We start from the raw sequence: 44005 nt of genomic DNA on the forward strand, positions 1-44005 counted from the left end.
TCCTCCATTTTGGATTGTATCTACAAATTTTTTAGTGATAAGTTGTGGACGTGTAATGATAGAGCCCACCACTACACTGTGAACACCGAGTTCAATAACTCTACGAGCTTTTTCTGGTGTATCAATATTCCCTTCAGCAATCATCGGATGAGTGATTTGTGCTAAAGTTTCACGAATAATGGCAAAGTCATCATCTTCAATTTTAAGACCTTTACTTTGCTTAGTATAACCAACTAAGGTCGGGGCAACATAGTCAAAACCTAATTTGTCTGCATATACCATTTCTTCAACAGTAGAGCAGTCAGCCATTAAGAGTTGATTTGGATATTTCTCTCTAATTTTGTTATAGAACTCATCAAGAGTTTCTCCACCAACACGTTTAGAAAAAGTAGCATCAACGGCGATAATTTCAGGTTGTGCTTCCATGAGTTCATCAACTTCTGTCATTGTAGAGGTGATAAACGCATCTGCTTCTTCATAGCGTCGTTTAATGATACCAATAACAGGTAAATCAACTTGAGATTTAATTTCTTTAATATCCGCAACACTATTTGCTCTAATCCCAGCAGCACCTCCTTGCATAGCAGCTACTGCCATTCTTCCCATGATAAAGGAGCTATGCAAGGGCTCATTCTCTAAGGCCTGACATGACACCACTAACTTTCCTTTTATTTGATCCATTTAAGACCTCCTTATTTATTCTATGTTATCGTAAGATTGGAATTTTTTCCAGTCGGCATAATACTGTTTAGTTGACAATATTATCGAACCAAACTGGTGTAAATCTAATGGTTTCCCATCAAAATCACTTAGTTGCAAGTCCAATTCCTTAGCAAAAAGGAAGAACGGGGCAAAATCCCAAGGAGCAATTCTTGGAGAAATGAAAGCTCCAAACTGGCCAGTTGCAACCCTCGCACCATCAATCCCTAGAGAACCACCAAAACGAACATCGAATGATTCTTTTGCAAGCAAGATATATTCATCTCTGCCGTGTTCGATAAATTTCCTAATAAATATTGAAGCAAGCGAATCGTTCATACCCTTATTTTTAACAGACCTTATTTGTTTACCGTTAACGAAGAACCCTTGACCCTCAACAGACCAATAAAGAATATCACGCTCAACATCATAGATGTATGATAATTTTGGTTCTAAATGTTCAAAATAAGCCAGCATAATAGCATAATCTGTATGCTGCTTGACAAAATTACTTGTTCCGTCGATGGGGTCAATAATCCAAAGTGATGGAACGTTGAAATCTGTAACAGTCTCCTTGCTCTCCTCGCCAAATACTAATGTATCAGGCATGAGGTCTAACAAGGCTGTTTTGAGCAATTCTTGAACTTCTTTATCTACATTGGTAACTAGATCACGATGATTCTTCTTCTCTTCAATTTGAGCCATAGCAATGGTGCTTTCTCTTACGCCACGACCAATATCTAAGATAATTCGGCGAAGTTGTTCATCAATTTGTTTTAAATCTACCATCTGACCTCCTAAAGTTCAAAGGACATACCATCATAAGCTGGAATAATACCATACGGTGCACCTGATTTAATCAGGTCATCATGCATCTCATACCAGCTATGAACAAAGTGAGTTCCATAAATACGAACACCATCACGACCGACTACTCTTATTTCTTCTAATGTCTGAGCAATTTCAGGATAACCCATATGCTCTTTATAAGGACATGGAACTTTCCCACTTGTTGCGTCAAATATATAAACATCAAGGGGATGATCAGTCAGATAATCCTTCGTTTCTTCTGGTAGTAAACCTGTATCTGTACCATAAAGCATAGATTTACCATCTGAAACAATTTCATAAATGTAGGCATCTTCATTCGGACCTGCATGATTGGCTAGAAGAGCTGTAAATGTCAAATTCCCAACTTGGAAACTCTCGAACGGTTGAATTGTTATGAGAGTCATCACTTCTGCAATTTTCTCTAAGCTACGCTTCCTAAAGATTGTCATATAGTCTCTAATTTGACTAATCACTGTTTCATTCCCATAAATTCTTATAGGCAAATTAGGATTTTCAACACCCATTGGCTCAAACAGGTTGAATAATTCTTTTTCGTAAAGATGGTCAACATGCGAGTGAGTAAAGACAATATCCGTTACAGACGGTAAATCTACCAAATCTGTAAAGTTTGCTGTATATAAATCAGGACCAAAATCTAATAAAATATGGTCATCAATAACAGCTGAGGCACGCCGACGAAGGTTTTTCCCACCTAGTTGTTTGGCTTTTCTACATCCCTCGCAACCACAAAAGGTAGCTGGATATCCTTCCGACGCCCCTGTCCCAATAAAACGAAACTTCATAGATGACTCCTTTATTATGATTATAAAATAATCAAAAATTTGAGAATAAACTTTATATGATATAATAGAATTAGTAGTATATAAGAGGTATCTCTATGTCAGAAAAAATTCAAACTGCTGATTTGGTTAACAGAAAAGATAATTCCCAAGTCAAGTTTAAACATTACACAGATATTCCAACACCTGACGATCGACTCAATGTCGTTCAAAGTGGTTGTCGCTTCAAAGCTAACCCTGGCTATCAGACTAAAGTTAACATATACGACCACTATATTATCCACTATCTTACTTCTGGTAAAGGTATCTATGTCATAGACGGGCAAACCTATCCTGTTCAGCAAGGAGATTTATTTCTTATCCCGCCCTACAAATTCACCTATTACATCGCTGACGAAATTGATCCTTACACCTACTACTGGGTTGGTTTTGATGGTTTAGATGCTTTAAATTTACTTAATCTAACCGATTTCATCAACCAACCTGTCGTGAGTGACAGAGGAATAAACCTTACTCCTCATTTCAAATCCTTGTATGAACTTGAGGGCAATCCCATCTCCTTAAAATATGGGTTGATGGGACATCTCTACACGATCTTATCAAAATTGATGCACTCGGGTAAAAAGAATGAACCAAAACAAAATCGTTACTATATCGAATCACTTGAGTATATTACGACGCACTATGGTAATCCCGATTTAAGCGTTCAAGAGGTTGCAAACCATGTTGGCCTCACACGCTCTCATCTTCATCGGATATTTCATAAGGCCATCAATAACTCAATCAGCTACAGTATATTAAGTGTTCGGCTGAGTAAAGCTGTCTCCCTCCTATCCAATTCTCAACTATCAATCAAAGAAATTGCTTATCAGACAGGTTTTGAATCTCCTGCTTACTTCTCTAAGCAATTCAAACGGCAGTTCAAGTGCACACCGTCAGAATATCGTCATTCTTTAGGTTAATCACTTTTTGTAACCACTTACATTTGTTATTTTACTGTTATTAGACTAGTAAATAAATAGTTTTAGGTTGCAATTGCTATCACATATGTTGTATTTCCTATTTTTCTAACCGAGGACTAAACCCTATCAGTAGCACTGAAACATTTTTATCCAATAAATTTCTATAAGTAAAAGCAATCTCAATGGTCGATGAAAACCATGTAAGTGATGCCTTAGGTTGGCAAATCTCTTAAATTCTATTCCAATGTAACTTATAGAAACGAGGTAAGAATCATAACCACAGTAACTATTAGATTAAACCAAGAGGAAGAGTAATTTTTTAAAAGCTATACTCAAATAACCGAACAAAACCTTTCCAGTTTATTCAAAAAAACTTGGATCGCCATATTAACAATGAATATGACTCAAAGAGCTATCATCAAGCTTTTACAGACTATAGAAAGACTCCAAAAACCATTAGCCATGCTGATTTTAAAAAGAAATTAGGCTTATAATATGTACCAGATGGAATATTCTAAAAAGGTTCAAAAGCAAATCAAGAAATTAGATAAGCAAATTCAACGCTTACTGTTTACTTGGATTGATAAACACCTAGACGGAACGGATAATCCATGAACTCATGGTAAAGGTTTCACAGCTAATCATGCTAACGATTGGCGTTATCGTATTGGTGACTATAGACTCATCTGTGATCTTCAAGATGATAAGATGGTTATTTTGGCACTTGAGTTTGGACACAGAAGAGATGGTTATTAAATAGCAACTAGTCCCTTGTAGAGCACACGTCCTTGCCTGCTGAATCCATAAATCAAGCCTAAACTATACCCCAATTAATTAATCATATCCAGAAAATCCTATTTTTATCGATACAATACTTTCGAAAACACAAACACCTGACATTAGACAATCAAAAATCTAATGTCAGGTGTTTATGATATAAATAACTATTTTATTTTTGATTAAAATCTCATGTTTATCAGCTGATTTCTTGTTTAGATTTTCAATATTAGACCATCGTAGGCTGGGATAATACCGTACTGCTTCCCTTGTTCAATCAACTCATCATGCAGACCACAAAATCCATGAACAAAGTGTGTACCAAAGATTGGGATATCTGAATGCGATGGCATACCAATAGCTTCGAGAGTTTGAGCTATTTCACGAAAACTCATGTGACTATCGTAAGGGCTAAGGTAGCTACCTGTTGTTGCATCGAAGACATAAAGATTTTGCGGATGTTGCTGAAGATAAGCTACTGTTTCTGCTGGTAACAAGCCTGTGTCTGTTCCATAGAGCATAGATTTATCTCCAGAAAAAATTTCATAAATATAGGCATTCTCATTGGGTCCTGCATGATTCGCTAACAAGGCAGTAAAAGTCAAGTGGGCTACCTTAAAACTTTCAAAAGGTTGAACGATGATTAGGGTCATCACTTCAGAAAATTGGTCAAAACACCTTCTCTGAGATACCATATAGTTTTTAATCTGAGCTATTACAGTCTCATTTCCATATATTTTGATAGGAAGATTAGGATTATGGAGACTCATGGGCTCAAAAAGATTGACCAGTTCCCGCTCGTAGAAATGATCAGTATGAGAATGGGTCAAGACAATATCTGTAATTGATAGCAAATCAACGATTCCGGATAAATATGCTGTATAAGTATCTGGACCAAAATCAATTAGCACTTGCCCATCAACCACAGCAGACGAGCGGCGACGAAGATTTTTACCACCTTCTCGCTTAGCAGATTGACATTCCTGACAAGCACAAAATGGTGCTGGAAATCCCTCGGAAGCAGCTGTGCCAACAAAACAAATCTCCATTTTTTCTCCTTAGTGGCAAACTCTTTTCCTATTGTCCATAGGGCACAAAACGCGCCATGCTCTCAAAGGTCGTATAATCAATCCGTGAAATAGCTACTTCTGTCAGCTTTGATAAAATGGTTTTTTCCAAGTCCTTACGACAAGCTGCCAAAAACTCTACTTCCTCATCTGTCAATTCTTCGCGAATATAGCCAAAGGTTATGTGAAATTGATAGTTATGATGGTTTGGAAAAACCACACCAGTTTGATAAGAGATAAAATCGCGAATATTATCCAATCGCTCTTGACTAGCCTTATCAGCAGGCTTTAATAGGATGCACTGTCTTCCCAAGCCTTGAACAGTCATTTTGATATGTTCTCCTGTCAGCGGAAAATGGCTGAGCTTCTCAGCAAAATAAGCATGAACATCAGCAATGGGAATATCTAAAGGGAGAACTTTACTCCAAAATTCAGGTTGGCGATTTTGGTCACAGAGTAATTCAAATACTGTCATATGAATCGATTCAGGCGGCGTGAGTGTCAATTTTTCACTGAAAGGCAACTCCCGATAAGCTGTCTGCAACTGATCAACAATCGTTAAAAGATGAGGCTGGTCATAAAGATTGGCGACAACTGTATTGCCTGCAAAGGGCGCAAAATCCCCCTCTTTTGTAAATTTTAACTTGGTCAAGGTATTCATCTATGATTTCCCTCTCTTAAAATCATCAAAATAAGGCATGACTTCAATCTCTAAGTCTCTTGCAAAGGCTTCTGCCAAGTCAACCGGCCTACCGACCATATGAGCAGGGTCATGGGCATCCGTATTGATAAGATAACGAAGGTCATAATGTCTAGACAGTTCAAAAACCCGACGATCAGGATATTCTCGCCCATCTCGTAGGCCATTCGCATTGATTTCAACAGGAATATCCAATTTCTGGCATACGTCAAAGATTTGTTTGGCGACGCCTTTTGCATGATCGTCCCAGTCAGCATAACCAACCATATAGAGGTCTGGATGGGCTAGAAAATGGAAGCGCCTGGTCTCTAGGGCTTCACAAACCTCATCGGCGTAAAGCTGAATTTCCCTCTTACCTTTTGGGGCAAAGTGGTCTATCTCACGATTGGCCCCACTTCTGTGTTGCCCGAGTACAAAGAGCTCATAGCCGTAGTCCTTGGCGAACTGATCATAAGCTCCGAGCGAGGTCTTGTAAAACTCACATTCCCAGCCCTTGTAAATCTTGATTTTTCCCTCATATTTCGCAATCGCTTCGTTTAATGCGGCATCATAGGCAGGAAACTCCTCCCACTGCAAGCGACGTGGGTCATGATTGTCTTCATGTGGCACATGCTCTGTAATAGCAAGCTCAGTCAACCCAGCCGCAATCGCAGTTTCAATATAATCCTCAATCTCACCAACAGCATGTTTGCACCAGCGGGTATGTGTATGATAATTCGCAACTTGTGTCATTGTAGCACCTCCAATTCTTGTAAGAGTTCTTCTGGAAAATCACTTTCGATTAGATCGACTCCTAAATCTAAGGCAAGCTCTAAGCCTTCCCTATCATTGACAACCGAACCATCGACCAGATAGCCTGCTTCTTGCAATTCTTCAACTAATTCCTTGGGTAAATTTTTGGCAAAATTAAGGTAAATATCCGCCTGCATACCTTCCATTAACTGGACTGGATTAACAGGAATAAAAGGGACGATCACAGCCAGTGGAATACTTTCATCTGCTTGCTTTACTTTCTTAAGCAAGGCAAAATCTGTCCCAAATACGAAACAATCCTTTTGAAAGTTATGTTTCTGCAACAGCTCAACAAGTAAATTTCCAATGCTATCACGATCATGCCACATTTTTCGAGGATGGATTTTCAACTCAAAAGCAATGCCAAGCTGGTGTTGTTTTGCCCAGATGATTGCTTCTTCAACTCTAGTGAGCTCGAAGACGTCGCGCAACTCTGATAAGGTGTAATCCCTTATCATTCCGGATAAGGACGTTTGCAGAGATAGATCGTGGTCATGGTATAGCACCAATTCACCATCTTTTGTCAGCTGCACATCTACCTCAATATAGGGAACATTTTTTCCAAGAATGGTCTCAAAAGTGGCAATGGTATTTTCACGAATACCTTCCACTAATTGCCCACGGTGCCCACCTATAATCAACTGATTACTATCTCGTAATTTCTGAATCAAATCCATTGCAATCCCTTTCAAAAATGTCTATGCCACTATTATCCTCTTTTTTATGCCGATGGACTAGATAGAAATGTTTCCTTGACTATAACATTTGTGACATATTGATACCTCTTTGAAAAGGTTTGTTCACTTAGATAGCATTTTAGCAGACAAGCAGTCAATGGAAATTAATACTTAAGGAAAATCAATCTAGCCTAGGAAACCAAACTGATGGTAGAACTGGAGCTCATCAAAGCGAGTTAACAACGGTTATCTTTGAGTTTCAAAGAGTATGAGCATTAAGTCAAATTTCTTATTAGCTGTTTTGGAATCATCACTGGTTATAGGAGGGCTGAGCTCCAAAACTGACTTAAGGCGTAGAGAAGAGAACAAGACCCAATCCAACTCTGACGAGTTATCGATTGGGTCTCTTTCTCTTTCTATTTGTTGCTGGTTTAAAACCTTTAGCTAGGTCTCGGAATTTAGCTAACTGCTTCTTGAGTAGACGCTATCCTTGCTTTGCTAGCGAGAGTGCTAGTATTCTCATAAAAGATTCTCTCTATTTATAAGACCAGACAGCGCTCAAAGACCTTGCTGGTGAACAGAGTCGTAAGGCTGCGTTTCCTCACTCGGATCGTCCTCAAGCACTTCATCTGCCAAGAGGTCTACTTCGTTCAAATCAATCGTAATCTCTTCTGAAATGGATTCTTGATTGTAAGATTCCTCTTCAACCAGCTCTGTCAAGACTTCCTCTGCCTCAGTCTTAGCTTTGGTCGCCTGATCCTTGAACTGAGCGAAGAAATCATCTTGACTCACGCGCTCCTTAATTTCATCCGCCTTATCCTTGACCGTTCTCACAATATCATCTGCCGTCAATTCCCCAGTTTCAAACTTATGCTTGACGTCAGTATATTTTTCAAGGGCTTGGTCCTTGATTTCCTGAGCTCTTCCTACCCACTCAGAGTGCTTGGCTTCTGGATTTTCCTGATAGTCATGAAGATAGTCTGCCAGCTTATTTTTAACAGCCTTACCTGTCTTGCTGGCTAGAAAAACTGCCGCAGCTGCACCACCCGCAGCACCTAAGATGAGGGTGGTCACAATTCTATTTGGTTTGGACATATGAGTTCCTCCTTATTTTTTTAACAATTTTGAAACGAGGCCAACAGCTGACATGGTCTTACCTGCCTTAGCAGTTGATTTAGTGGCATGACCCGCCTTAGACGTTAAATTTCTAGCCGATTGGTTCAAATCAGACACAGAAGTTGATAGGTCTGCAACGGCCACAAATAAAGGCGTGATGGTTTCCATTTTTCCGTTGACATCATCGACCAAAACATTGGCCTTGGCCAAGATTTCATTGGCCTGATAAAAGGTGACATTGGCATCGCTCGTCAAGACCTTCAAGGTCGTCTGAGCTTCATCCACAACCTTAGAAACTTTCGTGATTAACAAAATCAAATAAACCACCAAGGCCGCAAAAGCCACCGCTGCAATCAATAAAGCAATTTCACCCATAAAGATTCTCCTTTTTTATAGCCTAATAGAGAGGCTGAGTTTTTGTTTTTCTAGCATAGACCACAAGGCCTAATCCTAAGACAATAAGCACTAACGACACCCACTGGGAAACTCTCAAGCTGCCAAGCATCAGACTATCCGTCCGTAGGCCTTCTATGATAAAGCGACCGATACCATACCAAATCAGGTAAAAAGCTGTCGGTTCGCTACGCTTGAGAAAGCCTCTATGACGAACTGCCATAATGAGGGCAAAGCCCAATAAATTCCAGAGAGATTCGTAGAGGAAGGTCGGTACCCGATAACTCCCATCAATAAACATCTGTTCACGAATAAAGGCTGGCAAATAATCCAGTTGCGAAACTGCTGCCCCATAAGCCTCCTGGTTGAAAAAGTTCCCCCAACGCCCTAAAGCTTGGGCTACTAGCACCCCAGGAACAGCAATATCTAAGAAATCCCAGACATTGATGAAGTGCCTTTGGCTAAACCAATACATGACCAAGGCTCCAGCAATCAGGCCACCATAAATCGCGATGCCTCCATTCCAAATCGCAAAAATTTCTCCGAGATTATCCTTGTACTGATCCCAGGAAAAAATCACATAATAGAGCCTTGCTCCCAGAATGGCCAGCGGAAAAGCTATCAAGATAAAGTCAATCACCTGATCGGGAGCAATCTTTTTGCGAGGCGCCTCTTTCATGGCCAGATAGACCGCTAACATTAAACCAGACAAGATGCATAGGGCATACCAACGGATCTGCAAGGGCCCTAGCTCAACTGCAATCGGATCAATCATCTGCAACTCCATTTTGAGCAATCAAATTAGTTAAGCGCTCTTCAAAGGTCTTTGTGGCATCAAACCCCATCTCCCGTGAACGATAGTTCATGGCCGCTGCTTCGATGACTACCGAAATGTTACGACCAGTCTTCACAGGAATACGGATCCTAGGGATACGGACATTGGCAATCTCGATTTCTTCATTGCCATTGCCCAAACGATCAAAGACTTTCCCCGCATCATAATTCTCAAGATAGATAGCCAACTGAACTTGGGAAGAATCCTTGACAGCTGACGCCCCGTAAAGGCTCATGATATCAATTATCCCAACGCCACGAATTTCCAGCAGATGCCGCAAAATCTCGGCAGGTTCTCCCCAAAGCGTTACGTCATCTTTGGCATAAACATCGACACGGTCATCTGCGACCAGACGGTGTCCTCGCTTGACCAACTCAAGACCCGTTTCCGACTTACCGATCCCTGAGTCGCCTTGGATAAGCACCCCCATCCCATAGATATCCATCAATACTCCATGGACGCTGGTACGTTTAGCCAAACGCGAATCTAAATAGCTGGATAGCTCCCCAGAGAGACGACTAGTCGGCACATTGCTCTGCAAAACCGCAATCCCTTCTGACCGGGCCGCTTCCAGCATCTCATCAGGAATCTCTAATCCTCTTGAAACGATAAAGGCAGGTGTTTCGGCTTTGATCATTTCACTGAGCACCTGAAGGCGGTTGTGAGCGGTCATCTTGGTCAGATAGGACCATTCTTTCATCCCAATCAACTGAATACGCTCCGGCGAGTAATAATCAAAATAGCCTGTCATTTCGAGCCCTGGACGTGAAATATCAGAGGTTGTAATCTCCTTGTTTAAGAGCTCATCCCTTCCATAAATAATATTTAAACGAACTTTTTCAACAAGTTCTTTTACTGTAACTACCATAAATCTCCTTCCTAATAGCTTGCTACTATTATATCATGTTCTTTCCAAATTTTCCTTTGAAAGCCCTTAACTTTTTCATGTAAAAAAGAAAGACCCTTACGGGCCTTCTTTTAGGGGGAGGAGCAAATTACCTAAACCAGTTAGTCTTTTCTTTGATCTTTTCAGCCTCTTTGATCCGGCGAGGAGCTTGCCCAAATCGCTCACGGGTCAATTCGTCCTTGTTAGAGAGAGAATGACTCATGAGGTAGTAAACCAAAGGGCCAATGACCGGGTTAAAGACCGAGAAGACAAAGAAGAGGAGACGTAGGTATTGCAAGTTCCAACCGAACTTATCCGCAATGCCAGCAAGAACGCCGGAAATCATTTTATTTTGTTTAAGTTTATAAAAACGTGCCTGCATAGCTCTCTACCTCTCTTTCACTGGATGATTTTATTATACTCTCTCCGAGCCAAAAAAACCATCCGTCCCAAGACTGATTTCGCTTTCTTAAAAACTATTTTTTCTCAATTCCTTGTATGTCCAGTGGTTTTGAAGGCTTTTGCGATTCATAGAAAATGTTCTATAATGCCTGTAGTGGGTAAACCCAACATGAAGATTAAAGCGACCAAACTCACATTAGAAAGACTTATATGACCAATTTTTGCCTCTTCCTTAACAGAGGACTAAAAGTACTCTAAGTCATCCTCTACAGCTTCTTTTAGATAATTGAATGTCTGTGAGATAACAGGCAAGGCTAGGAGTTCGTCGTATTTTTCAATCACAGCCATAAGTTGCCCAGTATGAACTAATGCTGCTTCAAGGGTATCTTCTTGCGGTTTATTGGGAAAATCAGATGCGATACCTTCCGAATACTGGTCAATCGTTTTGCGCAAGGCTTTCGAGCGTTCTCGGAGGATTTCTTGCGGCTTCTTATGCTTGTCATGAACTTTGGTATAGTCGCATCGACAATGAGAATATGACGTTTAATCAAGCCAAGTTCTAGCGCAATTTGGACGGATTTAGCGATGAGTCAATCAAGTAACTTTTCATCTTTAATCCTCAGTTTCCGAAATTTTGTCAATGAGGAGGGTTCGATGACATGGTCTTCAGGAGCTAGACCAAGAAAATAGTTGAAGGCCATATCGGAAAAGGACCGTTCCACCACTTCCACATCGGACAACTGATCGATGTCTTTTAAGAGGAGATATTTGAACTCATGATGGGAGAGTAAGCACGACGTCAAAAGTCAGGACAATAATTCTTTTCCAGCTCGTCATAAATAAAGCTAAAATCACAGAGTTCTGTTAGCTGACGTCAAAAATGAGTTTTAGGAACAACAATATCATACAGAGTAGAATAGGGACTAACCTCTAAAGTCAACTGATTATCAAGCATACCATCACCTCAACTTTAGTATAGCAAAAAAAGCCATCAAACGATGACTTTTTCAGTGAGCTCACAAAACCATCCTCTCCAGGATATAGCTTTTCATCAACCCACTACAGTTGACAATGAGCCCAAAAAACGAACAAGTTAACATTCTGGCTATCAGAAAACCATCTTTGTTCGTTTTTTAGTTTAAACGTTTGTTACAAACTTTTATTTTAGTCAAACGGAATGTTTTCCTTATTTTCAGTGACAGTATAAGTCAGTTCTTTCAAATCAAGAGTTGCTTCTGCGACTACTGACTTGTCCGCATTGTGACGAGTAATAATAATCGTATGCTCATTTGGTGTTGCTACCTCAATACCACCATCTAGGTCAAAGGCTGCGCTCTGATTACGATAGGTAAAGAGTTTTAGAAGAGCTTTGACCACTGGGCGTTCTACTTCTTCAGCGATTTCTTCGCTTGTGTAGTAGTGACGGTTGATATTACGACCTTCCTTGGTACTTTCAAGCAGCTCTAAGTCGTTCTTTCCAGCTAAGAACCCTACATAATACACTTGTGGAATCCCTGGGGCAAAGGCTTGGATAAGACGGGCAAGGAAATATTTCTTGTCATCATCACCGAGAGCCGAATAGTAGGTCGAGTTAATTTGATAAATATCCAAATTATTGTACTCAGCTGAAGAATATTTCCGTTTGACATTGGCACCGACTTTATAAAGCTCATTTGATGCAAAATCAATTTCTTCATCTGTCAAAATATCTTTGACATCGACCACACCAATCCCATCATGTGTATCCAGCGTTGTGAATTGCTTCATCGGACTCATCTTCAACCATTTGGCCAATTGATTCGTATGAGTGGAATAAAGAGCATGAAGCGTCACCATTGGAAGCGCAAAATCATAGACATAGTAGTCGTGATCCGCAATCTTGAACTGAATCGTATAATGTTCATGAATTTCAGGAAGCAGCTCTGCTCCTGCTTCTGCTGCCATGTCGCGCACCTTGTCCAGCAAGTCCCAAATTTCAGGCTCCACAAAGAAATCATTGGTATCCAATTTCTTCACGGCATAGGCAAAGGCATCCAAACGGATCAAATCACAACCATTCGCTGCCAAGTGTTCAATGGTCTTTTTGATAAAGTCCATGGTCACTTCTTTTGTCACATCAAGGTCGATTTGTTCCTCGCCAAAGGTATTCCAGAGATGTTCTTTTGAGCCATCTGCAAAGACAATTTCCTGCATTGGAGCTTTATCCTTACGTTTGTAAATCAAATCGACATCTTCTTTTGTTGGACGATTTTCAGGCCAGAATTTTTCCCAGCGTAGGAATAAATCAGCGTATTCTGACTCGTCCTTCTTTTCTTGGAAATCCTTGTAATACTTAGATTGACGGGAAATGTGATTGATCATAAAGTCAAACATGAGGTAATATTTCTCCCCAAGACGCTTCACATCATCCCAGTCACCAAAAGCGGCATCGACCTCATCATAATCCACTGGTGCAAAACCACGGTCGCCTGTTGATGGAAAAAATGGAAGTAGGTGCACACCGCCCACCGCATCACCAAAATACTTGGTCAAGTTTTCATCTAGTTCCTTTAGATTTTTTCCTAAACTATCTGAATAGGTGATGATCATGGTCTTATTTGTAATTGCCATAATTTTTTGGCCTCCGGTTCTATATTTTCTTCATCATATCAAAAATAGCGCTTTTATTGTAGGGGCATTCCAGCTGAAAATTTAGGACAGTTTACACAAAAATACAAATTGCCTTTTTCTATTTTACAGCACCGCTGGTCATACCAGATATAATATTTTTCTGGAAAATGAGATAAACGATGAGAATTGGAATAATACCCACAACATAGGATGCAAAGCTTGGTCCATAATCACTGAAGTACATGCCTTGGTAATTGTATTGGAATAAGGGCAAGGTCCACATATTTTGGTCTTTATTCAAAACGAGCAATGGTAAAAGGAAATCATTCCATAACCAAAGAGCATTGATAATTAAAACAGTCGCATGCATCGGCTTCATCAATGGGAAAATAATTTTCCAATACATAGTGAACTTATCACAACCGTCAATTGCAGCAGCCTCATCCATATCTTCAGGAACAATTGTCTTGATGTACCCAACATAGAGGAAGAGTGTCTGTGGCACTGCATAGGCTAGGTAGAGCAAAATTAATCCTGTCATATTGCTAAGACCTAGTGTAGACATGAGTTTGGTCATCGGAATCATGATGACTTGGAAAGGAACAAAAATCCCGATAATCAAGAAAATATACATGATAGCGAACGCCTTATTACGCTCCATACGACGGGCGATAGAGAAGGCAGCCATAGGAATAATAGCAATAATAAGCGCCACTCCCACAACTGTAATCAATGCTGAATTCCCAAAATAAGTTGTAATTCCATCCTCAAAAAGACGAATATAATTATCTAGGATAAATTCTTCTGGAAAGCCAAAGAAGTTTCCTGTAATCTCACTCGTTGGTTTAAAAGAACTGATGACGGTCATCACCAAGGGGAGCAACATCATCAAGATACCTGCAAAGAGAATGAGGTAAACCCACCAATTTTTTTGCTTTTTATTTGCCATCTGACACCTCACACTTCAAATTTACGTGATACAGAAATCTGAATCACAGAAATAATAGCTATAATCAAGAATAATATGACAGCTAAAGCATTTGCATACGAAAATTTATTGTCTACAAAGGCATAGTTATAGACTAAGAGCCCCAATGATTCTGTCTTGCCGTCTGGTCCTCCTTTTGTCAATGAGAAAATCAGATCAAAAGCTGTGAGCCCAGACTTCAAAGCCAAAATGAAGACCATAGAAATAGATGGAAGCAAGAAAGGCAGTTCAATATTCAAGAACTTCTGACGACGATTGGCACCATCGATTTCAGCGGCTTCGAGTATATCGGAAGGAATGCTTTGAAGACCAGCTAGAAAAATGATAATCGGCATCGCCAAACCTTGCCAGAGTGCAACAAAGATGGCTGATGGGATAACGGTATGTTCTTGAACAAGCAGATTCTCAGATAACCAGTCTATTCCCAACAGCTCACCAATCTGTGGCAAGCCATAGTTGAATAGTTGGCTAAAGATTAATCCGAGTGTCACGGTTGATAAAACAGCTGGGAAAAAATACCATGTTCGGAAAAAACCAAGTGCTTTAATCTTCCGATTCAGTAAAGTAGCCATAAAAATTCCAATGACAATTTCCCCAACCAATAAACCGAGTGTAAATAAAATAGTAAATGTAATACTGGTATAGAAATGACTGTCTTTTAGCACATCTATATAATTTTGAATCCCAATGACCTTAAATGAGCTACTCAAACCGTTCCAGTCAGTCAAACTATAAAAAATCCCCTGAACAAGTGGATAAAAGAAAAACAAGGCCTGTAACATGATCGGAACAAGAACAAATAAATATGCCCAATACCTCTCAATAAATCCTTTATTTTTTACCATAAACTGCCTCCTCATCATCTGATTGAAATACTGAAACAACTGACATATGAGAACAGGTTAGTTTCTCATGTGTCAATCATTCCTGTTCTATCATTGATTAAAAATAAGAGGAGATCGAGAATAATCTCCCAACCTCCTCGTTGACTTTATTCAGATAAAATGACCTGATTTATTTTTTCATCGGATCAAAGAATGCGTTCAAATCTTTCGCTAATTCTGTTGCATCAGGTTTCTTGACCGTTTCAACCGTCACATTCCAAAATTCGTCTTCTGATTCCCATTCGCTTTGAAGCCAAACTGGGTGAAACTCTGTAAAGGCAAGTTCTGTTACCCCTGCAATTTCTTGGAATTTACCTTCTGTATCAATTCCTTCTACTGCTGTTGCAGAACCATCTACATCATAGTATTTTTGGAACACTTCTTTGCTTGAAATATAGCTCAAGAATTTCTGTGCCTCTTTTTGATGCTTTGATTCTTTACTGATGGAAAGTGCCATATCTGCTGCACCAACCGTATATGTCTTACCATCTTCTGTCGGAAAGGCAAATATGCCATATTCAAAGTCTGGTTTTTGCTGATTCACAACGGTCGCCGCCCATGTTCCTTGAGGCATCATCAAGGCTTCACCCTTAGCAAAAGCCGCTACTGCATCTGCATACTTGGCACCGGTAAATCCTTTTTGGCCATTATCTGTCAACAATGCTAAGCGTTCAAGAACTGCTGTCGTGGCTGGATCGGTTGCAGAAATCGCTCCTTTTTCGCTACGGATTAATTTGTCTTCTGCTCCATCAAAACCACCTGCAACTGTAATCCAAGCTAACTGATGATAGCCATTGAGTGACCATGCATCCCCCAATGACAAGGCAAATGGTGCTACTGAACCATCTTTTTTGATGGTTGCTACTAACTCTTTAAATTCAGCATAAGTTGTCGGAACTTTCAATCCTATCTTTTCAAAAGCTGTCTTATTATAGTAGATTCCATAGGCATTAGCATTAAGTGGCAATGAATATACTTTGCCATCCACAGCATACGTATCTGCTGCTCCAGCTTTTAGGTTGGACAGACCTGCATCATCTGTTAATTCAGCAAAACGTCCATCAGCTGCATACTCTTTAAAGTCAGCGTTCTGTGGATAGATATTGATAATATCTGGCGCTTCTTCATTTGCCATACGTGTTTTCAAGACTGTTCCTGGATCCGGTACACTGGTGAATTTGACATCAATTTCTGGGTTTTCTTTCTCGAAATCTTTGACGATTTCTTCCAAAGTGGCTTTCATTTCAGGTTTTTGTGAGAAGAACTCGATTTGAACAGTGTCACTACTTTGGCCATTGCCACAAGCAACTAAGAAGCTAGCGAATGCACAAACACTTGCACATTTTAAGAAAGTTTTGAATTTCATAAGATCCTCCTATTGTTTATGAAATATATATTGTACACTAAAATAATCTTTTTGAACATGAGGCATGGTTAAGCCAATGTTCATGAGTTCATCTCCGTAAAAAGTAGCATCTAACTCTTTTGAGTAATATTGTGCACTTGCATCTAAGCCTCTTAGCTTCACCTGAACGAGTGGTGCTTCTGGCTGAGAAAGAATTTTGACGAAGGTGAAGACAACTTGACTCTTATCGTCATTCACATAATTGTAAGCATAGGTATTATCAGTCTTTTTTAAGCGATAGTAATCACCAAACTGAACAGTTTGTCGAATAGACTTGTAAGTTTTTACCTGTTCCGTAATTTCTGTGATTTTGTGTTCAGGTAGAGCATGCAAATCTAACTCATATCCAAGATTCCCCAACATGGCGACGTTCCCCCGAGTTGATAGAGGTGTGACCCTTCCTGTCTGGTGATTCGGAACAGCTGAAACGTGTGCTCCTACACTGATAGATGGGAAAATCAATCCTGTTCCTTCTTGAATGGACAAGCGCCCTATCGCATCCGTATTGTCACTTGCCCAAGCTTGAGGCATGTAATAGAGCATTCCTAAATCATTTCGCCCACCGCCTCCAGAACAAGATTCAAACAAAACTTCTGGGAAACGTTTATTGAGTGTCTCTAGCACTCTGTAAAGACCAAGCATATATCGATGGTAAAACTCATTCTTTTGGTGATTGGCTTGGTATTCTGGAATATTTGTGATATTTCGATTCATATCCCATTTTACATAGGCAATATTGGCTGATTGAAGGATAGCTGATACCGATTCAATCAAATAATCACATACCTCTTCTTTAGATAAATCTAAGACTAATTGTTCCCTACTATAGGTATGACTACGCCCTTTAATCTGAATGACCCAATCCGGATGCGCTCGATACAGATCGCTATCTTCAGACACCATCTCTGGTTCAAACCATAAGCCAAAGGCCATACCTAATTCATTGATTTTCCGAGCAAGACCAGACAAGCCTGATGGCAATTTATCGCGATTTTCCACCCAATCACCAAGTGAGCAGGTATCCGAATTGCGCTTACCAAACCAGCCATCGTCTAGCACGAACAACTCAATGCCGGCATCTCTAGCTGACTGGGCCAGTTCTACTATTTTATTTTCTGTGAAATGGAAGTAGGTGGCTTCCCAGTTGTTTATAAGAATTGGGCGTTCCTTATGAGCCCATTTACCACGCGCAATATGATGACGAGCAAAATGCTGACTATCCCAAGTTAAACCTGTAAAGCCATTCGGAGTAAAACTCAGTAAAGCCTCTGGTGTTTGAAACGAATCATTCGCAGCTAATTGCCAGCGGAACTTCTCATCATTCAAACCAATCCCCAAACGTGTCGTCTGGAGGGCAGTTGTTTCCACAAAGGCTGTAAAATTGCCACTGTAAACCAATTGAGCGGTATAGATATCGCCCTGCTCCTCTGTGGCAATAGGGTCTGCTAAAGCAATAAATGGTGTCCGAGAATGACTAGAGGCCCCACGAATACTCCCAACGGAGTATTTCCCTTGTGTCAACGGTGTCTTCGTCCATTCTTTTTCATAGCCATAACGCCCCGTTAGAGTGTGCACCATAAACTGTTTATGTGGCAGATCCAAGGTCATTGACAAGGCTTTTTCCAATTTCACTGCTTGACTTCCTGTTTTAATCACAGCAGATCGTGTCAGGTAGTTTGCTTCTTCAAAGATGCTGTAAAAAAGGGTCACGGTGACATCTGTCAACTCATCATAAAGATCAATTTCGAGTGTCTCCACTTGATCTTCGTCCCCAAAACTAGCAGGTAATCCTGATAAGGCTGGCTTCCCTTTATACATCCGATGCGCTTGGTAACGCAAATCCAGTGCTGTTCCTTTTTCACAGGTAACTTCAATGGCTGAGGTTCTGAAATCGCCCAATCCATTGCTGCTATACTCTAACGGTAGGGTATCTAGTGAAAAAGTCCTATCTTTGCTCGTTGGATTCGGTGAAAAAGCTCTATCTAAATATGTTATTTTGTTATCTGGACTAAAGTGCTCCACGCGTTTTCCAAAATAGCGATGGACAAGGAGTTTATTGTCTAGAATTTGCAAAATATAAGAGAAACGTTTGGCTTTCAAATGGAATAATAAAGCCGTTTCTTGATAATCAATCATCTTAACCCCCCTGTAATGATAGTTTCATTTTACCATTTGTAAGCGCTTCTAGAAATGGAATTTTGTTAGTTAAATATGGTACAATGTTAGTAAAAAAGAGATGAGGTGACACATGCTTTTTGCTGAATTAAATACAGACACAATGGACTTATCTATTGACTTTTATGGTTTTGAGGAATGCGCGCCTTCCTATTCTTTCGGCCCAGCTATCCGAGACAATTATGTCATCCACTACATTTCCCAAGGTAAAGGGACCTTTTATTATAAAAATCAAGAAATCCCATTATCTGCTGGCGATTTATTTTTGCTAAAAGCAAATGAAACGACCTTTTACCAAGCAGACTCAGAAGATCCTTGGTCCTATTATTGGATTGGCATTGGTGGCAATAAGGCTGATCTTTATTTTGGCTTATCAAGCTTAGGAGAGGTGGCTTATATTCAACATAATAAAAAGCAATCAACGAAAAAAGTAGCCAAACAAATGATCCAACTGATTACCCAAGCAGAAGAAAAAGAGCGGACCATAGGTAATCAGCTAGAATTGCTCAGTCAAGCATATCAATTGCTTTATGAACTAAATATTCTTTCTCCCAACTCCTCTTCTCACGAATTGAGCCAAACAGAAAAAATTTGCCAAGAATGCCGTCATGTCATTGAAAAGCATTACAGTATTGATGGTCTATCTATCTCATCTATTGCCCAAAAACTCAATGTTAATCGAAGTTATCTAACGACACTGTTTAAAAAATACTATCATGTAAGCCCTAAAGACTACCTACTTCAAACCAGAATGAAGAGAGCCAAGCAATTATTGGAAAATACGCAAGAGTCTATCAAAGTCATCTCTTATTCTGTTGGTTATCTTGATCCACTCTATTTTTCAAAAGCCTTCAAAGAATTTTACTCCATGTCTCCTAGTCAATTCCGAAAAAACGATAGAGGGATATAAGACTTCCGATATTATTATTTCACTGGCAATAAGCTACAATAGAGCCACTAATCGCTAAGGGGGCTGTTTATGATGAGTAAATATCAGGTAGTTATTGAGATAACCTCGTAGGAATTGAGGAGGAGCGATTTAAGCGAGGACAAAAATTACCTTCTATCCGGCAACTTAGTAAACAGTATCGTTGTAGTAAGGATACTGTGCAAAAGGCAATGCTAGAGTTGAAATACCAAAACGTCCTTTATGCCGTCGAAAAAAGTGTATATTATATCTTGGATGAAATAGGTGAAAAGGCAAACCTTTTCTGTACAATTTTTATAAAGTATTTTTGTTAGGCGATCACTCGCTTAGCCATAGGTGTTTGGTAATCGAGAGTACTATGAATGCGATGATGATTCCACCAGTGGACATAGTCCTTAGTTTTAAGGGTTAGTTCTTCTAGTGAATGAAAGGTTTCTTGGTTGATAAACTCCAGTTTAAAGGAGCGATAGGTGCTCTCAGCGACGGCATTATCATAGGGACAGCCCGCTTGACTGAGGGAAAGGGTAATGCCAAAGGTTTCAAGCATCTCATCAATCAACTGATTATCGAACTCCTTGCCCCGATCCGAGTGGAAGAGGTTGACCTTGGTCAGGGCGTAAGGAATACTTTGGATGGCTTGTTTAACCAGCTCTACAGTCTTATGCCAACCGACTGACAGACCGATGATTTCACGATTAAAGAGGTCAATCATCAAGCAAATATAGGCCCAGCGACTGCCCACACGGACATAGGTCAAGTCAGTGACAAGGACTTCCAGGGGTTTTTCTTGGTTGAATTGTCTGGCTAAATGATTGGGAATGGAGGCTTCATTTTTCCCTTTAGACTGTGGTTTGACTGCTGCTTTCTGGTAAACAGAAACCAAGTTCAATCACTTCATCATGCGGCGAATCCGACGACAAGAGAGTTGGATACCTTCAGATTCTAGACACTTCTTGATTTTTCGAGCACCATATCTGGCCTTGCTCTCAAGGAAAATCCTTTTGATTTTTTCTTCAAGCTCCGCTTCAGATACTGGCTCTACTGACCTGTAGTAATAACTGGAGCGAGGGATGTTTAGCCAGCGGCACATTTTTGAAATACTATATTTCTCCTTATTAGCAGTGATTATTTCCCTTTTTGTGCCATAATCACTGCTGCTTGCTTTAGGATATCGACCTGCATTTCTAGCTCTTTATTGCGCTTTCTGAGTTCAATGAGCTCACGCTGTTCATCGGTGAGGTTATCAACCGTTTTAAATGACCCCGTTGTTTTGGCCTGTCTCACCCATTTGTCAAAGGTAGAGGGGGTTAAATCATATTCTTTGATCAGCGCACTTCGTTTCATACCTGCATTGTGCAGGTCAACGATTTGTTTTTTGAAGTCATCCGTAAAATGACGACGGATTTTTCTAGACATATAGTTCTCCTTTTATTTTAGTGTAGAACACTTTATTCTTCTGTCTAGTTAAGTGTAACCGATTCACTTGGCATCTCATCAGTTATCCGTCGTTCTAGAGGCTATTGCACGAAGACTAGTTTTGTGACTATCGAAGGGAATCTTCTCAATCGAGCGTTTACAGCTCAGTCACCTAATCAGAAGTGGCGTACAGATGTAACCTTCTTGCAGTATGGACGAGGTTGTAAGGCTTATTTAAGCGCTATCAAAGACCTTTATGACGGCTCTATCGTGGCGTACCATATCAGTAAGCATAATGAAAACCACTTGTTATGGAGAACCTAAGAAAGGCTATGGAAGCTCATCCAGATGCCACACCAATCATCCACAGCGACAGAGGAAGTCAATACACTTCACGGGAATACCGGATGGTAACGCCCAATATCAGATGACACGCTCTATGTCACGAGTTGGTAAATGCATTGACAGTTCGCCAATTGAGCGTTTCTTTGGTCATCTTAAAACGGAATGTTATGATTTGAAGGCTTACAAGACATTTGAGGAGTTAGTCGCTGATATTAATGATTATATCTATTTTTACAATAATGAACGATTTCAAGAGAAATACAACGGCCTTGCCCCTCTTGAAATGAGGAACAAGGCCGTTGCTTAATCTTTTATTATGTCATTGTCCACTTGACAGGGAACAGTTCAATATGTCACAGACTCTTAGTTTTCCAACAGACTTAATAAGGCTTCCACCATATCGGTCCGCTCCCAAGGCAGGTCAATATCTGTGCGTCCCATATGGCCATAGGCTGCTGTTTGACGGTAAATCGGACGCTTCAAATCTAGCATCTGAATGATACCTGCTGGTCTCAGGTCAAAGATTTGGCGCACCGCTTCTTCTAAGCGACCTTCTGAAACCTTATTCGTCCCAAAGGTGTCAATGCGCACAGAGACCGGTCGAGCAACACCAATCGCGTAGGCCAACTGGACCTCTGCCTTTTTAGCCAAGCCAGCAGCCACAATATTTTTAGCAATATAGCGGGCTGCATAAGAAGCTGACCGGTCTACTTTGGTCGCATCCTTGCCAGAGAAGGCTCCTCCTCCATGACGGGAATAGCCCCCATAGGTATCAACAATGATCTTACGCCCGGTCAAACCAGAATCCCCTTGTGGGCCACCGATAACAAAGCGGCCTGTCGGATTGATAAAGAACTTGGTCTGAGCATCCAGATATTTGGCTGGAATAATAGCCTTGATTACCTGCTCGATCACATCCTCATGAATCTGGTCATTGGTAACTTCTGGATCATGTTGGGTCGAGATGACCACCGTGTCTACCCGAAGTGGCTGATCGTTCTCATCATATTCGACAGTCACTTGTGACTTGGCATCGGGTCTAAGGTATGTCAGCTCACCAGATTTACGAAGATCTGCCAGACGTTTCACCAACTGATGGGCCAAAGAGATTGGAAGAGGCATCAGTTCCGGTGTCTCATCAACCGCAAAGCCGAACATCAAGCCCTGGTCCCCAGCCCCAATCAAGTCCAGAGGATCCTTATCACCACTACTGCGCACTTCCAAGGATTCATTGACCCCTTGGGCAATATCTGGCGATTGCTCCACCAAGGACGGATGAACCCCCACTGTTTCAGCTGAAAAGCCGTAGGCTGTATTGGTGTAACCAATGGAAGCAATAGTATCACGCACCACACGGTTAATATCAACATAGGCCGTCGTTGAAATTTCACCAAACACATGGACAGTCCCTGTGTAGACAGCTGTCTCCGCTGCAACGTGTGCCTCTGGATCCTGTTCCAAAATAGCGTCCAAAATCGCATCTGAGATTTGGTCTGCAATCTTATCCGGATGTCCTTCCGATACTGATTCAGACGTGAATAATTTACGTTCTGACATATACATGTCCCCCTTTAATGAAAATCATAATTCGACAGCCTCTAACCTCCTCACATCAAAGATTGGATTAGAGAACTAGATAAGACAGATTCGCCTTACCAGCAGAGGTGAAAAGAATCTCTTCCAACCTCTGTGTCACGTTAAAAGTTACAAAGAACCGATCGTCTTTAAATCATTCGCATGATTTTCCATCCAATCGCCTTTTCGGGACTTATTAACCCCACCATTATACCACAGGTCTCCCAATTTTTCTCGTTTTTTCAAGAAAATGATACACCTTGTTAAAAAATCCCTAATACTGAATGAAAATCAAAATGAGATGATTTAAGCTGATAGCTGACTATAATCAAATAAACATGCAGTAGCTGTCTTTTCACATTTCGCCCTGAACCAAAAAGTACCGATGATGCACACGTTACGTAACGGCTACACATGTCCATGACTCATTCTTCTCATTTTGATCTTGAGAGAGTATAGGACAATTTCTCCTTTTATTTCTATTTGATATGGAAAAACCTTAGAAGTAGTGTCTCAACACATGACCTCTAAGGTTCTAGTCCAATTACTCAAATGTTTTTTGCCTACGGTTTACTTGTTCCAGAATTTCTCTGCAATTTTTTGACCTTGTTTGATTTTTTCCCATTGTTGTGGGATGGCCAATTCATTTCCTGAATCACATGAGGCAAAGCCACATTGGTGAGAGAGGTAGAGGCGCTCTTTTGGTAAGATTTGGCTGGCTTCTTCGAGGAGCTTGAGGGCACGCTCTTCATCGTCAAGGTCAGTCGTCTTAGAAGAGAGGAGTCCCAAAACAACTTCAGCATCACTGTATTTAAGGGCTTCTAGGGCCTTCAAATCACCGGCCACTTCGCTGTCCCATTCTAGGAAATAGCGATCATATTTTTGTTCCTTCAAGAACTTGGTGGCAATGGCTTCGTAGGTACCTTCTGCAGCAGAGCGGCTCTCGTAGTTGCCACGGCAGTTGTGGGTCCAGACTGTCAATCCCAATTCATGGGCGTAGTCTACCACTTCGTTGTTGATGGCCACAAACTCATCTGCCAAATCCGCTAGGGCTGCATTGCCATCTGCGAAGAAGGAAGCTGGGTTTGATTCGTCAAAGAGTTCCCAGAGGCAGTCGTCAAACTGAACGATTTGACCGCCAATTTCTTTATACTCTGCCAAGAATTCCTTGTAGGCCTGGATCAAGCCTTTTTTCAATTCTTCCTTGGTCTCATAGACTTGGCCTGGGCCTGCTAACTGCTTAAAGACAGTCAATTCTGTGTAGGCATGGGCCGGTCCCCAGATGGTTTGCTTGACATCCTCATCGCCTGCTTCAGCCTTGATTAGCTTATAAATGTTTAGGAAATGGTGGCCCTTACCAGACAAGGGCTCTGTAATCCGAATCCCAATATCCTTTCGGGTTTCAAAGTGGCTGCCGTCGTGGTCTTTAAAGGTGTAGCCATGCTCTGCAATATAGCGCTCCACCCCCTTGAAGCCCCAAAGGAAGTCCAAATGCCACATAGAACGACCGTACTCCCCATCTGTCAGGATGTCGATGCCGTTTTCTTTTTGGTCCGCAATAATCTGCTTAATGGTCTCTGTTTCAGTCTCCTGGTAACCAGCCAAGTCATCGTAGAATGGATACTGGATGTCGTCACGGTGTTCAATCTCCGTCTTGTACTTGCGCAGCTTTTCCGGACGAAGAAGGGAGCCAACTAATTGAAATCTTGATTTTGTCATGTCTAGATACCTCATCTTTAAGTGATGGCTCTATTCTACCGCAAATAATGGCATTTGAAAAATAGTTATTTTTAAAGGAGGGGTATAGTTATAAACTATACTTAAATCTCTTGTGTCCTCGAAAAAAGAGGACACCTGCCCTCTTTTAATTATTTTTGACGGATCACTTCGATTTTGTAACCATCTGGATCAAGAATAAAGTAATAACTTGGCTGAGTTCCAGGAAGGCCCTTCAAATCTGTCACCTCATAGCCTGCTTCAACATGCTTGGCGTGTAGACCTTCCAAGTCTTCTACACTGATGGCAATATGGCCATAGCCATCACCGATATTGTAGGGACCGTGGTCATAGTTGTAAGTCAATTCCAACTCATAATCATCCCCTGGCAATGTCAGGTAAACCAGCGTAAACTGGTGATCTGGAAAATCACGGCGGCGAGAAATCTCAAAACCTAAGGCTTCCTTATAAAATGCTAAAGAAGCATCCAAATCCCGTACACGAACACAGGTATGTGCCATTTTACTTGTCATAATAATCTCCTTTTCTATAATCTTATTGTACTACCTTTAAGAAAAGTTTTCAAAAAATTGATTCTCATTCGTTTAGGCAAAAGCCTACCCGTTATTCAAAGAAAGGCAACCGCATATAAAGAGAGAAGGAAGGCACTAGTGAGCCCTCCCTCTTTTAATTCATTATCGTTACCGAATCACTTCGCGGGTCCGTATATAAGAGTTAACGAAACGTTCTGTAACCCCTGGTTCGACCCTCTCCAAGGCCTCTGAAATCGTCTTGAAGGACAAGCCATAGTCAAAGTATTGTTCAAAGACAGCTAGCGACTCTGTAAAGGCCTCTTGAACTGCTGGTTCCTGAGAGCGATAGCGATTTGCATACTGCAAGAGTTGCTCTGTCAGACTAGCATCTTGCACAATTTGGTAGGCTTCTTCTTCCAAATCTTCCATAGCGGTCGTGGTCATTTCCAATTGACGGTTGACCGTTTCCATATCGATGCGTTGCGGTTCAAAGGCTTCTAAGAAGGCCTCCACCTTGTTACTGGAATCAAAGAAAAGATTGACAAAACTTTGTGGAATCCCAGGGAGATTACGTTTTTCCATGTAACGTTTGATGGTGTGTAGCCTATTGACAAAGCCATTAGCCTTGTTCCGAGCATTGGTCTCATGCTCTTCTTGGCTATTAAGATAGTCTGCCAAGCTGATCAGATCTTCCTCGGTGTCAGACAATTGCAACTGAGCAGCTTTAAAGCTCTCCAAAATTTGAGAATAGGCCACATCTGGCTGATTCATGTGCTCAATTTTATGTTGAACATCCTCTTTCAAAGCCTTGAAATCTGTCACCAAGGTTTGAATCTGGCCTAACTTGCTTTCTGAAAGGTAGTAAGACTGACGTAGACGCTCTACCTCACTTTGTAGCTTGGTTTGGCTATTTTCAATGTGGGCAATATAATCCGGCAAAACCTTAGAAAGCTTAGCAACCTCTTGCTTAGCCGAGATTTCCTTGGTAAAGACCTCGTAAAGGCTGTCAATCTCGTCCTGGATACGTTCATTTTCAGCATCGGCCCTATCCAAATCAAACTCAACTGTCGTCAGCAAATTATCCTTAATCGAAGACCGAACATTTTGCAGGCGCACTTCGATATCGTCTTCTGGAAATTGGTAATTCTCTTCCAAGAGCTTACGGTAACCCGAATTGAGATCATCCAATTGCTCTGGCATAGTGCCAACCAATTTTTCCATCATGTCCGGCAAGCGATCCATGATTTGACTGAGGGCGATCATATGCTCTTCAGTCTTGTCTAAAATAGCTGACGCCTCAATAGGATCCCCTGAAGTGTTCAAGGTGACAAACTCTGAAAACTCCGCTTCGATATGTTTGAATTGTTTTTGAAGTTCAGGCAGAGTCGAACCATAACTGGCTTCATTCTCCGAAAGTTTTTGCTGCAAATTGTCAAAAAGATCCAGCGCATGGTGAACACGTCCACTATTTTTAGCTTCCTGGTCCTTAAGGTCAGCTAAAGCCTGGCGAATCTCTGCGATATCTTCGCTAACAAGATTAATTTGGCTGTCAATATTTTCAATAGCTGTCTTTGCCTTCAAGAAGCGGAAAGATTGATTAAAGCCTTCAGTTTCAAAGATTTGATTCTCGATATCAGCGAAGGTATTCAAGGATAAATCAACCCATTTTTGATTCCATTCACGGAAGGCAACCTGACTTTGGCCAATCAAATGCAAGTTCTTTACTTCTTCAATCTCCTCATTAACAGGCAGATTGAACAGGGCCTCCTTGCGCTCTTCTAATTGGTCCAGCAAGGTTTCATTACGTTTCCTTGCTAGAATACTCAATACATAAGCTAGGATGATAATGGTGACTATCACAATGATAGCAATGATCATACCACTAGACATATAAAACTCCTTTTATCCTATTATTCTAGAAAACCTGCCCTATTATACCATATTCAAGGACAAATTGCACGCCCTTTAAGATTTTTAAATGTCTAGGGTCGAATAAACGGCATTTTCTTCGATAAATTCACGGCGAGGTTCCACTCGATCCCCCATCAACATATCAAAGATACGATCCGCCTCAGCAGCATCATCAACGGTAACACGCGCCATCAAGCGATTTTCCGGATCCATAGTGGTCTCCCAAAGTTGGTGATCATCCATCTCACCCAAACCTTTATAGCGCTGAATGGTTGGCTTTGAACGTCCCTGACTATACTCAGCCAAAGCCTTCTCTAACTCCTGCTCTTGATTAGCACCTGGTTGAATATAGGCCTTGATTTCAGAGCCGACCTTAACGCCATAAATCGGCGGTTGGGCAATGTAAACATAACCAGCTTCTAAAACTGGACGCATGTAGCGGTAAATCAACGTCAACAGCAAGGTCCTAATATGAGCGCCATCCACATCGGCATCGGTCATGAGGACCAGCTTCTTATAACGCGCCTTGGTCACATCAAATTCTGCACCGAATCCTGTCCCCATAGCTGTAAAGAGGCTACGGATTTCCTCATTGGCCAAGATTTTGTCCATGGTCGCTTTTTCAACGTTTAGGATTTTACCTCGAATAGGTAGAATGGCTTGAAACTCCCTGTTGCGTCCTGACTTAGCAGATCCACCAGCAGAATCTCCCTCAACGATAAACAATTCCGTCTCATCTGGATCGTTGGAAGCACAGTCGGCCAATTTACCTGGTAAATTAGAGATCTCTAGCCCTGACTTCTTACGGGTCACTTCACGCGCGCGTTTGGCTGCAATGCGTGCCTTGCTAGCCAAGATCCCTTTTTCGACAATGCGACGCGCAATCTGCGGATTCTCCAAGAGAAAATCAGAGAAAGCTTCCGAGAAGAGGCGATTGGTGATCTTAACCACCTCACTATTGCCCAGCTTGGTCTTGGTCTGACCTTCAAACTGCGGATTGGGGTGCTTAACAGAGATGACTGCGGTCAGCCCTTCACGGACATCCTCACCGGTCAGATTGTCCTCGTTTTCCTTGAGGATCTTATTTTTCTTGGCGTAGTCATTGATAACGCGGGTGAGGGCTGTTCGGAAACCTTGCTCGTGCGTTCCACCTTCATGAGTGTGGATATTATTAGCAAAGGACATGACGTTTTCGTGGTAACTAGTGGTGTACTGCATGGCCACTTCAACCACAATATCATCCATTTCACCTTCTGTATAGATCGGTGTCTCAAAAATCGGTTCCTTGCTAGCATTTAAATGCTCAACATAGCTAGCAATCCCGCCTTCGTAATGGTAATCCTTGGTCTGCTCCTGACCTTCACGCTTATCCGTGATAGAGATCGCCAAACCGCGGTTCAAAAAGGCCAATTCCTGGATACGCTTGTTCAATTTGTCAAAGTCGTACTCGGTGGTTTCAGTGAAGATCTCAGGATCAGGTGTAAAGTGAACCGTCGTCCCGTGATGGTCAGTTTCTCCAATCACAGCCAGATCCGCAACCACTTCCCCTCTACGGTACTCTTGGAAGTAAATCTGGCCATTCTTATGGACCTTAACATCCAACTGGGTAGAGAGAGCATTGACGACTGAAGAGCCTACCCCGTGAAGACCTCCAGAAACCTTGTAGCCACCACCGCCGAATTTTCCTCCTGCATGGAGAACCGTGAAGACAGTCTCGACCGCAGGACGGCCTGTTTTTTCCTGAATATCGACTGGGATCCCACGGCCATCATCCACAACGGTAATGGAATTATCGGGTTCAATTAAAACCTGAATCTTGGTTGCAAAACCAGCCAAAGCCTCATCGATAGAATTATCCACAATTTCCCAAACTAAGTGATGCAACCCTTCTTTCGAGGTTGAACCAATATACATCCCTGGACGCAGTCTGACTGCTTCTAAACCTTCTAAAACCTGAATCTGACTGGCATCATAGTCCTCTGCCAGGGCCTGTAAATCTTTTGTTTCTTCTGTCATATCTATCCTACTTCTTCTGTTCTATCGAGATCTAAAATGTCTTTCAAACAATGATCGCCATCCACTAAATAGGTGGCCATCCCAGCCGTCTGACCAGCAAGGATGTCAATCTCACGGTCTCCAATCACTAAAGCGTCTGTCATTTGGTATTTGTCTTTGAGGTAGAGCAAGGCCTTAGGATCTGGTTTTCTTGGGAACCCCTGATCTGCCGTCACAACCTCTTCAAAATAAGAGATGATCCCAGCACGCTCCAAAATATCCAAAACTTGACTATCCCGATGAGACCACAAAAAATGACGTCCTCCTTCAGCCACTATGGCTTCCAAGGTTTCCTTAGCCCCTGAAAATAAGATCGGACGTTGCAAGTCGATGGCCTCATTTTCCTTATAGCGACCTAAAAAATCCGGAATATCAGCTGCATAACGAGCAATCGCTTCCGCTGTTGATATTTTGAGGGCCGCATAAACCGCATCATGCTCTGGTACAGGTCGGTCAAAGGCTTCTAAGGTCTCACAAAAAGCCTGGGTGGAAAGCTCATAATTATCTAAAAGGGTACCACCCAAATCCCATATATAGTCACGATATCTCATAAGCTCCATTATAGCATATTTCCTAAAAAAATTAAAGCTCCAACCCCGTTAAGAACTGGGACTAGAGCTCTTTTCAACTAGTTGAATAAGTCCTGGTAAATCATGCCTTGACTGAGCGACTGACTATCGCCGCCCAAGACATCAACCAGCTTGTAAGCAAAGGCTAGACTGACGCCTGCTCCTTTAGCGGTAATAATTGTCCCATCCTGAACCACTAGGTCCTCCTGATGGTTTCCTTGGCCAATCTCATCTTCCACACCTGGGTAGCAAGTATAGGCCTTGTCCTTTAGTAATCCCGCCCTACCAAGCACCTTTGGTGCTGCGCAAATAGCCGCCAAATAAGTTCCTGCTTCATAAGCTTTCTGGAGGGCCTGAATCAAGCGCTCATCGTCCCTTAAGTGGTCTGCTCCTGGCAAACCTCCCGGCAAGACGACCATTTCATAAGCGGATAAATCTCCGGACCAAACCTTGTCCGCCACAAGGCGAATGCCGTGTGACCCTTCGACTTCTTCAGAAAAGCCCAAGGTTTCAACTGTAAAACCAGCCCTTCTCAGAACATCTATCGGAGTGACCGCTTCGATTTCTTCAAAACCTGCTGCCAATAAAACTGCAATTGTCATTTTGTGACCTCCTTAGTCAATTGTTTCAATGATAAACCGGTGTTTGCGCTGGAAGCCCTGCTGCCGTTTTTCTTGCAGAAGTGAATTTTGATAGCTCATTGACAAGACCAGCCCAACGCCAATCAAATTAGAGATAATAGAAGACCCTCCCTGGGAGATAAAGGGCAGAGGAATCCCTGTTAAGGGCAGAATCCCTGTCGCTGCCCCAATATTTTCAAAAACATGAAAGAGGATCATCATGATAAAGCCCGTCGAAATAAAGGTATAAAAGCGATTATTAGAGGCAATGGTCACCCGAATCATGCGATAAATCAGTAGCATATAGAGACTAATCACTACCAAACCCCCGATAAATCCGAAATCCTCTCCAATCACCGTAAAAATCATGTCGCTCTCACGCACTGGTACATGGAGATTGGTCATGTTGAAGCCCTGACCCATCAGTCCCCCGCTGCCAATGGCAATCAAGCTTTGAGCCTGCTGGAAAGTGGTGGTTTGCGCATTTTCAAAGGGATCCAGCCAGGCAGATATCCGATTGAGCTGATAGGTATCGATCCCAACATTATGGAGAATTTCCTTGCCATTTGGCGAAATAAAAATCAGCATAAAAGCAATGACAGCCAGACTAACCACAAGGACGACTGGTAGGATAATCCGCCACGATATGCCAGACAAAAGAACAATCCCTGAAAAGATAGCTACAAAGACCAGGGAGGTGCCCAAGTCACTCTGAAAATAAAGCAGGGCTAAAACAGGAAACGTCACCGTCAAAAGTTGAAGGAGCAAAACCATGTCGGACCATAGGCTAGCCTCTAGGTGCTTTTCGTGAAACCGAACAACCACATAGGCCATCATCAAAATATAAGAGATTTTCATGAATTCCGACGGTTGAAAAAGGGTTTGGCCATTGAGTGTTACCCAGTTTTTTGCACCAGTCGCTGCGACCAAGGAGGAACTGTAGTAAAAGAGGGGCAAAAACATCATGCCAAGCCCCAAAAAATAGAGAAAAGGGGTCGCCTTCCAAAGAAATTTCTTGTTAAAAAACATCACCACAAAAGCAAAGACAATCCCTACCAGAATCCATACCCCTTGTAAAATCACGATATTCAGAGCCCTAGCAGGATAATCATGACTAACTGCAATATAAACCGCAACCAAACCGATTAACAGTAAAAAAAATACGGGTAAAATCAAACTATAATCCACACGGCTATCCCAAGAAGGCTTCTTCAGGTCCATCACTTCTCCTTCACAATTCAGTTTATACTCTTTCAAAATCAAAATGAGACAGAATGAGTGATGGACATGTGTAGCCGTTGCGCAACTTGTGTCTCATCGGTAGTTTTTCCGCGCAATTCGATACGTGAAAAACTATTTTATGGATTTTTATTTTAACACAGACCAGGTATCAGCTTAAATCATCTCATTTTAATTTGAATTCAGTTTTACTTGCTCTCTAGTATTATACCAAAAAGATCGATGGGACAGTATCGATTTAGCAACTTCTTTTTCCTGGGGGACATGGCAGAGCTGAGAAACTGCAGCGCAAGCCATCCGTTCCAGCGTCACTCCGAGGCTATCAACAGAAAAAACGACCCCCTGAGGAATCGTTAGTAGTCTTATTTGAGGCCGTATTTTTTGTTGAAGCGGTCCACGCGTCCATCTGCTTGAGTGAACTTTTGACGGCCTGTGTAGAATGGGTGTGAATCAGAAGAGATTTCAACACGAACCAATGGATACTCAGCACCTTCAAATTCGATGGTTTCTTTAGAGTGTTTAGTTGAGCCACTCAAAAACTTGTAACCTGTTGTTGTGTCAAGAAAGACAACTTGGCGGTATTCTGGATGAATATCTTTTTTCATTTTCAAAAATTTCCTTTCTGCCATAGCTCTCGAGAGCCATAGTTTATAACTTCATTAGTTTACCATATTCTTTGAATCTATGCAAGTCATTTCTACTACTTTTTATATTTCTTGCAAACTTGCCCAACCATCCGTTATAGAGACCACTACGGACTTGTCAATAAAGCTATTTTTTGAGGTAAAACAATTTAGCAATCCTATACCTGATTGAATAGTTAACTAATAGGGTAGACTCCATCTGTACCAACTCTTTCATAACTGTCTGGACAAACCAATTGCCAAATCCCCCTCTCTTAAGACTAGCCTCAGTCTGCTGAGCCAATAACTATCCACCCAGCTTGATTGGATAGGGGAAAGTCTCCCTCTCACGAGAGATTGACGGGCATGCCTGCTTCTAGGTTATTGTCAAAGCTTTGGATCTAAAGGACCGCAACAGCTTCAGTAATTGCTGCCTGGGTCAATGTTACCTAGACGCATAGGAAAAGAGTCGTCTCGGTATCCAATACACTATCCTAGACCTTCCAGATTTCTATCTCAGGCTCAACTACCAGCCCTTAATTGCCCACCATCCAAGAAATGACATGCGCTGCAAAACTCACTTTCAAAAACGCTATTGCTTTGCCTTCCAAAAGTTTGGAACATTTTCTGAACAAGGCCTAACTCAATGAGTAGCTTATTCCCCAGTCTCTCAGTAGCTACTTGTCACCATAGAAAATCTCGCAAAAATCCCACCATATGCTAAAAATAAGACAAATCTGAACGACTGATAAAAGCCTTACACAGAGAAAGAAGATGTGTGTACAACTTCCCCTTCCTGACAAGGCTTCAAAGTCTTTATAAGCCTATTGCGTCTATACTTAGCTAACGAGTGATGAAACCCTAGCGAGCATTAAACTGTTTCATGGTGCGTTTAAGATCACGGTCTTGTTCCCGTTGCTTGATCGACTCACGCTTGTCATAATCGTGTTTCCCTTTAGCCAGTCCTAACAGAACCTTGGCAAAACCATCTTTAAGGTAGACCTTCAAGGGAACCAAAGTCATACCTGATCCCTTTAATTCTTGTTCCAATTGATCAATTTGCTTGCGACGTAAGAGAAGTTTACGTGTCCGTATGGGATCTTGATTCCAGATATTTCCTTGTTCAAAAGGGCTAATGTGAACATTAACCAACCAAGCTTCTCCTCGCTTGATTTGAGCAAAACCGTCCTTGAGCTGAATCCGTGCCGCACGCACACTCTTAATCTCCGTTCCGGTTAGAACGATGCCCGCTTCAATGGTATCAACAATCGTATAATCATGACGTGCTTTCTTATTTTGCGCGACGAGCTTTCCTTCGCCCTTTGCCATGTTGTCCTCCTTTTTTAGCGACTCCTTTGTAAAATGGTTTTTTCCCTTTCGTCGAATGCGATGTCTTCTTGCCAGACGCCTGTCCGTCTTTGGATGCTCGTTTCCGTGTCGGTTTCGGCTTATCTTTTAGAGCCTTTTTAGGCTTGTCAAACCAATCAAGTTCAGAAGCCACCCATTCAAAATCAATTTCTCCTGTGGCCTTATCTGCCTTGGTTACCTTGACACGAATCGGTTGCCCTACTTTAAAGATCAGGCCTGTGCGTTCTCCTTGTAGCGTCAGCGTCCGCTCATGATATTGGAAATACTCTGGCAAATTGGTCACATGAATCAAGCCTTCGACAGTGTTTGGGAGTTCAACAAAGAGACCGAACTTGGCAATGCTAGACACCACTCCATCAAAGACCTCTCCGACATAGTCTGTCATGAATTCTGCTTTTTTCATCGCTTCAACTTCGCGTTCAGCATCAACTGCTCGCCGTTCCAAGCGACTGGATTCACTAGCAATTTCAGGTAAAATTCCAGCAAAGTGCTCTGCTACTTCTTGCTTAGTTCCTCGCATGTAATCCCTCAGCATGCGGTGAACCATGAGGTCGGGATAGCGCCGAATCGGACTGGTAAAGTGGGTATAAAATTCAGCCGCAAGCCCGTAATGCCCGTGGTTTTCCTCAGAATAACGGGCCTGCTGCATAGAGCGCAAGAGCATCATAGACAGAACTTCACTGTTTGGCTGACCAGCCACCTTGGCCATAAACTCCTGCAAGGCTTCCTGACTGATTTTAGCCGCTGTGCCTCGGATGGGAATCCCAAAAATCGAGGCATAGTCGATGAAGGTCTGCAATTTTTCAGCCTTTGGCTCTTCGTGAATACGATAGATAAAAGGGAGGTTTAATCTTGCAAAATGCTCTGCAACCGTTTCATTGGCAACCAACATGAAGGACTCGATCATGCGTTCAGCCACCCCACGTTGGCGAAGTGCAATATCAACTGGTTTTCCAAGGGCATTAACAAGAATTTTGGCTTCCTTGGTGTCAAAATTCAAGGCTCCCCTTCGGTAACGCATGGTCTCTAAAATGGTATGTAGTTCTGCCATCTCCTTGACGGATGGTGCAATTTTCGCATAACGTTCCAACTTTTCCGAATCTCCAGCAATCATGTCATTGACATCGCCATAGGTCATCCGATAGGTTGTCTTAATCACCGTCTGGGCCAATTGATAGTCCACCACCTGTCCCTTGGCGTTGATTTCCATGATGGCGGACTGGGTCAGGCGATCCACCTGGGGATTGAGGGAGCAGATACCGTTAGACAAACGTTCAGGAAGCATGGGAACTACACGGTCTGTCACATAGACAGACGTTCCCCGACGCAAGGCTTCCTGATCCAGTGCTGAGCCTTCGGTCACATAGTAGGACACGTCAGCAATGTGGACTCCCAACTCAAAGTTGCCATTGGGCAACTGCTTGATATGAACAGCATCATCCAAATCCTTAGCGTCAGCCCCGTCGATGGTAAAGGTCACTTCACCGCGGAGGTCCAAGCGTCCTATTAGATCTTCCTCCGACGGTGCTTCCGCAATAGCTTGCGCTTCTTGCAAAACAGCATCTGGAAAACTAGAGACGATCTCCATACTCTCTAACACTTCCAGCACATCAATCCCTGGATCATCGATACGACCGATAATATCTCTTATCTCAGCCACAAAGAAATCACGTTTGGCGCTTGGGTAATCCACGATATCAACCTTGACAACTTCGGTTCCATCCATTATCAAGGCTGTCGGCCTTAGATAAATCAATTGGGAAATTTTCTGATTCTTGCTACGGATATAGCCGATAAAATCCGACTTTTCATCATCCAGAACAACCGCGCCAACCGCAGTCGTCAGTTGCCGTTCAATGACATCAATAATTCGACCTTCAGCAACAGTCCCTTTCAAGCGATTAGCGGGCTTGGTGATGATAAGTTCTACTAAGTCACCGTCAATGGCATGGGCAACATCATTGCGACCAATAAAGAGCTCTTCACTACCATCTGACAAGCTTACAAAACCAAACCCATTTTTATGGGCAGAAAAACGCCCCTTCAGCGTTAAAGATTGATGTCTGACTTTAAGAGCAACTCGCCCATCCTCATAAAATTCAATCTCTTTCTTATGTTCTAAGTTAGATACTGATTTCACTAAATGTTTAAAATCACTAGCAGCATCCATACCTAGAGCCTGGGATAAGTCTGTCATCGTGACGGGTCCCGCTTCCTTTAGGTAAGCGATAATCTGTTTTTTCATAATTCCTTTCCTAGACGATTCGGTAAAAAAGAAAGGACCTTGCGGTCCTTGTGATTATCGACTGGACAAGATAGCCAAGATGAGTGCAATCGCTAACCACAAGAAGATAAGGATAGCTGTTAATCGTTGCATCACGGCTTCAAATCCACGCGCCTTACTGCGCTCAAAAAGCGCTCCAGAACTAGCATCAAAAACGTTTGATGACTGGTTTTTAGTCGGCTGCATAAAGATTACAATCACGAGAAATACCGATAAAACTAATAATGTTGTTAATAATAAGTTATACATAATCGTCACTTTCTATAATCAATTCTCTCTATTTTACCATAAAGATTATTTACTTTCAATATGTAAGGCTACTTTTCTTTCCTTGGGACAGTATTTCAAGACCTCTATCTTATCTGGATGTGTCTTATTGTTTTTACTGGTCAGGTAGTTGAGTTGACCACAACTACTACATTTTAAATTGACCTTAATGCGCATGGTCACTCCTTTCCTGCTAGAATCATTTGCATTTTTATCCGAGGCATAAGATTTTCTACCAAATTGCTGAGGGCCTTAACCAATCGTTTTCACCTGCCCATTATATCACAAAATAAAAGGACAAGCCATCACAAAGATGACCTGCCAACGTTTTCTCACTAGCGTTTTCTCAAGCTACCAAAAATCCCACGCACCAACTCGCGGCCGACAGCACGAACCGCAGAATTGATGAAGCTATCTGTTGCTCGCTCGACTGCTGATTTTGGTCGACGGGCATTAGCGCGAGCAACTTTTTCAGCCTCCTTGCGTGCCCGTTCTTGTTCCTTGGCTAAGGCTTTTTCAGCTTTTTCTTGAGCGTCAGCCATAGCCCGAGCTTCCTTTTCAGCTATTTCTTGAGTCAATTTGGCTTCCAAGACCTCATAGGCTGACTCGGCATCCAAGCTTTCAGCGTACTTGTCGTAGAAAGGTGAAGCATTAACCAACCCCTGTATGTCTAAGCCTGTGAGAGGGGTAAAGCTGGATTGTGGTGGATAGATAAAAGCCCTCTCCACCATACTCGGCTGAGCTCTTTCGTTGAGGAAGGACACCAAGGCTTCCCCCACTTCCAATTCTGTGATGACAGTTTCTATCTCTAAATCTGGGTTCTGACGGAAGCTTTCCGCGGCTGACTTGACGGCTTTTAGCTCCTTAGGTGTATAAGCACGCAGGGCATGCTGAACACGGTTACCGAGTTGGGCTAAGATAGGCTCAGGGAGATCCGCCGGATTCTGTGTAATAAAGAAGATTCCCACCCCTTTTGAGCGAATCAATCGGACAATCTGCTCCACCTTATCCACAAAGACTTTTGGCGCATCTTTGAAGAGTAGGTGAGCTTCGTCAAAGAAGAAAACTAGCTTAGGCTTATCCAAATCACCCACCTCAGGCATGTTTTCAAACAGCTCTGCCATCATCCAAAGAAGGAACGTCGAGTAAAGGGTCGGTGAGTTGAAAAGCTTGGTAGCAGTTAGGACGTTGATTGTGCCTCGGCCATCCTGATCATTCTGCATAAAGTCCGCCAACTCTAGGGCAGGCTCCCCAAAAAAGATATCACCACCTTCTTGTTCCAGGACCAAAAGACTGCGCTGAATGGCAGCAACAGAGGCCTTAGCAATATGCCCATAGTCTTGGGAATACTGGCTAGCCTGCTCTGCTATTTCTCGTAAAAGAGCTTTCAGATCCTTGAGATCTGTCAAAAGCCAACCGTTATCATCAGCCACCTTAAAAGCGATGTTGAGAATGCCCGTCTGGGTCTCGTTGAGGTTGAGAAGACGCCCCAGCAAGGTCGGTCCCATCTCCGAGATGGTCGTCCGAACAGGCACACCAGCTTCGCCAAAGACGTCCCAGAGGCGAACTGGAAAGGCCTTTGGCTCATAAGTGTCAGTCAAGCCTAGCTTGGTCAAGCGTTCAGCCAGCTTCTCCGTTACCTCACCCTCACGCGCCAAATTGGCTAAATCACCCTTGATGTCTGCCAGAAAAACAGACACGCCAGCCTGACTCAGCTGTTCAGCAAGAACCTTGAGGGTCACCGTTTTCCCCGTTCCAGTCGCACCAGCGATTAAACCGTGACGATTGAGCATATTGAGCTGGAGGGCAACGGGATTAGTTCCCTTAGCGATGGTTAGTTGTGTCATTTCGGTCTCCTTTTTTTGGACAATTGCAGAGCAGTTAGGCTCTTGTCGAGTAGTGTTCTGTCAGGTTAGTTGGGCAACCGTACGAGCTCACCGTCTCTCAAGCATCATTGGGCCGATGAATGAGAAGAGTTTAACGCCTCCCCTTCGCCAATGCCTGCAAGAGCTGGTCAACCTGCGCGTAGGTCGCTGACAAGTCCCCTGTGTTGTCAATCACTCGGTCAGCGCGCGTTTGCTTCTCAGCCAGCGACATCTGGCTGCTCATCCGTTTTTTGGCTTCTTCAAGAGTATAGCCATTGCGGGCCATGAGGCGTTGCAGTTGCGTCGCTTCATCGACCATCACCAGCCAGACCTCATCGCACCAGCTAGCGTATCCCTTTTCAAAAAGCAACGGAATATCCAGCACCACCACATCATGTAGCGCAACCAAGCGGGCTTTCTCTTCTGCCAAGGCCTGACGGATAATCTCGTCCTGCAGTTCAGAAGAAGCCGCCAGCTGTTCTGGACTGGAAAAAATCAATTCCGCCAACTTCGGACGGTCAAGCTCCCCATCTGGACGCAAAATCCCTGCCCCAAAATGGTCAACCAACGCCTGATAGAGCTTACCTCCCTTGGCCTGCAAGTTATGCACCAATTGATCGGCATCAATCACTGCTACACCTTGGCGTCTCAAGTAAGCACTCACTGTTGATTTCCCAGAGGCGATGCCACCTGTTAGACCAATAATGGTTGCCATAAATCCTCCATCCTTTTTCTCTTATTGTAACATAAAAGACTGGGGAAGGAAACGCCCCCAGCCTAAACAAAACTATTTGTTCAAGTACTTGTCAATCACATCCTTAAAGACATAGCGGACGATATGGGCAGCGATAAACACTGTTAACGCCGTAGATAAAACACTGATGATCATAGCAATAATGCTAAAAGCTCCTACATTAGCCACAATAGATACCTCCTGTTATTGATTAAGTCTATTATACCATAAATCAGATGCTTTCACAAATTCACAATCTTTTCTGACACCTCGGGCAAAAATGACTCCCTCGACCTGCCACCTTGATTTTGACGATGTCCCGTCCACATCTTGCACAGGGCTGCCCCGTCTTGCCATAGACCTGCAAGTATTCCTGCATGGTCCCATCCATGCCCAAAGCATTGCGATAGGTACGAATGGTCGATCCTCCCTTTTCAATGCCCAGCTGCAAGATTCGAATGGTCTCATCGTGTAGTCGCTTGATTTCCGATTTTTTCAGACTGCTAGCCACACGCTCAGGATGCACCTTACTCGCCCAAAGCACTTCGTCCACATAGATATTGCCCAAGCCCGCTACCAAGGACTGGTCCAGTAAGAGCGGTTTGATAGGCTTTTTGCTGGTAACCACCGCCCGCTCAAAGCTCGCATAGGCAAAGACGCCTTTTTCAGGCTCTGGTCCTAGCTTTTTCTTGGTAAAATAGCTGAGCAAATCAACTGTTTTGACCAACTCCAGCGTGCCAAATTTACGGACATCTTGATAGACGAGGGTCTCGTTCCCATCTAGGTCAAAAAAGGCATGAAAATGCTTGTTATCAGGGATTTGGTCAGATGGAAAGAGCAACCATTTGCCTTCCATCCGCAAGTGAGACACCATGGTCATCTGACCAAGACCAAACAGCAAGTACTTGCCCCGACGCCCCATCTGCTCAATAGTCGCACCAGTCAAACTAGCGACAAATTCATCACGGTCTGTCACAACCAGCCTCGGATAGCGGATTCTCACACACTCGATCCGACGACCGACCACCAAGCGCTCCAAGCCTCGTCTGACCGTCTCCACCTCTGGTAATTCTGGCATAATACTCCTTTACAACTTGATGCTTAAATTGGCCAAATAATCACTGCCATAAATTGACAGGCGATGCTGGCTATTTTTTGACTCATAGAAATCAATCATGGCAAAACCAGCACGCAACTGACCACCAATCTGCTCGTCAAGGGTATGGCTAAACTCGTAGCCGTAGTCTGGATTGATAGCTAACCGCCCAGCCTCTTCCAACTCTCTGGCGTTAAAAGGTAGTGGATAGGTCAACAGCGGCTCCTCCTCTGGTTTATCCCAAACCACATCACCGTCATACATGTAAACCCAAGGGTTCATATAGCCCACCATGAGGAGACCACCTGGTTTGAGGACACGATAACATTCCTGCCACAAGTTGGTCAAGTCCTCAATGTAGACATTAGATACTGGGCAAAAAACCAAATCAAAGGCCTCATTCTCAAAAGGAAAGGGCTGAGTCATGTCCGCCTGAACAGTCTCGATGGTCAACCCCTCGCGCTCTGCCACCAAACGGTCAGAAGCCAACTGCTCCTTGGAATAATCCATGATGGTCACATCATAGCCATGAAGGGCAAAAAGGGGACCTTGCTGGCCGCCACCAGAAGCTAAACACAGCACTTTTTTACCTTTCAGCCGATCAAACCACGCCTGCGGTACGTTTTACCAACAGTCAAGGATACCTCAAGTGGCTGAGTTTTAGCAGCCATCAATTCCTCGTGACTGATTGGTTGAGTGTAGGCATTGCCACGCTTTTTCGCCACCCGATCCCAACGTTCCTTATTATAAGCAACAACATCTGTCATGCGTTCTGCTCACTTTCTTATGATTTTAATTAAGTAGAGTTCACTAGGAACAAGCTAGTTAAAAGAAAATCCGCTGCAAGATCCCGTCTGCATCTCGTTCATAGTAGAGTTCTGAGTGGGCATCATTGAAATAAAAGGTCAATAAATCATCCATAGAGTCCGCCAATTCTACCCTATCTGAGGCAATGTCATCATGACTCACCCAGACCACTTCCCCCTCTTCAGAAGATTGAATCTCTCCCGTAAACTCTGTCGTTCGGTAAAGAAAGACTAAATAACGGGTACCGTCATCTCGGGTATGAAAATGCTTGACCCCCACCAACTTAGGATTAACTATGGTTAACCCTGTTTCTTCTTTGATTTCTCGGACAACCGAGGCATGAAGACTCTCCTTTTCCTCAATGTGGCCACCAGGTAGGGCGGCGCCAGACCAAGCATAACGTTCTGGTGAGCGAAGTTGCATGACAAAGCGCCCTGCAGCATCTTCTATCAGGCACATGTTGGTTAAAATGACTTCTTGACTTCTTGGCATAAGCTTCTCCCTTATCCTTTATCTCATACTTATGATACCATAAAACTGACCAGATTGCTCTGGTCAGCAGTACCATTATATTCTCTTAAATGCTACAAACCGCGTACCTTGATAGGTTAACTCCCCCTCATCACCTTCCGCTAGCTGACCGTAATCGGTACTTTTGACCCGAAATTCCTGACGGGTCTTATCGGCAAATTCAAAGGTGACATAGTAGTAGGTGTAAGCATTGTTGGTTCCCCTCACCTGCTGACGCTTGGTCACTAGACGAGCTTCTCTCGTCAGGCGCTCCGCTTGGTTATCGCTCTGCCATTGGAACAAAAAGCGAATCAACTGAAAACCAAAAATAGCTAGTATGATGGCAAATATAGCAAAGGGAACGAGATGAAAGTAGTAAAAGATAAAGTCTGTCATCACAACCTCCTAAAAAGCAACTTTACAAGGTGCCTCCTCCATGGTCAGCTTCAATCAGTCTCGAGAAATCGAAGACATGCAGTGTTAAACCTATTCTACCGCTATCCAGCATGATATTGTCTCGCGCGATTGAAGTTATTAGCGCTCTTGGGCTTCAAAAATCCAGCTGCGTGTCCAACGATGGCTTTCACCTGGAGCAATGCGAATCGTCTGAATGATTTCTGGACTGACGATGTGGTCGGTCGCCCAGAGCAAGAGACTGGTCGGTTTGACACTGTCAATCCCTGTCACACTCGCCTTGGCTCCCTGATGCAGCAACTTCCACGTAAAGGTATCCTGCTCAGCGATTCCTTCAGTGGACAAGACGCTGAGCGACACATCGGTCTCGCACTTATCAAAGCGAATAGCACGCCCATCCGCGATAAAATTATTATGGTCGTAACCACCCCAGCCCTCTAGGCGCTCCGTCCCAAGATCTGGCATATCAGGCAATTCCAGACGGTAGTCAGGTGAAATCGCCATGCCATCAATGCTGAGGAAATTATGGCAGTACTCCTCGGTCTCAATCACATTCTCGCCAACATTTGTGATTTCCCCTTCCAAAATCAGCCTGTTGTCCTCAATCGTGATGGTTTTACGGATAGTCGCGGCGATGCCGCGGCATGGCAGAGCTTCTGTGACAAACTCCGCAGAGGTAGCCGTATGAGTAAAACTAACAGGATAAGGCGTCACCTCAGGATAAGTGTAGTCAAAACGGTAGCCACGGTCAGAATCCTGCTTAATCAAGCCAACACCCAATTTGGGAAAATACTCACCAATCTCAGTGCCCTGACTAAAATCAGCACTAAACTCACAACATAGTCCTCGTCCACCTGACGATGGATGCCTGAGGTTCATGGGCTCATTAGCCCCAAAATGAGTATCTCCATCTAAGACAACATTGGAAATATAACCTGATCGATCAAAACGATGGGTGTCGTTTGGTCGCTCCCCAGGTTCTGAAATTTCTACCCGCAAGCGGTCGTTGGTCAAAAAAATCATCTTTTTCCTCCTTGTTAATCGCTTTCATTATATCATATCAAGTTCTCCTAAGACAAATCTTTCACACACCAACGCAAACTTTTCAACCTCACTCAAGCATCACTCCCTATTGGACCCTGTAGCTCACTAAAAATAGAACCCCTTTGACCTAGCTATTCCACTTCAAACATGAGCTCCAATAAGATTAATGTCACAATGGTTTCAATATCAAATGATTTCTTCTCACAATATTTGGGACATTTGTGATGATTTCCGTCAATCTTTTTTTCTTTTGCTGACAAATATAAAAACTCTTAAAAACACCGCTGCATCAGCGTTTTTTAAGAGTTGGTGAAAGGTAAAACAGGCCGTCTGAAGTTGACGTTTTCCTATCATTTAGTAAGGAGGTCTATATTCTGAGAAAACTGGTCTTCTCAGCAATCCTGTATCACATTCACTGTTCGGCTGACTTCCTGAAAGCCAAGCGCTTGATGGCAAAAATGACTCGCTTGGTTGTCTAGGGCATAATTAGAGGCAATCTGGCTCAATCCCTGTCCTTTTGCCCACTCTCTCGCAAAAGTAACCAGTTTTCTAGCCAACCCTTGGCGACGATAACTGGGTAAGACAAATACACCTTCTAAAAAGGCGACGGGAGAGCCCTTTGCCCCCTCAACATAGTCAGTTCTGATGGACAAGCTCATAAAGGCAACAGCTCTGCCATTTTGCCAAAAAAGAAACTCATACGAGAACCGACCAGCTAAAAAGTCTGCCACCAAGTCCTGAGGCTCAGGCGACCACAACTGGCTGGCGAGGTCTGCCCAATGCGTTACCGTATTTGAGGTAACAGGTTCAATCATCAGCCACTCCTCCCCATTCCTTTGCTTGCGTTAAAAAGTTTACTGAATCTCATTGCACTTTTTTTCAGGCGATGACCCTAAACTCCCCATTAAGGAAGTCTCACCTTTGCCTTTCTAAGCTCGGGTTAAAATAGCCTATCCGTAGGCTAGCCTCGCCTTCGCGTTTCTAAGCTCGGGTTGAGGCTGGGCAAAAACTAGTTTCAGAATAGACAAAAACGAGCATTTCCGCAGTTGGAGATGCTCGTTTTCCCATGTCATGGTTTATAATTATAA

40 protein-coding genes and 6 pseudogenes (1 of these 46 running past the window's edge) are annotated in these 44005 nt (G+C 42.7%); 5 read left to right on the forward strand and 41 right to left on the reverse strand.

From position 1 onward, the window contains the following. The 3 genes in view from ABID29_RS03760 to ABID29_RS03770 are tightly spaced (at most 15 nt apart) and all read right to left on the reverse strand, a layout consistent with a single transcriptional unit that may run on beyond the window. Window positions 1-681, reverse strand: partial view of an N-acetylmannosamine-6-phosphate 2-epimerase gene (locus tag ABID29_RS03760; RefSeq protein WP_354364511.1) — the 5' portion only. The gene continues 15 nt to the left of window position 1, outside the view; only the first 681 of its 696 coding nucleotides appear in the window; its start codon is at window positions 679-681; the stop codon falls past the left edge of the window. Between the two features lie 15 nt (window positions 682-696). Next, the gene (locus tag ABID29_RS03765; RefSeq protein ID WP_354364512.1) at window positions 697-1488 is read right to left on the reverse strand and encodes an inositol monophosphatase family protein; all 792 of its coding nucleotides are present in this window, start codon (window positions 1486-1488) and stop codon (window positions 697-699) included. Window positions 1489-1496: 8 nt separating this feature from the next. After that, on the reverse strand, window positions 1497-2333 hold the full coding sequence (locus tag ABID29_RS03770) for an MBL fold metallo-hydrolase (RefSeq protein ID WP_354364513.1): 837 nt from the start codon (window positions 2331-2333) through the stop codon (window positions 1497-1499). A gap of 95 nt (window positions 2334-2428) precedes the next feature. Between ABID29_RS03770 and ABID29_RS03775 the strand changes: the two genes are divergently transcribed. Both ABID29_RS03775 and ABID29_RS03785 read left to right on the forward strand, forming a co-directional pair. Continuing rightward, window positions 2429-3292 carry an AraC family transcriptional regulator gene (locus tag ABID29_RS03775; RefSeq protein WP_354364514.1) on the forward strand — a complete coding sequence of 288 codons (864 nt, stop codon included), beginning with the start codon at window positions 2429-2431 and terminating at the stop codon, window positions 3290-3292. A 495-nt stretch (window positions 3293-3787) separates the two neighbouring features. After that, window positions 3788-4048: pseudogene (locus tag ABID29_RS03785) on the forward strand (type II toxin-antitoxin system RelE family toxin). A 236-nt stretch (window positions 4049-4284) separates the two neighbouring features. On the opposite strand, the gene ABID29_RS03790 reads toward ABID29_RS03785, so the two are convergent. The 15 genes and pseudogenes from ABID29_RS03790 to ABID29_RS03865 all read right to left on the reverse strand — a co-directional run bounded on the left by ABID29_RS03790 (window position 4285) and on the right by ABID29_RS03865 (window position 18960). Then, the gene (locus ABID29_RS03790) at window positions 4285-5118 is read right to left on the reverse strand and encodes an MBL fold metallo-hydrolase (RefSeq protein WP_354364516.1); all 834 of its coding nucleotides are present in this window, start codon (window positions 5116-5118) and stop codon (window positions 4285-4287) included. Window positions 5119-5146: 28 nt separating this feature from the next. Next, complete coding sequence (locus ABID29_RS03795; RefSeq protein ID WP_354364517.1) at window positions 5147-5797, reverse strand: DUF1868 domain-containing protein; 651 nt, start codon at window positions 5795-5797, stop codon at window positions 5147-5149. Further along, entirely contained in the window at window positions 5798-6568 is a 771-nt protein-coding gene (locus tag ABID29_RS03800) for a PHP domain-containing protein (RefSeq protein ID WP_354364518.1), read from the reverse strand. Next, window positions 6565-7305 (reverse strand): glycerophosphodiester phosphodiesterase, encoded by a 741-nt coding sequence (locus tag ABID29_RS03805; RefSeq protein WP_354364519.1) that lies wholly within the window; start codon window positions 7303-7305, stop codon window positions 6565-6567. Before ABID29_RS03805 ends, ABID29_RS03800 begins: the two co-directional genes overlap by 4 nt. 558 nt (window positions 7306-7863) lie before the next feature. Beyond that, window positions 7864-8400 (reverse strand): YtxH domain-containing protein, encoded by a 537-nt coding sequence (locus ABID29_RS03810; protein ID WP_354364521.1) that lies wholly within the window; start codon window positions 8398-8400, stop codon window positions 7864-7866. A 12-nt stretch (window positions 8401-8412) separates the two neighbouring features. Next, entirely contained in the window at window positions 8413-8796 is a 384-nt protein-coding gene (locus tag ABID29_RS03815; RefSeq protein ID WP_354364523.1) for a DUF948 domain-containing protein, read from the reverse strand. Between the two features lie 22 nt (window positions 8797-8818). Beyond that, a complete protein-coding gene (lgt, locus tag ABID29_RS03820; protein WP_354364524.1) occupies window positions 8819-9589 on the reverse strand; it encodes a prolipoprotein diacylglyceryl transferase in 771 nt (256 codons plus the stop codon). Next, on the reverse strand, window positions 9582-10517 hold the full coding sequence (hprK, locus tag ABID29_RS03825) for an HPr(Ser) kinase/phosphatase (protein ID WP_354364525.1): 936 nt from the start codon (window positions 10515-10517) through the stop codon (window positions 9582-9584). The genes lgt and hprK overlap by 8 nt, the downstream gene beginning before the upstream one ends. Before the next feature lie 127 nt (window positions 10518-10644). Then, the gene (locus ABID29_RS03830; RefSeq protein WP_354364526.1) at window positions 10645-10917 is read right to left on the reverse strand and encodes a PspC domain-containing protein; all 273 of its coding nucleotides are present in this window, start codon (window positions 10915-10917) and stop codon (window positions 10645-10647) included. Window positions 10918-11183: 266 nt separating this feature from the next. Beyond that, window positions 11184-11892: pseudogene (locus ABID29_RS12315) on the reverse strand (transposase); the annotation flags it as partial. A gap of 209 nt (window positions 11893-12101) precedes the next feature. Further along, window positions 12102-13547: a sucrose phosphorylase gene (gtfA, locus tag ABID29_RS03845; RefSeq protein ID WP_354364528.1), complete on the reverse strand. Its 1446-nt coding sequence runs from the start codon at window positions 13545-13547 to the stop codon at window positions 12102-12104. A 118-nt stretch (window positions 13548-13665) separates the two neighbouring features. Continuing rightward, window positions 13666-14496 carry a carbohydrate ABC transporter permease gene (locus ABID29_RS03850; RefSeq protein ID WP_354364529.1) on the reverse strand — a complete coding sequence of 277 codons (831 nt, stop codon included), beginning with the start codon at window positions 14494-14496 and terminating at the stop codon, window positions 13666-13668. 8 nt (window positions 14497-14504) lie between these two features. After that, window positions 14505-15380: a carbohydrate ABC transporter permease gene (locus ABID29_RS03855; RefSeq protein ID WP_354364530.1), complete on the reverse strand. Its 876-nt coding sequence runs from the start codon at window positions 15378-15380 to the stop codon at window positions 14505-14507. Window positions 15381-15549: 169 nt separating this feature from the next. Continuing rightward, a complete protein-coding gene (locus ABID29_RS03860) occupies window positions 15550-16785 on the reverse strand; it encodes an ABC transporter substrate-binding protein (RefSeq protein ID WP_354364531.1) in 1236 nt (411 codons plus the stop codon). Between the two features lie 9 nt (window positions 16786-16794). Beyond that, a complete protein-coding gene (locus ABID29_RS03865) occupies window positions 16795-18960 on the reverse strand; it encodes an alpha-galactosidase (RefSeq protein WP_354364533.1) in 2166 nt (721 codons plus the stop codon). A gap of 112 nt (window positions 18961-19072) precedes the next feature. Here ABID29_RS03865 and ABID29_RS03870 point away from each other — a divergent pair, with 112 nt between their 5' ends. Next, a complete protein-coding gene (locus ABID29_RS03870) occupies window positions 19073-19909 on the forward strand; it encodes an AraC family transcriptional regulator (RefSeq protein WP_354364534.1) in 837 nt (278 codons plus the stop codon). 72 nt (window positions 19910-19981) lie between these two features. Then, window positions 19982-20187 (forward strand): annotated as a pseudogene (locus tag ABID29_RS12320) (GntR family transcriptional regulator); the annotation flags it as partial. Between the two features lie 50 nt (window positions 20188-20237). On the opposite strand, the pseudogene ABID29_RS03880 reads toward ABID29_RS12320, so the two are convergent. After that, window positions 20238-21343 (reverse strand): annotated as a pseudogene (locus ABID29_RS03880) (IS3 family transposase). A 66-nt stretch (window positions 21344-21409) separates the two neighbouring features. Here ABID29_RS03880 and ABID29_RS03885 point away from each other — a divergent pair. Next, window positions 21410-21995 (forward strand): annotated as a pseudogene (locus ABID29_RS03885) (IS3 family transposase); the annotation flags it as partial. A gap of 56 nt (window positions 21996-22051) precedes the next feature. Here ABID29_RS03885 and metK read toward each other — a convergent pair. The 22 genes and pseudogenes from metK to ABID29_RS03995 all read right to left on the reverse strand — a co-directional run bounded on the left by metK (window position 22052) and on the right by ABID29_RS03995 (window position 43732). After that, on the reverse strand, window positions 22052-23245 hold the full coding sequence (metK, locus tag ABID29_RS03890; protein WP_354364536.1) for a methionine adenosyltransferase: 1194 nt from the start codon (window positions 23243-23245) through the stop codon (window positions 22052-22054). Between the two features lie 588 nt (window positions 23246-23833). Continuing rightward, a complete protein-coding gene (locus ABID29_RS03895) occupies window positions 23834-24982 on the reverse strand; it encodes a cobalamin-independent methionine synthase II family protein (RefSeq protein ID WP_354364537.1) in 1149 nt (382 codons plus the stop codon). Between the two features lie 149 nt (window positions 24983-25131). Further along, window positions 25132-25512: a lactoylglutathione lyase gene (gloA, locus tag ABID29_RS03900; RefSeq protein WP_354364538.1), complete on the reverse strand. Its 381-nt coding sequence runs from the start codon at window positions 25510-25512 to the stop codon at window positions 25132-25134. Between the two features lie 168 nt (window positions 25513-25680). Next, complete coding sequence (gene ezrA / locus ABID29_RS03905; protein WP_354364539.1) at window positions 25681-27402, reverse strand: septation ring formation regulator EzrA; 1722 nt, start codon at window positions 27400-27402, stop codon at window positions 25681-25683. Window positions 27403-27486: 84 nt separating this feature from the next. Further along, a complete protein-coding gene (gyrB, locus tag ABID29_RS03910; protein WP_354364540.1) occupies window positions 27487-29439 on the reverse strand; it encodes a DNA topoisomerase (ATP-hydrolyzing) subunit B in 1953 nt (650 codons plus the stop codon). A 2-nt stretch (window positions 29440-29441) separates the two neighbouring features. Next, window positions 29442-30029 (reverse strand): HAD-IA family hydrolase, encoded by a 588-nt coding sequence (locus ABID29_RS03915; protein WP_354364541.1) that lies wholly within the window; start codon window positions 30027-30029, stop codon window positions 29442-29444. A gap of 77 nt (window positions 30030-30106) precedes the next feature. After that, the gene (locus ABID29_RS03920; protein WP_354364543.1) at window positions 30107-30649 is read right to left on the reverse strand and encodes a DJ-1 family glyoxalase III; all 543 of its coding nucleotides are present in this window, start codon (window positions 30647-30649) and stop codon (window positions 30107-30109) included. A gap of 12 nt (window positions 30650-30661) precedes the next feature. After that, complete coding sequence (locus ABID29_RS03925; RefSeq protein WP_354364545.1) at window positions 30662-31888, reverse strand: FtsW/RodA/SpoVE family cell cycle protein; 1227 nt, start codon at window positions 31886-31888, stop codon at window positions 30662-30664. A 380-nt stretch (window positions 31889-32268) separates the two neighbouring features. Beyond that, window positions 32269-32511, reverse strand: a complete 243-nt coding sequence (locus ABID29_RS03930) for a type B 50S ribosomal protein L31 (RefSeq protein ID WP_168549852.1) — start codon at window positions 32509-32511, stop codon at window positions 32269-32271. A gap of 879 nt (window positions 32512-33390) precedes the next feature. Then, window positions 33391-33858, reverse strand: a complete 468-nt coding sequence (gene smpB / locus ABID29_RS03935) for an SsrA-binding protein SmpB (RefSeq protein ID WP_354364546.1) — start codon at window positions 33856-33858, stop codon at window positions 33391-33393. Next, entirely contained in the window at window positions 33821-36142 is a 2322-nt protein-coding gene (gene rnr, locus ABID29_RS03940; RefSeq protein WP_354364548.1) for a ribonuclease R, read from the reverse strand. The genes smpB and rnr overlap by 38 nt, the downstream gene beginning before the upstream one ends. A 54-nt stretch (window positions 36143-36196) precedes the next feature. Further along, window positions 36197-36430 carry a preprotein translocase subunit SecG gene (gene secG, locus ABID29_RS03945; protein ID WP_168548026.1) on the reverse strand — a complete coding sequence of 78 codons (234 nt, stop codon included), beginning with the start codon at window positions 36428-36430 and terminating at the stop codon, window positions 36197-36199. A 45-nt stretch (window positions 36431-36475) separates the two neighbouring features. Then, window positions 36476-36625 carry a 50S ribosomal protein L33 gene (gene rpmG / locus ABID29_RS03950; RefSeq protein ID WP_168548027.1) on the reverse strand — a complete coding sequence of 50 codons (150 nt, stop codon included), beginning with the start codon at window positions 36623-36625 and terminating at the stop codon, window positions 36476-36478. A 158-nt stretch (window positions 36626-36783) separates the two neighbouring features. Beyond that, window positions 36784-38295 carry a helicase HerA-like domain-containing protein gene (locus ABID29_RS03955; RefSeq protein WP_354364549.1) on the reverse strand — a complete coding sequence of 504 codons (1512 nt, stop codon included), beginning with the start codon at window positions 38293-38295 and terminating at the stop codon, window positions 36784-36786. A gap of 130 nt (window positions 38296-38425) precedes the next feature. Next, window positions 38426-39028, reverse strand: coding sequence for a dephospho-CoA kinase (gene coaE / locus ABID29_RS03960; protein WP_354364550.1), 603 nt, complete (start codon window positions 39026-39028; stop codon window positions 38426-38428). 72 nt (window positions 39029-39100) lie between these two features. Further along, on the reverse strand, window positions 39101-39235 hold the full coding sequence (locus tag ABID29_RS03965; RefSeq protein ID WP_354364551.1) for a hypothetical protein: 135 nt from the start codon (window positions 39233-39235) through the stop codon (window positions 39101-39103). Window positions 39236-39296: 61 nt separating this feature from the next. Further along, window positions 39297-40124 carry a DNA-formamidopyrimidine glycosylase gene (gene mutM, locus ABID29_RS03970; protein ID WP_354364552.1) on the reverse strand — a complete coding sequence of 276 codons (828 nt, stop codon included), beginning with the start codon at window positions 40122-40124 and terminating at the stop codon, window positions 39297-39299. 9 nt (window positions 40125-40133) lie between these two features. Next, window positions 40134-40909 (reverse strand): annotated as a pseudogene (locus tag ABID29_RS03975) (class I SAM-dependent methyltransferase). A 58-nt stretch (window positions 40910-40967) separates the two neighbouring features. Continuing rightward, a complete protein-coding gene (locus ABID29_RS03980; RefSeq protein ID WP_354364553.1) occupies window positions 40968-41441 on the reverse strand; it encodes an 8-oxo-dGTP diphosphatase in 474 nt (157 codons plus the stop codon). A gap of 75 nt (window positions 41442-41516) precedes the next feature. Further along, on the reverse strand, window positions 41517-41855 hold the full coding sequence (locus ABID29_RS03985; RefSeq protein ID WP_354364554.1) for a DUF2500 domain-containing protein: 339 nt from the start codon (window positions 41853-41855) through the stop codon (window positions 41517-41519). Window positions 41856-41993: 138 nt separating this feature from the next. Further along, window positions 41994-42896, reverse strand: a complete 903-nt coding sequence (locus ABID29_RS03990) for a hypothetical protein (RefSeq protein ID WP_354364555.1) — start codon at window positions 42894-42896, stop codon at window positions 41994-41996. Between the two features lie 413 nt (window positions 42897-43309). Continuing rightward, window positions 43310-43732 (reverse strand): GNAT family N-acetyltransferase, encoded by a 423-nt coding sequence (locus ABID29_RS03995; protein ID WP_354364556.1) that lies wholly within the window; start codon window positions 43730-43732, stop codon window positions 43310-43312. Window positions 43733-44005: the final 273 nt, after the last annotated feature.

The organism is Streptococcus rupicaprae, from assembly GCF_040545225.1.
Classification (GTDB): Bacteria; Bacillota; Bacilli; order Lactobacillales; family Streptococcaceae; genus Streptococcus; species Streptococcus rupicaprae.

Coding starts and splice junctions, on each gene's coding strand:
- ABID29_RS03765 (WP_354364512.1), bottom strand. CDS start 1,488: ATGGTAGATTTAAAACAAATTGATGAACAACTTCGCCGAATTATCTTA.
- ABID29_RS03770 (WP_354364513.1), bottom strand. CDS start 2,333: ATGAAGTTTCGTTTTATTGGGACAGGGGCGTCGGAAGGATATCCAGCT.
- ABID29_RS03775 (WP_354364514.1), top strand. CDS start 2,429: ATGTCAGAAAAAATTCAAACTGCTGATTTGGTTAACAGAAAAGATAAT.
- ABID29_RS03790 (WP_354364516.1), bottom strand. CDS start 5,118: ATGGAGATTTGTTTTGTTGGCACAGCTGCTTCCGAGGGATTTCCAGCA.
- ABID29_RS03795 (WP_354364517.1), bottom strand. CDS start 5,797: ATGAATACCTTGACCAAGTTAAAATTTACAAAAGAGGGGGATTTTGCG.
- ABID29_RS03800 (WP_354364518.1), bottom strand. CDS start 6,568: ATGACACAAGTTGCGAATTATCATACACATACCCGCTGGTGCAAACAT.
- ABID29_RS03805 (WP_354364519.1), bottom strand. CDS start 7,305: ATGGATTTGATTCAGAAATTACGAGATAGTAATCAGTTGATTATAGGT.
- ABID29_RS03810 (WP_354364521.1), bottom strand. CDS start 8,400: ATGTCCAAACCAAATAGAATTGTGACCACCCTCATCTTAGGTGCTGCG.
- ABID29_RS03815 (WP_354364523.1), bottom strand. CDS start 8,796: ATGGGTGAAATTGCTTTATTGATTGCAGCGGTGGCTTTTGCGGCCTTG.
- lgt (WP_354364524.1), bottom strand. CDS start 9,589: ATGATTGATCCGATTGCAGTTGAGCTAGGGCCCTTGCAGATCCGTTGG.
- hprK (WP_354364525.1), bottom strand. CDS start 10,517: ATGGTAGTTACAGTAAAAGAACTTGTTGAAAAAGTTCGTTTAAATATT.
- ABID29_RS03830 (WP_354364526.1), bottom strand. CDS start 10,917: ATGCAGGCACGTTTTTATAAACTTAAACAAAATAAAATGATTTCCGGC.
- gtfA (WP_354364528.1), bottom strand. CDS start 13,547: ATGGCAATTACAAATAAGACCATGATCATCACCTATTCAGATAGTTTA.
- ABID29_RS03850 (WP_354364529.1), bottom strand. CDS start 14,496: ATGGCAAATAAAAAGCAAAAAAATTGGTGGGTTTACCTCATTCTCTTT.
- ABID29_RS03855 (WP_354364530.1), bottom strand. CDS start 15,380: ATGGTAAAAAATAAAGGATTTATTGAGAGGTATTGGGCATATTTATTT.
- ABID29_RS03860 (WP_354364531.1), bottom strand. CDS start 16,785: ATGAAATTCAAAACTTTCTTAAAATGTGCAAGTGTTTGTGCATTCGCT.
- ABID29_RS03865 (WP_354364533.1), bottom strand. CDS start 18,960: ATGATTGATTATCAAGAAACGGCTTTATTATTCCATTTGAAAGCCAAA.
- ABID29_RS03870 (WP_354364534.1), top strand. CDS start 19,073: ATGCTTTTTGCTGAATTAAATACAGACACAATGGACTTATCTATTGAC.
- metK (WP_354364536.1), bottom strand. CDS start 23,245: ATGTCAGAACGTAAATTATTCACGTCTGAATCAGTATCGGAAGGACAT.
- ABID29_RS03895 (WP_354364537.1), bottom strand. CDS start 24,982: ATGACAAAATCAAGATTTCAATTAGTTGGCTCCCTTCTTCGTCCGGAA.
- gloA (WP_354364538.1), bottom strand. CDS start 25,512: ATGACAAGTAAAATGGCACATACCTGTGTTCGTGTACGGGATTTGGAT.
- ezrA (WP_354364539.1), bottom strand. CDS start 27,402: ATGTCTAGTGGTATGATCATTGCTATCATTGTGATAGTCACCATTATC.
- gyrB (WP_354364540.1), bottom strand. CDS start 29,439: ATGACAGAAGAAACAAAAGATTTACAGGCCCTGGCAGAGGACTATGAT.
- ABID29_RS03915 (WP_354364541.1), bottom strand. CDS start 30,029: ATGAGATATCGTGACTATATATGGGATTTGGGTGGTACCCTTTTAGAT.
- ABID29_RS03920 (WP_354364543.1), bottom strand. CDS start 30,649: ATGACAATTGCAGTTTTATTGGCAGCAGGTTTTGAAGAAATCGAAGCG.
- ABID29_RS03925 (WP_354364545.1), bottom strand. CDS start 31,888: ATGGACCTGAAGAAGCCTTCTTGGGATAGCCGTGTGGATTATAGTTTG.
- ABID29_RS03930 (WP_168549852.1), bottom strand. CDS start 32,511: ATGAAAAAAGATATTCATCCAGAATACCGCCAAGTTGTCTTTCTTGAC.
- smpB (WP_354364546.1), bottom strand. CDS start 33,858: ATGGCAAAGGGCGAAGGAAAGCTCGTCGCGCAAAATAAGAAAGCACGT.
- rnr (WP_354364548.1), bottom strand. CDS start 36,142: ATGAAAAAACAGATTATCGCTTACCTAAAGGAAGCGGGACCCGTCACG.
- secG (WP_168548026.1), bottom strand. CDS start 36,430: ATGTATAACTTATTATTAACAACATTATTAGTTTTATCGGTATTTCTC.
- rpmG (WP_168548027.1), bottom strand. CDS start 36,625: ATGCGCATTAAGGTCAATTTAAAATGTAGTAGTTGTGGTCAACTCAAC.
- ABID29_RS03955 (WP_354364549.1), bottom strand. CDS start 38,295: ATGACACAACTAACCATCGCTAAGGGAACTAATCCCGTTGCCCTCCAG.
- coaE (WP_354364550.1), bottom strand. CDS start 39,028: ATGGCAACCATTATTGGTCTAACAGGTGGCATCGCCTCTGGGAAATCA.
- mutM (WP_354364552.1), bottom strand. CDS start 40,124: ATGCCAGAATTACCAGAGGTGGAGACGGTCAGACGAGGCTTGGAGCGC.
- ABID29_RS03980 (WP_354364553.1), bottom strand. CDS start 41,441: ATGCCAAGAAGTCAAGAAGTCATTTTAACCAACATGTGCCTGATAGAA.
- ABID29_RS03985 (WP_354364554.1), bottom strand. CDS start 41,855: ATGACAGACTTTATCTTTTACTACTTTCATCTCGTTCCCTTTGCTATA.
- ABID29_RS03990 (WP_354364555.1), bottom strand. CDS start 42,896: ATGATTTTTTTGACCAACGACCGCTTGCGGGTAGAAATTTCAGAACCT.
- ABID29_RS03995 (WP_354364556.1), bottom strand. CDS start 43,732: ATGATTGAACCTGTTACCTCAAATACGGTAACGCATTGGGCAGACCTC.